The following is a 57671-nucleotide window of genomic DNA, read 5'->3' as shown; positions in this document are numbered from 1 at the left end:
CAGGGGTCTTGGCCGTTCGCTCAGGCTGGCTTCAAGAGCCGACTGCATCTCTTCGTTCCAGCCTTCACTGCTCAGCATGACCAGGCCGTCGTAGGCGTCCAGTTCCCGTTTCAGCTGCCCGTTGACCGGTGGCCGGACGGGATGCCAGTGGATAGGCAGCGTGCCGGGCTCCGATTGCTCCGGGGCAATCACGCCCCAGTTACCTTCCCGCACTCTGCCGTTGAGGGATTGTTCCAGAAGCCATCGGCTTGAGATCAGTTGATCGGGTGTGATGTCGAACCCCATGCGCCGGTATTTGTCCACCAGTCTGGGCTGGCTGGCGGTGGCGGCATTGGAGAGAATCTGAACCTGTTTGCCCATCCGCTGCAATGCCCGGAACCGCTCAATGGCCCCGGGAAAGGCCCTGGGGCCCGCGTTGAGCACACCAAAGGCGTCAAACACAAAGACCTGGAACTGATCGGCCAATGGCGCCAGATTATCCAACGCTTGCGGTCGAGGTTGTTGTTCCGCTGGTAAACCATCCGGCAGCCAGCGCCGGATTCGTTCGTATTGCCGGAAGGCCCAGGTAGGGGTGGGGATAACGCCTTTATAAGATGTCGGATGGGTATCAGTCATCTGCCTAGAGTACCGCCTGGCATACCCTCGCGGAAACCCGCGCCGATGCCACCACCGCGTTGGTGCAGTAAAAGCTTGTATTTGTCGTGCCCTTGAGAGAGTTTAGTGGCACGGGTGTTCTATAATGCAACTACTGTATTCCAAAGCGACAGGCACAGTTACTGTATGCAGATGCTGTACCCCTCAAAGGCAGGAAGCCTGATCTTCCTTATTGTGCTGAGCTTTTTGGTCTCGCCCGCAGCTTTGGCAGCAGTTGACCTGGAAGAAGGCTGGGAGTACCGCTGGGGTGATTCGCCGTTAACAGACGATGGTGTTCCCCGATGGATTTTTGCTGGGGAGCCCGAGCAATGGCAGGCGATTGGTTTTCCCTCCAACCCACCGGGCCGGGACGGGCGTGAGCACGTGTGGTATCGGGTTACCCTGCCTGAAAGGGAGTGGCGGGACCCGGTACTGTATATCTTTAGCGTGGACCTGATTGTCCAGGTCTGGCTGGATGGTGAAACTATCTACCAGTACGGCACCTTCGATGATGTGGGGCGGGGCCGGTTCGAAGGCTGGCCATGGCATGCCATCCCGTTGCCGGAAGGGTTCGGGGGTAAACAGGCTTATTTCCGGGTTTTCTCCGATTACACCGATATCGGCCTTTGGGGCGAGGTGGCCATCATGGAACGCCCTGAGCTCACCATGTTCATACTGAAAAACTCCCTGGAAGCACTGGTTATTTCGGGGTTCTCGGCGCTGATAGCGCTGCTTACCCTCATTTTTGCGCTGCTGCAGACCGATAAAAAGAGTTTTGCCAGCATCGCCCTGTTTTCTCTGTCTTCGGCGCTGATGCTGCTGGCTGACAGCCAGGCCAGTCAATTGCTCTGGAATGTGCCGCTGCTGTGGGATTATCTGGCCGCGGGTTCCTACTACATGTTGCCGGTGGCCATGGCCTTGTTGCTGGAGCAGTGGTTCGCGGATCATCGTCCCTGGCTGATCAATCTGGTCTGGAAAATACATCTGGTCTACGCAGTGTCGGCCATCGGTCTTGCCTTGACCGGTTTGGTGAATCTTTCCTCAACCTTCCCGGTGTTTGATGCGATGCTGCTCGTCTCGCTGACCGCCGTCTTCATTGTGGTGACAAGGCGTTTCCGTCATCTGCAGATCGAGCAACAGGTGATACTCGCGGCCTATGGGGTGTTCTGTTCTCTGTTGGTCCTGGACATGGCGGTTGCTCATGGTGTCCTTCCCTGGTGGCGGGTACCGGTCAGTTGGGGCACGTTGATTTTCTCGCTGGCGGTTGTGTTGATTTCATTGTGGCACTACGCCCGCACACAGCAGGCGCTGCATCGCCTGAACCTTTCCCTGGAGCAACAGGTTGCCGAAAGGACCGAGAAGGCCGAGGCGCTGGCCCGCCGTGAACAGGCCAGGGTTCGCCTGTTGACGTTTGAAAACGAGAAAACCCGGGTTCTGAATGACATCATTGCCGAACTGCAGGACTGCATCAGCCTGAACCAGACGTTCCACGTGCTGTCGCGCCGGCTGCCTGATCTTTGTAGCCCTTTGAGAGGCACACTCTATAAGCGGGTGGATGACGGCCAGGCCTACGAGTTATTGACCCGTTGGGGATACGCGGGGGAGCCTGAGTCTCCACCCTATATAGAGACCCCCAACGGTCCGCCGCCACACAGTCAGGTACCAGCCCGTTACAGTGAAGCAGCGGATCAGTCCTGGTCGGAATGGCAGGAGGGCGTGGACGGTTCGCTGTGCCTGTGGATTAACCTGCAGTCCGCAACCGAGGGGCAGGTGACCATGGCCCTGCTGTTCGTGGAAGTGCCGGAAGAATTTGCCGCCGACGGCACGGATTATGGGGCCGCCCGGCTGTTTCAGGCGCTCAGTCAGGGCGTGCAGAAAATTGGTATAGCGCTCTCAAGCATCAGCCTGCGCGAAGATTTGCAGAAGTATTCCTATGAAGACGCGCTGACCGGCCTGAAGAACCGCCGCTATTTCGATCAGCTATTGGAGCACGAGTCCGCCGTTGCCCTGCGCAGTGACCAACCCCTGTCTTTGCTGATTGTGGATATCGACCACTTCAAGCGGTTCAATGATACCCACGGACACGAAGCCGGAGACTCCGCCCTCAAAGCCGTGGCGAATATGCTGGCACGGCATTTCCGCGACAGCGATGTGGTATGCCGGTTCGGCGGCGAGGAGTTCGTCATCATCATGGCTGGCTCCAGTGCCAAAGCCGCCTACGACAAGGCAAGCGAACTCGCCCGTGCGGTTCGCGCCATGCCTGTGGAACATGGGGGCTTTGGTTTGGGAAACGTCACCATATCGGTGGGTGTGTCCAGTTGGCCCGAATGCAGCGACTCCCCGGACAGCCTGTTGGGCCTGGCCGACCGGGCACTCTACCGGGCCAAGGAAGCGGGCCGGGATCGGGTCGAGATTTCCTGATGTGCGGGCAGCGCTAGACTACCAATACCGGGCACTTGGCACGGGAAGCCACCCGATGGGAAACGCTGCCGAGCAATATGCCCTCTTTATCGCTGTGTGTGCCCCGGGTACCGACCACAATCAGGTCTGCCTCCTTGTCCTGAGCAAACTTGACGATAACACTGGAGGGGCGCCCGGCCTTGACGAACCCCCGGACTTTCACCGCACCCTTTTCCTTTGCCATTTCCTTGGCATGGTTGACGATTTCCTTGGCGTATTCCGACAACACTTTGTCAGGGATATCCATACTATCGGGTCGACCAATCGAAAGAGACGCCTCGAACAGACTGTGATGCTTATACACACAAATCAGATAGATCTCGGTATCCATGAGCTGCTGCAGTTCAATAGCTTTGTCCAGGGCCTTGAAGGAGGACTTGGAGCCATCAACGGCCACCAGGATCTTTTTGAACATGTTCTTCTCCCTGAAATTGGTCTCTACAGCCCTCAGCGGAACGCCACATCACGCAGGAACAGCGCAATTTGCGGGAAGGCGATAATCAGCCCCGCCGCTGCCACCAGCATAAAGACAAACGGTGGTGTACCGCGGATTACCTCCCAGTACGGGCGCTTGAAGATGGCTATGGCGGTGAATATGTCACACCCGAAGGGCGGTGTTGCCGAGCCTATGGCCACCTGAAGTGTAATCAGTACCCCGACAAGAACCGGGTCCAGGCCCGTGGCTTCAATCGCCGGTGCAAAGATCGGCGTCAGCACCAGGATCACTACGATCGGATCCACAAACATGCAGGCAACGAAGAAGGCGACACAGATAGCAATCAGCACGCCAACGGGGCCGGCCTCATTGACGCCCACAGCCTCGAGTATGGTTTGCGGAATCTGTGCGAAGGAGATAATCCACGAAAAGCCGTTTCCGACAGCAACCAGTATGAAAACCACAGCGGTGATCAGGCCAGTGGACTTGGCAATGCGATAGACGTCTGGCAATTTCAGTGACCGGAAAACCGCGAATTCGAGCAGGAATGCGTACAGCACGCACACAGCCGCTGCTTCTGTGGGGCTGAAAATGCCGCCATAGATACCGCCCACGATGATAACCGGAAAGAACAGCGGCCATAGTGCTTCACGGACGGCGACCCCCCGCTCTCTCCAGCCGGCCCTTTCCTCGGTGGGAACCTTCTTGACGTAAGCATAGATCAGGCAGTAAATCGAAAACATGACCAGAATCATGATGCCGGGACCAATACCGGCAATAAACAGCTCGGCAATGGAAGTCTCGGAGATAACCCCGTAAATAATGAAGCCGATACTGGGGGGGATCAGAAACGCAATATCACTGGAATTGATGATCAGCGCCAGTGAAAACGAATCGGAATAGCCCGCTTTGAGTAGTTTTGGCCTCAGGGGAGAGCCAACAGCCACAACAGTGGCCTGGGTGGAACCGGAAACCGCACCGAAGAGCGTACAGGACGTCGCCGTACTGATGGCAAGTCCGCCCTTTATGTGTCCGATGAACGCCATCACCATATGGATCAGACGGTCGGCGGACTGGCCGCGGGTCATGATATCCGCCGCGAGAATGAACATGGGTACGGCAATGAGTGAGGCAGGGCGGATACCTCCCATCATTTGCTGAATAAAGGTGCCCATCTGGCCAAAGCCGTCAAACATCATTACAAAGCCGACCACCGCACCGGTAATCAGCGGAACCATCATCGGGAAGCCCAGCAGCAAGAGCCCGATCATGATCACCATCATTATAGTTGCCATGATTATCTATCCTTTGTTATCCCAGCTGCAGGGTTCAGACTTCGGATTCACTATCCGAGTAGCCGTCGATCACACCGGTGGAGAGGTACACATCCTTGCTGGTGAGGTTCTTGATGGCCGTAAGGAAGTACTGGATACCAGTTATCGCAAAACCTATTGGCGCCCAGATGTAAATCCACCAGATTTCAAAACCCAGGGCTGGCAGGATGCGCCCGCGGCTATAAAGGGTTTCGATGTACCCGTAGGAGTGGTAACAGAGGAAAAACATCACCACCGATGTAAACAAGGCGATGAAAATCATCAGTACTTTGCGGCCCTTTGGCGGGATCGCGTCGTAAATCGCAGACATACGGATATGGCGGCCATGGCGGGCCGCGTAGCCAATACCTGCAAAGGTAATCAGGATGATAAGAATCCGGTTGATTTCGCCGGAGAAAAACAAGCCTTCACCGAAGACAAATCGTGCAATAACGTTGATGCATGTATTGACAGCCATGAGGAGTACGCCCACCGCGAGCATGACGGCCTCAAGCTTGGCAATACCTTCATCAATGGTTCCCAGAAACCCGGGCAGGCCGGACTCATAGGTGCCGGTATCATCTTCTAGATCCGGGGAGTTCTCGGACATCGGTTCTGCTCCAGAACTTATCGCTCCCGGCCGGTAGGAGATCCCCGGCGGGGCGGGGTTAAAACAGATTCCCGCCGGGCAGGGCCGGCGGGAATGTTTCCTTCAGGTTCAGCTCAGTCGTTCTGAACTTCCTTGAGATCTTCTTCAAACTGATTCAGAAGTTCCTTGCCGCTTTCGCCAGTCATTTCGATAAACTTATCTTCCACCTGTGGTGCACGGGCCTTGAAGGCTTCAATCTGCTCATCGTTGAGACGGGTAACGGTCACTTCGTCGCTGGCCGCCTTGATTTTCTCAAGGGCTTCATCGGCGAGGCCATCGATGTGAACAATGATCTCCTCGAACGCGTAGTCAGCTGCGTCCTGGATAAGCTTCTGGTCTTCGTCAGACAGACCGTCGTAGAAGTTCTTGTTGGCCATCATCGCGGTGGTGAACCAGCCGTGCGCGGTGAAGGTCAGGTGGGGAGATACTTCGTAAAGTCCACCGGACTCAATCCAGAAGATCGGGTTTTCCTGACCCTGGATCATGTTGGTTTGCAGGGCACCGTATACCTCACCCCAGGGCAGAGGTGTTGGTGTTGCACCAAACGCATCGTAGGTTTCTGACAGCAGCGGGTTGGTCATGACCCGGATCTTTTTATTATTGAAATCCGACGGACTGGTGATAGGTTCATCGGCAGTCACCACCATTTCGCCTTCCGGATACATCTGTAGCAATTCAAGACCGTGCTCGGCATAGAGCTTCGGGAACATTTTGTTGATGGCCTCACTCTCACGGAAGAACTCAATCACGGTATCCATGTCAGTAGGCATGAGATACGGAATGAAGAAGATCTGCGCTTCCGGGATCAGGGAACCGGTGAAACCCGGTGACTGGTTTACAAAGTTGAGGATGCCAGACTGGGTCTGCCCCATGATGTCGTCGGACTCGCCAAGCTCGCCGAACCGATAGACCTGAACGGTATGGTCCGAGTTGTCTTCGATGTATTCCTTGAAGTCGTAAGCGAATACGTCCTGAACGTCACCTTCGTACTCTTCGTGTGCATAGCGCCAGTTGGCAGCGTTTACCGAATTTGCCGCTGTCATTGCGGCAAAGGCAAACGCAGAAAATCCTGCCAATTTCTTGAACTTGCTTATGGTGCTCATCGCGTTGTCTCCGCTTATTTTTTTGCTGAAATGATCTGTTACATTTATTTAGACTGGCAAAACAATCCCGATTTCGCAAGAAATTGGCGAATTTACTGGTGCCGGAAGCTACTCGTCCGGCAGTCCGTTCAAGTTGTGGTAGGCTTTCATCTCTCACCCGATACAATCAAACAGGGCAGGTATGCCAGCGACGCCAACCATCGAGCCCGGCTTTCATGCCATCCACGCGAACCACCTGGAAGACCTGCGCCGGGCCGTGGTCTGGATCTGCCGGCAAAGCCCCCTGCCACCCCTGGAAAGCGAAACCTTCCTGGTGCAGAGCAATGGCATTGCCCAGTGGCTGAAGCTTGCCCTGGCGGAAGACCCGGCCGATGCGGGGAGTGTCGGCGACCACGGTGGCATGGGGATCGCCGCAGGCATGGATTTCCTGTTCCCCGCCCGGTTTATCTGGCAGGCCTATCGGGCGGTATTGACGTCCGCCGGGGTGCCGGAGCAGTCGCCTTTTGACAAGTCCCGCCTGGTCTGGCGGCTGTTCCGCTTGTTGCCGCAGTTGATTGCGGAAGATGACGTGTTCGCCCCCCTGCAACGATTCATGGCCGGAGCGGATACCGAAACCCGCCGTTACCAGTTGGCCGGCAAGATTGCCGATCTGTTCGACCAGTACCAGGTATTCCGTGCCGACTGGCTGGCGGACTGGGAGGCCGGGCACGACCGCCTGCAGATGGCGCGGGGCGAATACCGCGAGTTGGGCGATGAGTTGCGCTGGCAGCCGGTGCTGTGGCGCAAACTGGTGGAAGACGTCGGCGAGCTTGCCGGCACCAGCCGTTCACGCATCCATACCCGTTTCATGGAGGAAGGGCAGAGGCTGACGGCAGCTGACCGGCCGTCTGACCTGCCCCGCCGCATTGTTGTCTTTGGCGTGTCCTCCCTGCCGAAACAGGCGCTGGAAGCGTTATCGATTCTCAGCCGGGTCTGCCAGGTGGTGCTCTGTGTCCACAACCCCAGCGAATTCTACTGGGCCGACATCATCAGCGACCGCGACCTGCTCACGGCTGATCGAAAGCGGGGGCTGGCGCATCCAAAGCTGGCAGCGCTGACCGACCCGGACGACCTGCACCAGCATGCCAACCCACTGTTGGCAGCATGGGGCAAGCAGGGCCGGGACTACATCCGCCTGCTGGATGAATTCGACAACCCGGAGCAATACCAGGGCCGTGTGGCCACACCGGACGGGCGTATCGATATCTTTACACCGCATGGTGAACCGGAACAGCCGGCCATCCTGCACCAGATCCAGAACGACATCCGCACGCTCACGTCACAATCAGAGATGTTGGCGCAGGCGCGCACTTTGGATCCGTTCCGGGATGATTCCGTGGTGTTCCACAACGCCCACAGCCCCCAGCGCGAAGTGGAGATTCTCCATGACCAGTTGCTGGCTGCGTTCAACGGCAATCCGGAACTGCGGCCCCGGGATGTGATTGTCATGGTGCCGGATGTGGACACCTATGCGCCCCATATCCAGGCGGTCTTCGGGCGCTATCCGGCGTCGTCACGCCGCTATATTCCGTTTACCATTTCCGACCAGGGCCAGCGTCACCGACAGCCGGTGTTGATTGCCCTCGACACCTTGATGGCCCTGCCCGAAAGCCGCTTTGGCGTCAGCGAGATCATCAGCCTGCTGGAAGTGCCGGCGGTACGGAGCCGGTTCGGCATTGCCGAGGGTGATCTGCCCCTGGTGCGCCAGTGGGTGGAAGGTGCCAATATTCGCTGGGGCCTGCACAGTGACCACCGCAGCAGCCTCGATTTGCCCGATGGCCTGGAACGCAACACCTGGCAGGCGGGCCTGCGGAGGATGTTGCTGGGCTATGGCACCGGCCGTGACGAGCCCTGGCAGGGCATTGAACCCTTCGAGGAAATCGGCGGCCTGCAGGCCAGTGTGGCGGGCAACCTCTGCCGCTTTATCGACCGGCTGGAAGACCTCTGGCACGAACTCAGGGCCACCGCCACACCGGCAGGCTGGCTCGACCTGCTGCAGTCGATACTGACGCGTTTCTTCGACGACCTGTCCGACGACGAGCTGCTGCTGGTGAACCGACTGCGCCGGCAGGCGGAGCAGTGGCTGCAGGATTGCGACAGTGCTGGCATGGACCAAGTGGAATTGCCCCTCAATATTGTTCGCGAAATTCTGCTGGAAGGGCTGGAAGAGGGTGGCCTCAACCAGCGCTTCCTCGCCGGCAAGGTCAATTTCGCCACCCTGATGCCGATGCGGGCCATCCCGTTCCGGCACGTCTGCCTGCTGGGTATGAACGATGGCGATTACCCCCGTTCCCGCCCGCCGGTGGATTTTGATCTGATGGCCCTGGATTACCGGCCCGGCGATCGATCCCGCCGGGAAGACGACCGTTACCTGTTCCTGGAAGCCCTGCTGTCGGCCCGGGAGCAGCTGTATATCAGTTGGGTGGGGCGCAGCATTCGCGATGATTCGGAACGGCCGCCATCGGTACTGGTGAGCCAGCTCCGGGATCATCTGGATGCAGTCTGGAAAGTGCCGGATTCGGACCAGAAGGCTTCCGCCGCCCTGACCATCGAACACCCGCTGCAGCCCTTCAGCCGCGAGTATTTTCCAGCCGGGAATCGTGACACTGAGGAGGGTGTTCGGCGCCTGTTCACCTACGACAGCGAATGGCTGAGTGCCCATCAGTCCCGGGAACCGGAGGCAGAGCAACCCACGCTGCCCTACCTGCCCCCGGCAGACCCGCTTACCCTGGCCGATGTCGGCGGCTTCCTGAAGCGGCCGGTGGAGATCTTTTACCAGCGCCGCCTGCAGGTGCGGTTTACCGATGTGGAGAACCTGGATACCGATAACGAGGCCTTCGCCATGGACGGCTTGCAACACTGGCGCCTGGAGGATGAACTGATCCGCCAGGCGGTGATGAAAGCCGATACCGATGAAGAACTGCAGCAACGCATCGAAACCTCCCTGGCCAGCATGGTCCGCAGGGGCGAACTGGGCATGGGGCTGACGGAATACGCCCTGACCCGGCAACTGGAAAGCCGCATGCCGGACCTGCACAAGCGTTATCAGGAGGCCCTGGCCCTCTGGCCCGAGGCTATTGAAGAGGTGATCGGGTTCGAACACCGCCACGGACAGGGCGAGGATTCCCTGTCCATCAGCGACCGTCTTGGCAACCTGCGCACCCGCCCGGATGGCGCCGTATGCAGGGTGGTCATTGCCGGCAGCAATCTGTTGGAAGGCGCCGGAGGCTCCCGCCAGCTACGCTTTCCCGCCTTACTGGACCATTGGGTGGCCCATCTGGCGGGCAACCTGCGTTTCGGGGCTTTCCATACCCTGGTCCTAGCCAAGGAGGAAAAGCGGGTGGTCAACCTGTTGCCGATGGACAGGGCTGTCGCCAAAGACTGCCTGGCCACGGCCCTGGACCATTGGATGCAGGGCCAGACCCGGCCACTGCCGGTCGAAGCCGGAGCCGCCTTCGCCTATCTGCGGGGGCTTTATCCTGCCCGGGGGGAAGGCAGTGAAGAGAAGGCACTGCAGAAAGCAGCAGAAGCCTACGACAAGGCCCTGGCCCGCGACGCAGGCTACCTGCGCAGGGCCTATCCGGATGTTGAGCAGCTGCTTGCCGACGAACAATTCCCACAACTGGTGTCCGCGCTCTACCAGCCGCTCTGGCACGCGGAGCAGGCCAGCCGTGCCAAACCCGCCGGTGCTGACAGGGAGAAGCCACAATGACAGAAGGCGTTCGCAAGCTCGACCCGCTTACGTTGCCATTACGCGGCAGCCAACTGATCGAAGCCAGCGCCGGCACTGGCAAAACCTTCACTTTGGCACTGCTGTACGTGCGTCTGGTGCTGGGGCACCGCACCGCCGAAGAGCCCCTTAGTGAAGGCATTATGCCGCCCCATCTGTTGGTGGTGACCTTTACCGAAGCGGCCACCAAGGAACTCCGTGACCGTATTCGCGCCCGCCTGACCGAAGCCGCTGCGCTTTTCGCCGTGCCGTCGGAAACCGGTGATACCACCGAAAAGGCGAAAGATCCGCTGGTCAACCTGCGCAACGCCTGCCCACCGGCGGACTGGCCGGCCTGTCGTCGCAAACTGCTATTGGCCGCTGAATGGATGGACGAGGCCGCCGTCTCCACCATCCACGGCTGGTGCAACCGCATGCTGAGTGAACACGCCTTCGACAGCGGCAGCCTGTTCCGTCAGACCCTGGAAACCAGCCAGACCGAGCTACTGGACAATGTGGTACGGGATTATTGGCGTACCTTTGTGTACCCGCTGCCCCCAGAACTGATGAGCGAAGTGCTGGACAACTGGAAAGCCCCGGAAAGCCTGCGCCAGTCCGTTCGTAACCTGCTGCCCCACGTGAATGCCCTGCCCGTTCCGGAACGGGATCCTGTGGCTGCGGCGGAAGCGGCGAAAAACCAGCGTGAGGCAAGGCTCCAGGAACTCAAGGCTCCCTGGCCGGCGTGGTGTGATGAACTGGATGAGTTGCTGGTGGAAACCGCCAAGCGCAAACCCAAGCCACTGCACGGCACCACCAAAAATTCCATCCAGAAAGCCGTGGGCCTGCTGCGGGAATGGGCCACCACCGACGCCGCCGAACCCCATGAGTTCCTATCCAGCAAGCGGACCAAGGGCTTCGATACCCTGGAAGCCGACGCTTTCGCGGAAAAATGGACCGGCGACGACGCGCCGCCCCATCACCCGGCCATGGACGCCATCGCCGAGCTCAAACCGGCCCTTAAAAACTTGCCGGTGGCGAAACGGGACATCCTCAACCACGCCGCCGTCTGGATTGCCCAGCGCCTGGACAGCGAAAAGCAACGCCTGGCCAGCATGGGCTTCGACGATCTGCTCACCCGCCTGGATGAAGCCCTGGGCGGCCCCCAGGGCGCGCGGCTGGCCGAGACGATTCGTCGACAGTTCCCGGTGGCGATGATTGACGAATTCCAGGACACCGACCCGGTTCAGTACCGCATTTTTGACCGTGTCTATCGGGTGGCCGACAACGACCAGGACACCAGCCTGCTGATGATCGGCGATCCCAAGCAGGCCATCTACGGCTTCCGGGGCGCGGACATCTACACCTACCTGGATGCACGCCGTGCGGTCAGCAGCCGCACCTACACCCTGGGCACCAACTTCCGCTCCGCCGTTGCCATGGTGGATGGCGTCAACCGTGTGTTCGCCCAGGCTGACCAGTCGCTGCCGGAAGGGGCGTTCCTGTTCCGCGCCGGTAACGACAACCCGCTGCCGTTCAGCCCGGTCAACGCCAAGGGTACGGATCGGCAATGGTGCGTGCAGGGCCAGCCGCAAACACCACTGACTTTCTGGACCCTGGCGGATGACCGCCCGATCGCCAAGGAAGCTGGCCGGGAGGCAATGGCGGATGTCTGCTCAGCGGAGATTGCCCGCCTGCTGAACCTGGGCCAGTCGGGAAGTGCCGGCTTCGAAGCCGAGGGCCAACCCCTCGAGCCGTTGCGGCCGGAACACATTGCCATCCTGGTCAACAAACGTGACGAGGCGGATGCCGTCCGGCGGGCCCTGAGTGTTCGCGGTATCCGTAGCGTGTACCTGTCAGACCGTAATTCCGTGTTGCAGTCGGCCCAGGCGCTGGAACTGCTGCAGTGGCTGCAGGCCTGTGCCGAGCCCGGTCAGTTGTCGGCGATTCGCGCGGCACTGGCCACGCCCACTATGAGCCTGGCCTACCAGGACCTGGACCGGCTGCTCAGCGACGAGAACGCTCTGGACCGTGAGATCAACCGTTTCCTGGGCTACCGCGAGCTCTGGCAACAGCAGGGTGTGCTCCCCATGCTGCGCCGCCTGCTGATGGACTACGACGTGCCGGCCAAACTGCTGGCGAGGCCGGACGGTGAACGTGGCCTGACCGATATCCTGCACATTGCCGAACTGCTGCAGCAGGACAGCCAGCAACTGGACGGCGAACACGCCCTGATCCATCACTACACCGAAATGCTGCGGGAATCCGACGAGGACGAACACCGGACCATGCGCCTGGAAAGCGATGCCGGGCTGGTCAAGGTGGTCACCGTGCACAAGTCCAAAGGCCTGGAGTACCCGCTGGTGTTCCTGCCGTTCGCCACCGAGTTCCGGGAGGAAAAACCGAATCAGGCGTTCATCAAGTACCACGATGATGAAGGTAAACTGCAGATCTCGCTGGAACCGGATGACGACACCCTCGCCAGGGCGGACCGCGAGCGGCTGGGTGAGGATATCCGCAAATTCTACGTCGCCCTGACCCGCTCCCGTCACGCTACCTGGGTGGGCGCGGCCGGCATCAAGGGCTGGCGCCAGAGTGGCCTGGGGCATCTGGTTGGCCGTGACGCCAGTGAGAGCGACACAGACCTGATGCCTTTCCTGCAGGCCATGGCCGACGGTGAGCCCGCGATAGCGGTGGCGCCAGTCCCCGAGCCCGGGGACGATGTATACGCCGGCGACGTGGAGCCGGAACTCGGCAAAGCCCTGGAGCCCGTGCGTGAAGCGAAGGAAAACTGGTGGATTGCCAGCTACTCTGCCATCACTTATGGCGCCCGCAGCGGCTTTGGTGACGACTTTGCACCAGCCAGTGAAGATGCGGAACAGGAAAACCTGCGGGAAGAGGACGAGCCCGCCGATGCCGATACAGCAGCCCCGGCCGAGGCCGGAATGAAAGGCCCGCAGCCCTTCGATCAGCACAGCTTTCCCAAGGGTTCCGGCCCCGGTACCTTCCTCCACGACATCCTGGAGTGGTGTGCCGCTCAGGGATTCCGCAAGGTGGTCGTCGACGAGCCGGGTGAGCTCCATGAACTGCTGGAGCGCCGTTGCAAGCTGCGCAACTGGAGTGACTGGGCCGACGCATTGAAGGCCTGGATTCACACCCTGGTCACCATGGACATTCCCTTGCCGGATGATGGCGGAACCTGCTCCCTCGCCGGACTGGAGACCTTTCGCCCGGAACTGGAGTTCTGGTTCGAGAGCCATCAGGTGAACACCCGCGCCATGGACAAACTGGTTCGCCAGCATACCCTCAATGGTGAGAACCGGCCCGAAGCCCATGAAACCACCTTCAACGGCATGCTCAAGGGCTTTATTGACCTGGTGTTCGAGCACAAGGGCCGCTATTACGTGCTGGACTACAAGTCGAACTTCCTGGGGGAAGACGAACAGGCCTATATTAATGACGTCATGAAAGAGAAAATCCTCGAGAAGCGATATGACCTGCAGTACGTCATCTACCTGCTGGCGCTGCATCGCCTGCTGAAGTCGCGCCTGCCGGATTATGACTACGACACTCACGTTGGAGGCGCGGTCTACCTGTTCCTGCGGGGATGTGATGCCCCGGGTGTTGGCGCCTTTAACGAACGGCCGGACCGGGCCCTGATCGAGGAACTGGACCGGCTGTTCAGCGGCCAGCGGGAGAAAGCGGCATGACCGGGGAAAGCGGATACATCCAGGACCTGTTCGACACCGCCGTGGTGGAGCCTGCACCGTTGCCCCGAACCGCAGCCGAGGCACTGGCCCTGCTGGACGACTGGGTGGAGCGGGACTGGATTCGCGCCCTGGACCACGCCTTTGCGGCCTTTGTCTGTAAAATCGTCGATGAGCGGGGCGAGCAGCCGTCCGCCATGCTGGCGTTACTCGCCGCCATGGCGTCCCACCAGGTGGGGCGGGGGCACGTTTGCCTGGATGTGCGTCACCTCTGCCAGGCCACCGAGCCAACACTGGTACTGCCGCCGGAAGGGGTGGGTTCACTCCCCGCGGACAGCTTGCAGCCGTCGGATCTGTTTGCCGATGTCAGCCCGGATGAACTTGTTTCCCACCTGAACCAAAGCTGCGCGGTGGGCAACGGCGAACTGGCCACGCCGCTGGTGCTGGACGGCTCACGGCTGTACCTGCGCCGGTTCTGGCGCTATGAGCAGGCGATTGCCGCCGGTATCCGCAAGCGACTGGAAACGCACGCGGAGATGACGGATACCAGCCTGTTGGCCCGGGCACTGGATACCCTGTTCGGTACCAGTCAGGAACCGGACTACCAAAAGCTGGCCTGCGCCCTGGCAGCCCGGAACCGTTTCAGTGTGATCACCGGCGGCCCCGGTACCGGCAAGACCACCACGGTGGTAAACCTGCTGGCGGCGCTGCAATCGGTGGCCTGTGAGTCGGCCGGAACTGATGACGCCAGCCCGTACCTGCGTATCCGCCTTTCGGCCCCTACCGGCAAGGCCGCCGCAAGGCTGAGTGAGTCCATTGGCGGGGCGGTTGATCGCCTGCCCCTGGAGAAGCTTCCGGGCCGTCCCGACAAGTCCGCCATTCCCACCCAGGTCACCACCCTGCACCGGTTGCTGGGTAGCCGGCCGGGTTCGCGGAGTTTCCGTCACAATGAGGACAACCCCCTGCCACTGGATATCCTGGTGATCGACGAAGCTTCCATGGTGGATGTGGACTTGATGGCCTCGGTGTTCGCGGCGCTGCCCGACAAAGCCAGGCTGATCATGCTCGGCGACAAGGACCAACTGGCCTCGGTGGATGCCGGCGCGGTACTGGGAGAGCTCTGTCAGCGCGCGGACCACGCTCACTATCTGCCGGCAACGGCGCAATGGCTGGAATCAGTGGCCGGGTGCCAGTTGCCACCCGAGCAGGTCGACGCCGACGGCCTGCCCCTGGACCAGGCGGTTGCCATGTTGCGTAAGAGCTACCGTTTTGATGAACACAGCGGCATCGGTGTGCTGGCCTCGGCCACCAATGCCGGCAGACTGGACAGGCAACTGATCGCCCAGTGCCGGGAGCAGAACTTTGAAGACGTGGCCTGGCTGGTGCCTGATGGTGGTTCCGCTCGTCCCGGCATTAACGAACCGGGTGTCGCATTGCTGGCGGACCATGCGCTTACCGGCAGCCCCGAACGTTTCCGCAACAGTGGTGCGGGGCGCCTGGTCAATGACAGACCGATCGACCCACCGGTGGGCTATGGCCACTACCTGGACATTGTCCGGGGCCACAAACCCGCTTCCGGTAATGAAGCAGACGAGCGTGAACCTTGGGATGCCTGGGCCACCGATGTGCTCACCGCGTTCAACCACTTCAAGGTTCTCTGCGCGCTTCGCCAGGGCCCGTTCGGGGTGGAAGGGCTGAACCGGGAAATCGCCGAGCGCCTGCGCCGTGCCGGCCTGATTGATCGCACCGAGGGCTGGTATGCGGGCCGCCCGGTACTGATCACCGGAAACGACTATAATCTGGGCCTGATGAACGGCGATATCGGCGTCACCCTGAGCGTGCCCTGGGATCGCAACGACGCCGGTGAGCCGGTGGAGACTTTGCGGGTAGCGTTCCCCTCCAGCGATGGCAGCGGTACTATTCGCTGGATATCCCCCAGCCGGCTGCAGTCACTGGAAACGGTCTACGCCATGACCGTGCACAAGTCCCAGGGCTCGGAATTTACCCATGCCTGCCTGGTGATACCGGACCGGCTGACCCCGGTACTGACCCGGGAACTGGCGTACACCGGCATCACCCGGGCACGCCACTGGCTGAGCCTGGTGGTGAGCCAGGAAGGTGTGCTGAAAGAAGCGGTAGGGCGTGGGGTGATCAGGGCGTCGGGACTGGCCAGGCTGTTGGTCTGAATGGCCATTGTTAACCCGCAACAGGGAGGAGTGGAATGAGAACGACAATGAAGACCGCCGGGTATGTGGCAGCCCTGTTTACGGTGCTGCTACTGGCCGGTTGCGTAAGTTCGCCAGCTAGGGAGAACTCGGGCGGGGATGTCGTGGCGATGCCACTGACCAATACCTACTGGCAACTGGTGAGCGTTGCCGGAGAGCCAGTGCCGGAAACCGACCGCCAACAGAAGCCCCACATCCTGTTCCTGGACGACGGCCGGGTGAGCGGTTTCAGTGGCTGTAACCAGTATATGGGTGACTACCGGGTAACGGGGGAAAACCTGCTGTTTGACTCCATGAGCAGCACTCTTATGGCCTGCCCGGACAACCTGACGGAGAAACTGCTCTTTGCGGCATTCGCCAAGACCGTGGGCGTCAACCTGGAGGGCATCGAACTTCGGTTGCTGGGTGAAGCCGGAGAAGAACTGGCGGTGTTCGAGGCCACGCGGATGAAATAACCGTCAGTTTGCGGCCAGGCAGTTTGTCATGAAGCCCCTGAACTCACTTACCAGCCGCTCCAGGCTGTTCTCCAGCCGGTGTCCGTCCGGCAGTACCAGCAACGGCAGTTTCTGTTCCCGTGCCAGCTCGACCACCGGCATGGGTAGCACCACGTCATCGTCCCAGCCGTGAATGATCTGGGTATGCCGGGCCTGAATCCTTGGGCTGGACTGCGGATAGGCGGACATCGCCAGCGCCGGCGCCAGCAGGAAACACCCCAGTACCGGCGTTTCGGCACTGGTGCGGGCACACACCCAGCCGCCCATGCTGGAACCGGCCAGGATGGTACGCTCCGGACTGGCTCCGGCCTCGGTCATGGCCTCTTTCATTTGCTGCAGGCGTTCGGTCGGGTCTTTTGTGCTGCGGTGGTCCAGCGCGATCGCGGTGACCCCGGGGAAGGTTTCCGCTTCCGCTTTCAGGGCCTGCACCTTGGTGCCGCCGGGGCCGCTCTCCAGCCCGTGGGACAGGAATACGTGGATGTTTGATGTTGCCATGGCTCGCTCCGGTAAAAGGGTTCAGTGTCGGGTGGCGGCGAGAATATCCAGCGCGTGTCGGCGTTTTTCCGGGTCGTACAGGTCCACGGTGAACATCAGTTCGTCCACTTCCACCGTTTGCAGCAGTCGCTCCAGCTGTTCGCGGATGCTGTCTTCGCTGCCCAGCATCTGCAGCGACAGGAAATCCTTCACGCCGGCTTTCTCGCCACTGTTCCACAAGCCGTCCATGGATTTTACCGGTGGCCGCATCCACAGGGGCTGGCCACGGAACAGGGACAGGATGCGCTGATAACTGGTAGTGGCGAGGAACTGCGCTTCCTCGTCGGTATCCGCCGGAACCGCTGGAACCGCCAGTATCACGTAGGGCTTGTCCAACTGTTCCGAGGGCTGGAAATTGTCCCGATACACCTGGATGGCCTCGCGGTAGAGCCGGGGCGCAAAATGCCCGGCAAAGGCGTAGGGCAGGCCCCGCATGGCGGCAAGCTGGGCACTGTAGAGGCTGGAGCCCAGCAGCCAGATGGGGACGTTGGTGCCGGCACCGGGAATCGCCTTCACTGGCTGGCCGGGTTGGAGCGGGCCGAGCAGCGTTTGCAGCCTGGCCACGTCTTCGGGAAACTGCTCCGCCCCCATGCCGTCCCGTCGCAGGGCCCGGCTGGTAATGGGGTCGGTGCCCGGGGCACGGCCAAGGCCAAGGTCGATCCGCCCCGGGTACAGGCTCTCAAGCGTACCGAACTGTTCGGCAATCACCAGGGGTGGATGATTGGGCAGCATGATGCCGCCCGAACCCACACGAAGGGTTTTGGTGGCGCCTGCAATGTGTCCCACCAGAACCGCCGTTGCGGAGCTGCTGATGCCTTCCATGTTGTGATGCTCGGCCAGCCAGAACCGGTTGAAGCCCAGGCTTTCGGCATGGCGGGCGTAGGCCACGCTGTTGGCGAGGGTCTGACCAACGGAATCACCCTCGCGGACCGAGGCCAGTTCCAGAAGGGAGTAGGAAGGGGATTGGGCGCTGGAAAGCTGCGACATTGAATGCTCCGGGTTTTGACTATCCGGCAGCATAACAAAAACCGGCCCCCGATAAAGCGGGCCGGCATCGGGGACATCACCTACGTGAGAGCATTAATCAGCAGGCGCAGTGTACGACTGGGTTGAGTACTCATCCAGCGCCGGTTTACTGATGGTGCCCTGCTCGCTCACGTAGTCCACGAAGGACTGGGCGTAATCGAGGAAGGTATCCACCGAGCGGCCATCGTCGGTCACGGTGCCGAAGGTTACATAGCCATCCTGGCCGCCACCGGTGAAGCTGTTGGTGACCACATTCAGGGTTTCAGCGTCAGTCAGGGCCCGCCATTGGGTTTCGTCCCGGCCTTTGACTTCGATGTTGTACAATTGGTCGCCTTCGGTGCGGGTCATGTCCACGTCCCAGCGCAGGCCGGCGGCATAGGGATAGGCACCGGTCGAGCCGTCCGGCGCATGAGCGAAGGCCACGGCTTCGTTCAGCACCTGGCGGATTTCGGCGCCGGTCATGGTCAGGTCAACCAGGGTATTGGCGAATGGCAGCAGGGTGTAGGCGTCACCAATGGTGATGTTGCCGGCTTCGATATCCGTGCGCACACCGCCGGCGTTCTGGATCGACACGTCGGCGTTCTTGCTCAGGAACAGGAAGGCCTGGGCTACGACATTGGCGATGTCGCCGCCGCGTTCCGCCGTTGTGCCGGCGCAGCTTGGCAGGCCGCTGGTGCCCTGGCCGGGAATGCGCTCGAGGCAGAGGTCTTCCGTTGCGGTGCCCACCACCTCATTGCGGAAGGTGTCCAACTGCTGGGTGTAGTTGGCCAGTGCATTCGCCACGGTGGCGTCTTCGGTCACGATGCTCAGCTGCGGAGCTGCTTCGATGGCCTCCATGATCGCCTGCAGCTCTGTTCCCTCGGGGGTGTATTCGCTGCCGCCGTCGTCTTCACGGACAATCTCGTCGCCCAGTAACAGGTGGGGCACACCGGTACAGGATTCCACCACACCGTCTGCATTCCACTGGATGTTGAGCTCGCCCACCACCTGGGAATACTGCCAGGCCTGCGCGACACAGGCCTTGTCACCGTCGGCGTTGGTGAGTTCCGTGGGATAGGCACCGGCGGAGGTCAGGCCAAAGGCGGCAAAGTCGCCCAGCAGGGAATGGGAGTCGCCGCCAATGATCACATCCACGCCGGACAGGGTCTCAGCCAGCAGCAGATCGTTGCCATACTGATAGTGGGTCAGCAGGATGATCTTGTTGACGCCGTCGGCCTCCAGTTCATTGATGGCGGCCTGGGCGCTTTCGGTCTCGTCCAGGAACTGGGTGGTGTCCAGCGGGCTGGAGCTGTTCCGGGTCTTGTTGGCAATATCGATGCCGACAATGCCCACTTTCTCGCCACCCACTTCCTTCACTACATAGGGCTTGATGTAATCGTCAACAGCAGTCGGAGCCAGTGGCGTGCCCACTTCCGGCACCACGTTGGCGGCCAGTACCGGTGTCTGGCAACTGCCGCTGGCGAGAAAATCCAGGAACTTTTTCAGGCCTTCGTCGCCACGGTCGAACTCATGGTTGCCCAGTGCGAACGCATCGAAACAGACCAGGTTCATCAACTCGGCATCGGCTTCACCCTCATAGGAGGTGAAGTACAGGGTGCCGGTAATGGCATCGCCGGCATGCAGTTTCAGTACGTTGTCCAGGGCCATCTCACGCTCTGCGATCTTGGCGGCAACCCGTGGAAAGCCTCCGGCGGAGAATTCGGTTTCCTGGCCGGCAATGGTCAGGGATTGTGAGCCGGCTTCAAGGTGGGAGTGGTGATCGTTGATGTGGAGGACGTTCAGGCTCAGGGGGCCGGCCGAGGTGTCGTTATTGTTGTCGTTATCGTTGTCGCTGTTACAGCCGACCAGTGCGATGAGAGGGAGTAGTGCCCAGGCTGACTTGCGGATCATTTCCTTGCTCCTGTTTTTGATTTATCTACCGCATATTCCTCTTCCCGGATGTCAGTGATGTGATGCTTTTGTTGCCATAAAAAGAAACGCCCGCACGGTGGCGGGCGCTGTTGGGTGTGAGTGGCGTTAGCGGCCGCGTTTGGCCTCCAGGATGGCAAACAGATCCCTGTGGTTCACACGTCCGTCCTGGTTGATGTCGTAGCGTTCCACGGAGGCTTTGCCAAACAGCCGTGCAAGCACAAACTGCGCGATGTCCCGGCCGTTAATACGGCCATCGCCGTTCAGGTCCGCCCGGTCGGCCGGTGATGCGGCTTCCATGTTCAGGGCAATGATCACCGGGTCGTGGTCGGAGGCACGATAGCTGTCCGGCGCATAGAAGCTGGCCTGCTGTTCCGGCGACTTGAAGTCGGTGTTGTAGTCCAGTGCCCGGGGCTCGTCCGCGTTGATGTGCCACACCGTGGTGTCGGCCACTTTCGGGGCCAGTGAGGTGTTGGCAAGACCATGGTCGAGATAGCCGGCCTGGCCGAAGAACACGTAGGAGTACGCGCTTTCGCCGTCCGCGATTGCGACCAGATCGGTATAGCCACTGTTGGTCAGTGTCCGGATCGGGTCTTCCTTGGCGTAGGCATTCAGGTCACCGATGATCAGTACGTCTTCTTCGGCGGTGTCGGTGGGGTCTGAGGCCAACCAGTTTGCCAGTGTTGCTGAAGCCTGGGTACGAACCGGGTTCCAGCATCCCTGTCCATCACCCTGGTCGGCATTGTCACCTTCGGCGCTGCCGCAACCCTTGGATTTGAAGTGGTTAACGGCAATGGTAACGGCATTGCCGCTATCGCTGGCGCGGAAGGTCTGGGCCAGAGGCTGGCGGTTAAGATCGTCAAACGGGGCCGTGGCCAGTGTTGCCGCATTGCCCATGACTTCCACCCGGTCGGCGTTGTAGATAAAGCCTACCGCGATGGCATCGCCACCGAGTTGTGGCAGGCCGGGGTCAACGTAGGACCAGTTGCCGCCGAGGCTGTCGGCCAGTTGCGCAATCGCGCTGTTATCGCCATAGCCGTCGTTTTCGATTTCCATCAGGCCTACGATGTCGGCATTCAGTGCGGTAATGGCGCTGACCAGTTTGGCGGTCTGACGGCTCAGTTCTTCCGCGTCGTCCGCACCCCTGGCTGTGGGGAAGCCGCCGCCCATGCCGTCGCCGTTGAAATAGTTCAGTACGTTGAAAGAGGCGACCACCAGGTTGCCGCTGCCTTCCAGTTCAGGACTGGTCGGGCGCGAATTCTCCTGGGCAAAGCTGGGAGCTGACAACGGCTGCAGGCGCCATTCGGAAAAGCGGTAGTCGAGAACGCCCACCAGGTCGTTCACAGTATCGCCCGCACGAACGGTGGCCGATGCGCTCAGTTCCGGAGACGGGTAAGGAACCACCGCCGGGTTCTGGCGGTTGCTGCCATCGTCCAGAACCAGACGGTCCAGGGCGTTGAGCTCCTCCACGATGGCGGCGTCTGCTCCCGGCTCGGCGATGTTGGTGGGAACAAAGTGTCGGCCACTGCCCAAAGTCAGGCTGCCAAAGCGGCCGAGGTCGTAGTTGTCGTTGACGGTCAAAGGCTCGTCAAAAAGGACACGCATGGACTCGAAGGCTTCCGGGGCATCGGCGAAAGCCCAGGGCAGTGTGAGGTTCACGGGGGCGGGGAGTGTCGCGGTGCCACAGTCGGCAATGTCGGTCACACTGGTGAGTTCGGTGAGGTTGCCGAACTCGGTGACTTCGCCGGCGATTCTCAGCCGCTGGCCAACCGTGACGTTCTCACCGGGTGCATAGACAAACAGACCTTCCGATGTGGCCGGGTTGCTATCGCGCTGGTCGGCCTCGGCTTCAATGTAAAAGCCGCCAAGGCCATCATCGCTGTTGAATGCAGCCGTCACGACCGCCTCTACAACCAGGTTTTCACCCGCGAGCGGACTGATGTCACTGGTGCCCTGAATCTCTGAGATCAGGCTTGTGGGATTGCCACAGGCCATATCTGGTGAGCCGGGATTGTCCGGTTCTTCATTGCCATCGTCAGCACCGTTGCCCAGGTCGTCGAAGCTGTCTATGGCATAACTGTCGAAGACGGTGGCGGGATCGTACAGATCGTCGGGGTTGTTGTCCGCGCTGGTGCCGTCGCGACGGCGGAGGGTCTGGTTCTGGGTGTGCACGGCATCGCCCCAGTAGCTGCCGGGGTCGAATCCGGCCTGTCCGATGCTGTCGGCGACCACGCCGCCGTTCAGCAACAGCACGGCGTCGTCACCATTGAACAGCCCGGCACCGGTGGTCTGGTCGGCAACTGCGAGGATGGCGGGGTCGGACTGGCTGTGGGCGAAAACGAAGGTGCCGTTGGGGGCCACCGTACCGTCCAGGTTGATGGTCAGGCCAGCGGCGTTGCTGCCGTTGTAGAACACCTGCAGTTCCCAGGCGGTGAGATCGACGGCGCTGGCGCCAGTATTGAGCAGTTCAATGGCTTTGTTGTTGCCGGAACCTTCCACATATTCACTGATTACCAGTCCGGCCGATGCCGGGCCGGCGAGGACACCGGCAATAGCGGTGGCCAGCATGGATTGTTTTATCGTCATGGCTCTTTCCCTGATTGATCATTGAGTTTGTCGGGGGCGATCGGCGCCGCCTGTTTCACTTTGGGAAAGGACTGTGACGAAGGGATGTTCGTTTTATGAATGACCAGTGATATCTGCGGATGAGGGCGTTATCCACCAGGTCGGCAGCAACTGGCGGATGTCGGGCTGCAGGAAACGGTCGTCGATCAACCAGATGACACCCCGGTCTTCCGGTGTGCGGATCACCCGGCCGGCGGCCTGGGCTACTTTCTGCAGGCCGGGAATCAGGTAGGTGTAGGCCTGGCCGCTGCCGAAGCGGTGTTCCAGCCGTTTGCGTAAAATTTCGTGCCAGGCGTCGAACGGTGGCAGGCCCAGGGTGGCCACGAAGGCGCCGATCAGGCGGTCACCGGGCAGGTCGATGCCTTCGCTGAAGACCCCGCCGAGTACGGCGAAGGCAACGCTGGAATTGTCGTTGCGGAAGTCATCCAGAAATGCGGTGCGGTCCTCACCGGACATTCCCGGTTGCTGGGTTCGAATAGGAATGTCCGGCGCTTCGCTGGCCAGGGTGTCCCGCACCCGGTTGAGGTAGGCAAAGCTGCTGAAAAAGGCCAGGTAGTTCCCGGGCCGCTCGCGGTATTGCCGGGCGATGAGCTCGGCAATGGGTGTCAGCGAGCGTTCCCGGTCCGCCTGGCGGGTGCTGATGTGGGGGGTGAAATGCACACTCAACTGGTCGGCGGAAAACGGGCCGGGCAGCGACTGGAAGCAGGTGTCTTCGGGCATGCCCAGCAAGTCACGGTAGTAGATGCCGGGTGAGAGGGTGGCGGAGAACAGCAGGGTGCTGTCGGCGGTCTCGAAGCGCGGGTGGAGAAAATCCGCCGGGATCAGGTTGCGGATGGCCAGTTGCGCCTTGCCTCGGCCGGGCCTGACCAGCTCGCACAGGGAATGGTCGCCAAACACCTCGGCCAGTTTGGTAAAGGCCAGGCTTTCAAACATCAATTCCTGCAGCGCAAGATCGGGCGGATGGTCCGCCAGGTAGTCGGTGATGGCGGAGACCAGACGGTTCAGGGCGCCGGTGAGTGAGCCGGGCAGGTTGTCCAGGATCACCGGTTCCCGGCTGATGTCCGGAGCATGGTCGCGGATCACCGATTGCCAGGCCCGGGAGACGCCATCCAGTTTGGCTTTCAGGGCCTTGGGTGCCTGCTTTCGAATTCGGAGCAGGCGGGCCTGGCTCAGTTCCACCGAGTACATGCCCCTGGCCCTGTCCACCAGGTTGTGGGCCTCGTCGATCAGCAGGCTGGCCTTCCAGTCGTTCTGTCGGGTCAGGGCGTGGAGCAGGGCGGACTGGTCGAACATCCGGTTCACATCCGCCACCACCACATCGCACCAGCGCGCCATTTCCTGGGCCAGGAAGTAGGGGCAGAGACCATGTTGGCTGGCGATGTCCGCCAGTACCTGTTGGGTGAGGGCGCCGGTGTGGTTGGCGGCATCGGCCCGGGCCGCTGGCAGCCGGTCGAAGAAGCCTTTGGCCAGTGGGCAGGCATCGCCGTGACAAGCCTTGTCCGGGTGTTCGCAGGCGTGGTCCTTGGCGACCAGTTCCAGGGTTCGCAGTGGCAGCATGCCGGTTTGTTTCTCCCGTAGGAGATGGACGGCATCCACTGCCAGATGGCGGGCGGTGTTGCGGCTGGTCAGGTAGAACAGCCGGTCCTGCCCGGCTGCGGGCATGGCCATCAGGGCCGGGAACAGGGTGCCCAGGGTTTTGCCAAGGCCAGTGGGAGCTTCCAGCAGCAGCTTCCGGTTGCGAAGGCTGTTCCGGTATACGGTTTCCGCCAGGGCCCGTTGCTGGGGCCGGAATTCGGGGAAGGGAAAGGTAAGCTGCGAGAGCGCCTGGTCGCGATCCTGCCGGTGGCCGGCCTCCTGTTCCGCCCAGCCGCTGTAGATGGCACAGAGTTGTTCCAGTTCCTGCCAGAGTTCGTCGGCACTGGCGGTTTGAGTGATGGGTGTTTCCTTGTCCTTGCCCACATCGTAGTAGATCAGGGCCAGTTCAATCTTTTTCAGCTTCTCCTGACGACAGATCAGCGCTCCGTAAGCCCGCAGTTGCGCCCGGTGCAGGTTACGTTGGGCTTCCCGCACCCGGGACAGGTCGCCCCGGTGGGTCTTGATTTCTTCCAGCCGGCCGGCAACCGGGTCATACCCATCGGCCCGGCCGCTGACCATCAGTTTGCCGCACTGGCCGGCCAGGGCCACTTCGCTTTGATACCTTGGTCCGCGACGGGCCTGAACGGCGCCGTGGCCAGCAATGCCCTCTTCCGATGTGGGGGCCGGTGTGTAGCGCAAGTCCAGGTCGCCCTTGCGGGCGGCGAACTCGCAGAGGGTCCGCACGGCAACCTTGAGGTCACTCATTCGGCGGCCCCGGCCCAGCGCACGTAACAAACCGACACCGCGATATCGTGGCTGACACAGAATTCCAGCCAACGGGTCTGGTGATCCTGTAAGCGGTCACCCGGGCCTTTCACTTCAATCATTTCATAGCGCCGATTCGGATCGGTATGGCCCGGGTGGAAGCGAATCAGATCGGGGAAGCCGCTGCGGTGTTCTTTCAGGTTGTCCAGCAGGCGCCGGAACATACGCTCCAGGTGGTGGGCGGGAATACACTCCAGTGCCAGTTCCAGCAGGTCTTCCGAGAGCGCTGGCCAGATCACGAAAGGCGAGGCAACGCCCTGCTTTTTCCGCCAGGTGTTGCGAATCCTGGTTTTGTAGTCGTCCGTGGCCAGGGCATCCAGGCAGTCATCAAACAGTGCCTGCCGGCGTTCCACGAAATCCTCCCGATACAGATCCACCGGCCCGGTGTGGAAGGGGTGGAAGAAGGCGCCGGGAACGGGCGCAAACAGAGGGCGCCAGCACAGCAGCCCAAAAAGACCATTGATCAGGGTGTTTTCCACATAGGCAACCGGCGCCTCTGGTTCAGACAGGTGCTCCATAGCCACCCATTCCACAGAGTGCCCTTGCGGATTATCCAGCTCCAGGGTAAAGGCCGTGATTGCCGGGCGCGTAGAGGCCTGGGGGGTGGCTTCTCCCAGCTTTTTGGCCAACCGCAACAGGATACGCTCCAGCCCCCGCTCCTCCGAGCCGAACCTGGGGGCATCGCCGGCGGTTATAGCCAACGCCCAGGCTTCGTGGTGTCGCTTGAGTCGCTCCAGCAGTCGCAACTGCCGCAGGCGGGCTTCGCGGTGACCGCTGTGTTGGTAGGCGGAAAGCGCCAGGTCCGTGTTACCGCCGCGCTCCGCCAGTTTGCCCAGCTCGAATAGCAAGCGGCCGCGCCGGCTTTCCAGCCAGGGGTTGTCGTTGGCCGGGGGGACATCCTGCCATACGGTTTCCGGCGATTCACCTTCGTCCAGGCGTTCACGGCAGTGGTGCATGATGAGGTATCGGTCTACATCGTCACGCTCGTCGAAGGCCCGGGATTCGGTGGAGAGCGGTACCTGTTCATATTGCTGGTGGCCCAGCTCCACCAGCACGAAATCGGACCAGCTCTGGCGCAGATTGCCAAAAAACATCAGGCGAAGGCGGTCGAACAGGGCCATGTGGTTCAGTCGGATCACCTGTGTGGGGATACCCGGCAGCCAGTGTTCCACCGGTGCTGCGTCGGGATACAACGGGATCAGTGTGTCTTTCAATAACCCCTTGGCGGCTGCGGTTGGCAGACCGGCAGCGGAGATCTGGTCTGCCAGCGCGGGGCGAAGCTCGGCAAGGGTGAACAGGCGAAAGAGCTTGGCCAGGGGAATGCCCGGGTTGTCTTCAATCCAGCCGTTGCGGGATAGTGCGCTTGCGGCGTCTTTCACCGGCACGCCAAGCTCCGGGTAGTTGAGTTTTTCCACCCGGAACAGCTCGCCGCTGCGCATGACCATTCGGGCCAGCAGTGCCCTTGCCGACTGATCCAGTGTCAGCAGGCTGTCTATCCGCCCGGTTTCATCGGCGGTCAGCAAATCGCTGTGGTGCTGTCGTACCCAGCGCACGACCGTCTCGAAGTTCTCGAGATAGTACAGCGGATTGTCCAGGTCGGCGGTGCCGGGCATGGTGGTGTGTCGGGCTGGCGCGGGGTTCATAGCTGAATTCAGAGATCCACAACGATTGGCGGGTTCAGGGGTTTGTAGCTGCCCGTGCAGGTGCTGGCATTGACGAACAGGCAGTCATTCACGGTTTGCTGCCCGTAGCTTTCGTGAATATGCCCGAACAGATGCATTTTCAGAGTCAGCCGTTCCAGTTCCCGCGCCAGGTCATCACAACCGACGGCCTGGGAGTGAGTGGCGGTGATCACTTGGTCGAGGATGCCGGCGGGCGGCCCATGGGTGATCAGTACGTCGGTGTCTGCTGGAATCTTTGCCCAGCGCTCGGCAATCGCCGGGCCGCGTGTCAGGTTGAAGGCCCAATCGAAGAACACCGGTGTCCAGGGGCTGCCCCAGAACTTCACACCCTCAATCTCGGTACCGCAGTCCCGCAGGTAAATCGCATTCCGGATCAGCGCTTCAGCGTCGGCTGGCTCATCCTGCAGACACCAGTCATGGTTGCCGGCAACCAGAATCTTGTGGCGGTGGGGCTGCTCGGAAAACCAGTTATCCAGGTCCTCCAGTTCCTCAAGGGTGCCGACGCCCAGGCAGTCGCCGGCGTGGATCAGCACGTCGCCGTCCGGTACCGTCACCTGGCGGTGCATGCTGTGGGTATCCGATATGCAGACCAGTCTCATGAAGGCTCGCTGGGTTTGTTGGGTTTATGGAAGGTTCCGTGGCGCCCGGCGCCGCCAGCAAACCGGCCGGCGCCTTCAATGGCTTCTTCGAACACCACAGGATAGCCGCCAGCACCCTCGGCAGCCAGCGCTTCGCGTAGCTCCATATCCCACTGGTGAATGGCGGAGTGGCGATCGGCGCGCAGGCACTTCTGGGGGAAACCGGCAATGTCCGCTGCCAGGGCTTCCGCGGAGGATCGCGCCTCTCCGTCCGGCACCACCCGGTTTGCCAGCCCCATGGCTTTGGCTTCTTTGGCGTTAACCGGCCGACCGGTCAGGATCATGTCCATGGCGTTACCGTGGCCAACGACCCTTGGCAGGCGAACCGTTCCGCCGTCAATCAGCGGTACACCCCAACGGCGGCAGAAGACACCGAAAATGGCGGATTCTTCCACCACCCGCAAATCACACATCAATGCCAACTCCAGGCCGCCAGCCACTGCGTATCCCGACACCGCCGCGATCACGGGTTTGGACAGTTCCATGCGGGAGGGGCCCATGGGGCCGTGTGCGGTACCCGTTGCCTCAATCTCGTTGCGCCGTTCCGGGTCGCCGACGGCTTCGAGATCAGCCCCTGCGCAAAAGTTACCGCCTTCGCCCCAGAGTACGGCCACTTTCAGCTCGTCATTTGCTTCAAAGTCGGCAAAGGCCTGGCGCAGGGCGTTGGCGGTTTCGCGGTCAACAGCGTTCCGTTTTTCGGGGCGGTTTATAACAATGGTAACAACAGCGTTGGTGGTTTCGGTGTAAACGGGCGGGCGTGTCACGGGGGGCTCCTGAATTGATTGTTATGGGGGCAGGTGACGGCTCCAGTATGCACTCTGCCGAATAACAGCAACAAGGCCGGCAGCCAAGCCACTTAATGGCGATGGGTATGCCGATAGTCGGTAGGCGACTGGCCCATGACTTTCTTGAACAGCCGCGAGAAGTAATAGTTGTCGGCATAACCCAGCATGCTGCTGATATGGGTGAAGGAATGGTCCGTGGTGTCCAGCAGCTGGCAGGCCTGTTCCACTTTCAGGTGCAGGAAATGCTGGATGGGGGACACCCCGGTCAGGGCCCGGTAGCGGGTGGCGAAGTGCGCGGGTGAGAGACCTGTCAGGTCCGCCAACTGATTGAGAGTGATGCGCTCGTCCAGGTGCTCGCGCATGAAGTTGTGGATGATCTCCAGGTCCGGCTGCTGGGCGTGGCCGGCTTCGCCGACACTCAGGGGCACCGCCGCCAGTAGCTGCCGCAAGCGATTGGCCACATGCACCAGGCCGGGGGTTCGGAAGCCGGTCTGCCGAACCGACAGCAAACCGTTGAAGTCCACCAGCAACCTGGGCTGCCGCCCGATGTGCTGAATGCGAATGCCATCGGTAAACCCCATGTGTTCCCGGAAGTTTTCCGCCAAAGGGCCTGCATAGTGTACCCAATGGATTGTCCATGGGTTCTCCGGTGCGGCGGTATAGCGATGGGCGGCCCCGGCGGGAATCAGCACCAGGTCGCCGGCCCGGACCAGGCAGGGCTCGTCTTCGACGCTGAGGTAGGCTTCGCCTTCCGTGCAGTGAATCAAAAGATGGTCGTTGTGGTGCTCCCGGTGCATGTGGTGGCCCGCCGCGCGGCGATAGTGGCCAAAGGCCAGCGGGTACAGGTCGCGGGTCAGGGGGTGCCGTGACAGGCTACGTATTACCGGGTCGGGGATGACGTAACGGATGCTGTCTGGCGGTACCGGCCACTGGGAGGTTCTGGTCATAATCGTTGGCTGCATTCCTGATATATCGAAATATAATCCATCATGGTCGAAACTTAGTCAATCATGGGGCGGCAGAGGGCTGTGCTAGGATCGATGACAACCTGAGGGTAAAGACCCCACTCCTACAACAATGACAGGGAACATTGCTATGAAAAACGTACCCCTTTATATCACTGGTGAGTTTGTACAGAGCCAGACCGACCAGTGGATTGACGTTACCGATCCTGCCACCAACGAAGTCATCGCCCGCGCGCCCTGCACCACCGATGCGGAAATGCGTCGTGCCATCGACAATGCCGGCGAGGTGTTCAAGTCCTGGAAGGAAACCCCGGTTTCCGAGCGTGCCCGGGTGATGATGCGTTACCAGGCACTGCTGAAAGAACACCACGACGAAATTGCCGAGATCCTTTCCAGCGAAACCGGTAAAACCTTTGAGGATGCCAAGGGCGATGTATGGCGCGGCATCGAGGTTGTGGAACATGCGGCCAACATCCCGTCGCTGATGATGGGCGAAACCGTTGAGAACGTGGCCCGGGAAATCGACACCTATTCCTACACCCAGCCCCTGGGCGTCTGCGCCGGCATCACCCCGTTCAATTTCCCGGCGATGATTCCCCTGTGGATGTTCCCCATGGCGATTGCCTGCGGTAACACCTTTATCCTCAAGCCGTCCGAGCAGGACCCGCTGACGCCGATGAAACTGGCCGAGCTGTTTGAGCAGGCCGGCGCGCCCAAGGGTGTGTTGCAGGTGGTCCACGGTGGCAAGGAGCAGGTGGACGTGCTGCTGACCGATCCGGCCATCAAGGCGGTGTCCTTCGTTGGCTCCGTGCCGGTAGGCCGTTATATCTACGAAACCGGTACCCGCAACATGAAGCGTGTACAGAGCTTCGCCGGTGCCAAGAACCACATGGTCGTGCTTCCTGATGCGGACAAGGACCAGGTTGTGAAAGCTCTGGTAGGCGCGTCTGTGGGCGCAGCCGGTCAGCGCTGCATGGCTATTTCCGTCGCGGTCTTCGTGGGCGAGGCCCAGGAGTGGATTCCGGAAGTGAGAGATGCATTGGCCGCCGCCAAGCCGGGCGCCTGGAACGACAAGTCCGCCAGCTACGGCCCGATCATCAGCCAGAAAGCGAAAGAGCGGGTGGAGTCACTGATTACCCGCGGTGAGCAGGAAGGCGCCAACCTGCTGCTGGACGGCCGCAACTGCACCGTCGACGGCCTGCCGGACGGCAACTGGGTTGGCCCCACACTGTTCTCTGGCGTCAAGCCGGACATGGACATCTACAAAGAGGAAATCTTCGGCCCCGTGCTGTCCTGCATGGAAGTGGATACCCTCGCGGATGCCATCGCCCTGGTAAACGACAGCCCCTACGGCAACGGCACCTCCATCTATACCAGCTCCGGTGGTGCGGCACGCCGCTACCAGCATGAAATCGAAGTGGGTCAGGTGGGTATCAACGTGCCCATTCCGGTGCCCCTGCCGTTCTTCTCGTTCACCGGCTGGAAGGGCTCCTTCTACGGTGACCAGCACGCCTACGGCAAGCAGGCGGTGAAGTTCTACACCGAAACCAAGACCATTACGGCGCGCTGGTTCAGCAGCGACGCGGTTGCCGAAACCAACTTCTCTATCCGCATGCGGTAAGGGGAGCCCATGAACTTTGATCTGACGGAAGATCAGTTGGCCTTCCGCGAGGCCGCCAAGGCTTTCGCGGAAAAGGCCATGGCGCCCCACGCAGCGAAATGGGACGCAGACCATCTGTTTCCGGTGGAAGTGATTCGCGAAGCCGGTGAAATGGGTTTTTGCGGTATCTACACTCCGGAAGCCCAGGGGGGAATGGGGCTGTCACGGCTGGATACCAGCGTGATCGTGGAAGAGCTGGCGGCTGCCTGCCCTTCCACGGCCGCCTACATCACCATCCACAACATGGCGACCTGGATGGTGGCGCAGTTCGGCAATGCCGACATCCAGAAACAGATTGCCCCGAAAATGGCCAGCGGTGAATGGCTGGGCTCCTACTGCCTGACCGAACCGGGTGCCGGCTCCGATGCCGGCAATCTGCGCACCAAGGCCACCCGTGACGGTGACAGCTACCTGCTTAACGGCAGCAAGGTGTTTATCTCCGGCGCCGGCGCCACCCAGATGCTGGTGGTTATGGCCCGCACAGGGGAGCCGGACAGCGGCCCGAAGGGCATCAGCGCCTTTGTGGTGCCCGCCGACAGCGACGGCATCCACTACGGCAAGGCCGAGGAAAAGATGGGCTGGAACAGCCAGCCTACCCGCCAGATTACCTTCGAGAACGTGCGCGTACCGGCCAATAACCGGCTGGGCGAGGAAGGCCAGGGTTTCATGATCGCCATGAAGGGCCTGGACGGTGGACGCCTGAATATTGCCACCTGTTCGATCGGCGGGGCCCATGCCGCCCTGCTTCGGGCCCGCAACTACATGCACGAACGGGAGCAGTTCGGCCAGTCCCTGGCGGGCTTCCAGGCGCTGCAATTCAAGCTGGCGGACATGGCCACCAACCTGGTGGCGGCCCGGCAGATGGTTCGCCTGGCGGCCTACCGGCTGGACCAGGGCGACAACGAAGCCACCCTCCATTGTGCCATGGCCAAACGCTTTGCCACCGATGCCTGCTTTGACGTGTGCAACGAGGCGTTGCAGCTTCACGGGGGTTACGGCTACATCCGCGAGTACCCGCTGGAGCGCTATGTACGCGACCTGCGAGTGCACCAGATACTGGAAGGCACCAACGAAATCATGCGGCTAATTGTGGCCCGTCGGCTGCTTGAGCCAGGTGTCGCCGAGGCTATCCAATAACAGCCATCGAATAACAAGTGAGAATTCACATGAGCGAACTGATTCAGCTGGAAAAACGCGACCACACCGCGATTATCACCATCAACAATCCACCGGCCAATACCTGGACGCTGGAGTCCCTGAAAGCACTGGAAGAGACCATTGAGGCGCTGAACGCCGATCGCAATATCTTCGCACTGGTGGTGACCGGCCAGGGCGAGAAGTTTTTCTCTGCCGGTGCCGATCTCAAAAGCTTTGCCGACGGTGATATCGCCAACGCTGAGCTGATGGGCAAGGCCTTCGGCCGGGCCTTCAGTGCCCTGAGCCGCTTCCGTGGCGTGTCCATCGCGGCGGTGAACGGCTACGCCATGGGCGGTGGCCTGGAATGTGCCATGGCCTGTGATATCCGCATTGCCGAGGAACACGCACAGATGGCATTGCCGGAAGCCACCGTGGGCTTGCTTCCCTGTGCCGGCGGTACCCAGAACCTGCCGTGGCTGGTGGGCGAAGGCTGGGCCAAGCGCATGATTCTGTGCGGCGAGCGCATCAAGGCCGACAAGGCGCTGAGTATCGGCCTTGTGGAAGAGGTGATGCCATCGGGCGCGGCCTTCGACAAGGCCCTGGAGCTGGCGGAAATGGCCGGCAAGCAGAGCCCGTCTTCCGTGGCCCGCTGCAAGACCCTGGTAATGAGCGCCCGCGATGGCCGCAGCCACGACGACGGCTGGCGCATGGAGCGGGAATTGTTCGTGGATCTGTTCAGAACGGAAGACCAGCGCGAAGGGGTGAATGCGTTTCTTGAAAAGCGCGCACCGGAATGGAAGAACCGATAAAGAACACCGATAAACCGGGCCGGATTACTGAGTGAATGGTATGAGCAACCAAGCAGTCATTTTTGAAGAACTGGAAGTCGCCGGCGGCGGCCGCATTGGTGTCGCGCGGCTGAACACGCCTCGTTCCATGAATGCCCTGTCGCTGGAGATGATTCACCTGCTGAAGCCCAAGCTGGACCAGTGGGCGTCGGACGACAACATTGGCGCCGTGTGGCTGGAAGGCGAGGGTGACAAGGCTCTGTGTGCCGGTGGCGACATTGTGGCGCTGTACCGGGACATGACCGAACCACGCTCCAGCAGCCATGCCGCCAGTGAAGGAGAGGCCTTCTTCACCGACGAGTACGAGCTGGATTACCAGATCCACACCTATCCCAAACCCTTCATCGTGTGGGGTAACGGCGTGGTGATGGGCGGCGGCATCGGCCTGATGTCTGGCGGCTCTCACCGCGTGGTGACAGAGCATACTCGCATGGCGATGCCGGAAGTGAGTATTGGTCTGTATCCGGATGTGGGCGCGGGCTGGTTCCTCAACAGGATGCCGGGGCGCATCGGGTTGTTCCTGGGCCTGACAGGCGCACGTATGAACGGTGCCGATGCCCTTTTCACCAGGCTGGCGGACCGGTTCATCCGCCACGACATGCGCGATGAGGTCAAGCAGGCCTTGCAACAGTCCGGCTTTGGCGGCGGAGCCCATGCTGCTGTCAGTAAGGTGCTACGCCGGTTTGAAGCGGGCTCTCGCGAGGCAATGCCCCAGTCCGTGGTGCGGGAGCACTTTGATGTGATCCAGGCGCTTACCGATGGCGATTCTTTGATGGAAGTGGTGGACAACCTGAGCCAGTACGCTGGCGAAGACCCGTGGCTGATCAAGGCGGTCAAGACTGTTGCGGCGGCGTCGCCAGCTTCCCTGACCCTGACCTGGCAACACTATCACAATACCTTGCACGACAGCCTGTCCCAGGTGTTCGACAAAGAGCGGCAGATATCGATCCGCTGCCTGAAGATGGGCGAATTTGCAGAAGGCGTCCGGGCCCTGCTGATCGACAAGGATCTGAAACCACGCTGGCACTTTCCCACACTGGAAAGCGTGGACCCGGAGTGGATCGAGCGGTTCTTTATCGAGCCCTGAATAAAACCGAACAGACCAAAACTGATCAAAACAACGGAGAACAACAATATGGCGACTATCACGTTTATCGGTCTTGGCAACATGGGTGGCCCCATGGCTGCCAACCTCGTCAAGGCTGGCCACGACCTGACGGTATTTGATCTGTCTTCAGAGGCCGTCAAGGCGCTAACAAACGAAGGCGCGAAATCCGCGGCGACCATCCAGGAGGCGGTGGAAGGTGCCGAAGTGGTGATTTCCATGCTGCCTGCGGGCCAGCACGTGGAATCCGTTTACCTGGGTGACAACGGCCTGTTGAAAACACTGCCGTCCACCACGCTGGTGATTGACTCCTCCACTATTGCTCCGGAAACGGCAAAGGGCGTGGCCGAAGCGGCCGTTGCCGCCGGCATTACCTTTATGGACGCGCCGGTCTCCGGTGGCGTGGGTGGCGCCAAGGCCGGCACCCTGACGTTTATCTGCGGTGGCGAGGCCGACGCCTTCGAACGTGCCAAACCCATCCTTGAAGGCATGGGCAAGAACATCTTCCACGCCGGCCCCCACGGCGCTGGTCAGATTGCCAAGATCTGCAACAACATGCTGCTGGCGATCCTGATGAGTGGCACCAGCGAAGCGCTGGCTCTGGGCGTAAAGAACGGCCTGGACCCCGCCGTGCTGTCGGAAATCATGAAGCAGAGCTCCGGCGGTAATTGGGCGCTGAACGTGTACAACCCCTGGCCGGGCGTGATGGAAGGTGTGCCGGCGTCCCGCAACTACGAAGGCGGCTTCCTGGTCAACCTGATGAACAAGGACCTGGGCCTGGCCTTCGACAATGCTGTCAAGAATCAGGCGCCCATTCCCATGGGATCGCTGGCCCGTAACCTGTTTGCACTGCATGCCAACGAGGGTAACGGTGGGCTGGATTTCTCCAGCATCCAGAAATTCTATTACCGCGAGCAGAGCTGAGCCGGCGACGCCTTCAAGAGTTTCAGGGCAGGGTTTTACGCTCATGTCATTGGGTTTTGAAGGCGTATATTTTCATCAGAAAGTTTACCTTTACGTAAACTATAGCCTGTGCTACACATTGACATCAGAATTCGTCCACAACAATAAAAGGACTGGACTATGAGCCTCCCGGAATACCAATCGGTCTATGACAATTTCGATCCCGCCAGCCTCGAAGCCGAGATCCTGGAGGGTAGCCTGGACACGGGCCTTAACGTCTGCACTGAAATCTGCGACAAGTGGGCCGACAACCCCCAGCGGGTTGCCCTTTACTATGAAAAAGCCGATGGCGGCGACGGCAAGCTCACGTTTGCGGAGCTGAAAGAGAAATCCGCCCGTTTCGCGAATTACCTGACCTCCCGTGGTATCGGCAAGGGCGACCGGGTTGCCGCCCTGCTGCCCCGCAGCCCGGAACTGTTGATTGTCATCGCCGGTACCCTGCGTGCCGGTGCGGTATACCAGCCATTGTTCACAGCCTTCGGCCCCGGCGCCATCGAGTACCGCTTCGAGCGCGCTGACACCAAATTGGTGGTCACCGACCCGGTCAACTATCCCAAGCTCACCGAAGTGAAGGATTGTGCGCCGGTGGTGTGCGTAAACGCCGTGGAAGTCAGCGGCGAGATTGCCGACTTCGATAAGACCCTGGCAGGACAGCCGGACCAGTTCGAGCCAGTGCTGATCAAGGGCAGCGATCCGTTCCTGCAGATGTTTACCTCCGGTACTGTGGGCAAGTCCAAGGGCGTGGCGGTTCCCGCCAAGGCGTTGCTGGCGTTCTATGTGTACATGAAGTACGCCATCGATCTGCGGGACGGCGACGTGTTCTGGAACGTGGCCGATCCGGGCTGGGCCTATGGCCTTTACTACGCGGTGGTTGGCCCGCTGCTGATGGGCCACGCGACCCACTTCAACCCCGGTGCGTTCACGCCGGAAACCACCTACGACATGATCCGCAAGTACAGGATCACCAACCTGGCAGCGGCGCCCACGGCCTATCGGCTGCTGAAGGCCAACGATCACGTGTTGCCGGAAGGCGAAAACCTTGGCCTGCGGGTGGCCAGCAGCGCCGGCGAACCGCTGAACCCGGAAGTGGTGAACTGGATCGAGAAGCGCCACTTCTGCCCGGTCAAGGACCACTACGGCCAGACCGAAACCGGCATGACCTGTTGTAACTTCCACGGCCTGGAACACCCGGTACGCCAGGGTTCGATGGGCTATTCTTCCCCCGGCCACAAGGTGGTTGCGCTTAACGAGAAAAATGAAAAAGTGGGCGAGGGCGAAATCGGCCAGTTGGCGGTGGATGTAAAAGCTTCGCCCCTGTTCCACTTCGACGGTTACACCTGGGGAGAGAAAGATCCGTTTGTAAATGGCTATTACCTGACCGGCGACATGGTGGTGAACCACGGTGATGGTTGCTTCTCCTTCAGTGGTCGCGACGATGACATCATCACCACCGCCGGCTACCGCGTAGGCCCCGCCGATGTGGAGAGCACCCTGCTGGAGCATAAGGCGGTTGCTGAATCCGGTGTGGTGGCCAAGCCCGACGAAAAACGGGGGTCCATCATCAAGGCCTACGTGGTGATCAAGGGCGACCAGGAGCCGGAGAGCGAAGACGCTCTGAAGGATGAGCTGCAGGAACTGGTTCGCCACCGCCTCTCTGCCCACGCCTACCCCCGTGAAATCGAATTCGTGGATGAGCTGCCGAAAACACCCAGCGGCAAGATCCAGCGCTTCGTTCTGCGTAACCAGGCCAAGGAAGAGAAACACGGATGATCGTTACTTTTGAGGAGCTGCAAGCCTTCCTTGCCGAGCAGTTTCCCCAGGGTGCCCGCTACGGCACCCTGGAGGATCTTGGCGACGGTTGGGCGGAAATGAAGCTGGAAGTGGACGAGGAGCACCTGCGCCCCGGCGGTACCGTGTCCGGCCCTGCCATGATGGCGCTGGCGGATGTGGCGTTGTACGCCGCTCTGCTGGGCAAGATCGGCCTGGTACCTCTGGCGGTGACCAGCAACCTGAACATCAACTTCCTGCGTAAGCCGGTGGCCCACAGCCCGATTCGGGCGCGGGCCAATATGTTGAGAATCGGCAAAACCAGCGGTGTGGGCGAGGTGTATATCCTCTCCGACGGCCTGGAAGACCCGGTTGCCCATGCGACCATCACCTACGCCATCCCGGCGAAGCGGTAACGGCATGGATGTCAGCAATATTGCGGTTCCGCTGGGTGATGGCGTCAGGGTCCAGGCACAGCGATTGCGTCACCAGAATGGCGCGGGGCCCGTGCTGGTCTTCCTGCATGAATCCCTCGGCAATATTGCCTTGTGGAAGCAGTTTCCCCGACGGCTTGCCGAAACCACGGGACTGGAGGCCCTGGTCTACGAACGCCGGGGTTATGGCGCCTCCAGTGATGAGCCATTGCCGCGCCCATACGATTACCTGGAGCAGGAAGGAACGGTGTGGTTGCCTCGGCTGCTCGACGCATTGGGAATCGATGAGGTGATACTGGTGGGCCATAGTGATGGCGGCTCCATTGCGCTGATCGCGGCGGCTGCGCTGGGGGAGCGGGTAAAAGGGCTGGTCACCATGGCGGCCCATACCTGGGCAGATCACCTGACCCTGGCGGGCATCCGCGACATGCGGCGGCGCTACACAGAAGAAGGCATTCGCGAGAAGCTGCTGCGCCATCATGGCGAGCGAACCGATCAGCTGTTCTATGCCTGGCAGGATGTCTGGCTGGACGAAGATTTCCATCAGTCGCTGGATTTCAAGCCCTGGCTGGACGCTATCCGTTGCCCGGCTATGATCATTCAGGGGAACGATGATGAGTACGGCGTTCCTGAGCAGGTGACCCGTATCGTGGAAGGCATCGGAAGCCGGGCCGAGCCTGCTTTCATGACCGAAACCGGTCATTCCCCGCATCTTGAACAGCCGGATCGGGTGCTCTCGCTGATATACGACTTTTTGCGAGTAGAGATTGATCAAAAAAGTGCGATTTTTAGTTGACGTTTACGTAGACGTCAATCTACTCTGTGAGTAGTCTTTTAATGCACAACAATAACAAAAGGTACGATGGCCCATGAGTGACCCGTTCGTTCTGGAGACCCAAAACCTCGTCAAAGAGTTCAAGGGCTTTGTTGCGGTCGATGACGTCAACCTGAAGGTAAAACAGGGCCACATTCATGCCCTGATCGGCCCTAATGGCGCGGGCAAGACAACGGTCTTCAACCTGCTCACCAAATTCCTGATTCCTACCCGGGGCAAGATCCTGTTCAAGGGTGAGGACATCACCGACATGAAATCAGCCGCCATTGCCCGCAGGGGGGTGGTGCGTTCCTTCCAGATTTCCGCTGTATTTCCCCACATGACCGCGCTGGAGAATATCCGCGTGGCGCTGCAGAGTTTCGAAGGCAACTCCTTCCGTTTCTGGAAATCCGGCGAGTCCCTGAACAAGCTGAATGAACGCTGCATGGAACTGCTGGACAGTGTGGGCCTGACTGAGTTTGCCAACACCACCACCGTAGAGCTGGCCTATGGCCGCAAGCGTGCTCTGGAACTGGCCACCACCCTGGCCATGGAGCCGGAGCTGATGCTGCTGGACGAACCCACCCAGGGCATGGGCAGCGAAGATGTGGAACAGGTGGTGGAGCTGGTACGCAAGGCCGCTCAGGGCCGCACTGTGCTGATGGTTGAGCACAACCTGGGCGTGGTCAGCAAACTCTGCGACCGGGTAACCGTGCTGGCCCAGGGGTCGGTGCTGACCGAGGGTGATTATCAGGAAGTGTCTGACGATCCCCGGGTGCGCGAGGTGTACATGGGGGGCACCGCCACCAAGAAGCAGGAGACAGCGGAATGAGCCAGGCCTCTCACAAAGAGTACGAACAGCTGCGCATTTCCGGGCTTCACGCGTTTTATGGCGAATCCCACATCCTTCACGGCATTGATATGGAGGTTCAGCGCGGCGAACTGGTTACCCTGCTGGGCCGTAACGGCGCGGGCCGCAGCACTACCCTGAAAGCCATCATGAATATGGTGGGCCGGAGAACCGGCTCCATCATGATCAACGGTGAGGAGACCATGTCCTGTCCGCCTCACCACATAGCAAGGTTGGGAGTCGGGTATTGCCCCGAACACCGGGGCATTTTTTCCGGACTGAACGTCATGGAAAACCTGACGCTTCCACCCGTCGTAAGAAGCGGCGGCATGGGGCTGGAGGAAATCTTCTCCATGTTTCCGAATTTGTATGAACGCCGTACCAGTCAGGGCTCCAAGCTCTCTGGTGGCGAGCAGCAGATGCTGGCCATGGCCCGGATCCTGAGAACCGGCGCCAACATGCTGCTGCTCGATGAAATCACCGAGGGCCTGGCCCCGGTCATCGTTGAAAAGCTGGGCGATGTGCTGGTCAAACTCAAGGAAAAGGGTCTGACCATTGTCCTGGTGGAACAGAATTTCCATTTCGCCGCACCCCTGGCGGACCGTCACTATGTGATGGAACACGGCCAGATTGTGGAGGAGATCAGCGCCGATGAGCTTGAAGACAGGCAGTCGATGCTGGACAGGTACCTGGGGGTTTAACGCCCGGGTTCGAAAGTGCAACTGAGAGTGCATTGAAAGAGCGCAATAAAAGCAACAAGAACGAATCCCGAAAACCAACGCAAAGACAGTAGCGGAGAAACAACAATGACAATTACCAAAAAGCTTCTGACATCAGCGGTCGCATCAGCCCTGCTTGTGGGCAGTGCCCAAGCTGAGATATCCGACAACACAGTCAAGATCGGTTACCTGGCCGATATGTCCGGTACCTACCGTGACCTGGCTGGCCCCAATGGCCAGACAGCCTTGGAAATGGCCATCGCGGATTTCGGTGGCAAGGTCAATGGCGCCAAGATCGAAGTGGTCAGCGCGGATGACCGCAACAGCCCGGATTCCGCTTCAAGCACAGCGCGACGCTGGGTAGAAAACGAGAACGTTGACCTGATTGCCGGCCTTGTTGCTTCATCGGTCACTATCGCCGTCAGCAATATCCTGGAAGAGAGTGGCAAGCTGGGTATCGTCTCCGGCTCCGCCGCCTCCAGTATCACCAACGAGCATTGCACCCCCAACCACATTCACTATGTGTATGACACCTATCCGCTGGCCAACGGTACTGCCAGCGCCGTGGTGAAAGAGGGCGGCAAAACCTGGTTCATCCTGACCGCTGATTACGCTTTCGGTCACGCCCTGGAAGGTGACGTAACCCGCGTGGTGGAAGAAAATGGCGGCGAAGTCATTCAGACTGTTCGCCATCCGTTCCCGACATCCGATTTCTCGTCCTTCATCCTGCAGGCACAATCATCCGGTGCCGACGTGGTTGCCCTGGCAAACGCCGGCGCAGACACCACCAACGCCATCACCACTGCTGGTGAGTTCGGCCTGACCCAGTCCGGCCAGACCCTCGCAGCCCTGTTGTTGTTCCTGACCGACGTTCACGCACTGGGCGCGCAGTCCGCTCAGGGCATCCAGCTCACCACGGGCTGGTACTGGGACATGAACGACGAAACCCGCGCCTGGTCTGACCGCTTCATGGAAAAGACCGGCGTTCGTCCCACCATGGTCCATGCCGGTATCTACTCCAGCACGATCCAGTACCTGAACGCCGTCAAGGCGACCGGATCCGACGATGCGCAGACTGTCCGCAAACAGATGATGGATACACCCATCAACGACATGTTTGCCAAGAACGGCTACATCCGCAAGGACGGCCGCATGGTGCATGACATGTACCTGGCGGAAGTGAAGACTCCGGAAGAGTCCGAGAGCGAGTGGGACCTGTACGACATTGTGCGCACTATTCCCGGAGAAGAGGCTTATCGCCCGCTGTCCGAGAGCAAGTGCAAGCTCGTTACCCAAAACTGATGTTCTGACCGACTGGGTCGCCCCGCAGTCTCGGCGGGGCGGCCACTGACCTGCAGACACGCAATTCGCCTCTGTTAAGTTGCGCTGCTTTTGGAGTTTGTAACATGACCGAGATTTTGGGAGTCCCCGTGGCCGTGCTGTCTGGCCAGTTAATGCTCGGGGTGATCAATGGTTCCTTTTACGCCCTGTTGAGCCTGGGGCTAGCGGTCATCTTCGGCCTGCTGAAAATCATCAACTTTGCCCATGGAGCCATGTACATGCTTGGTGCCATGTGCACCGTTCTCATGTTTGACGCCTTCGGAATCAACTACTGGGTGGCTCTCTTTCTTGCCCCGGTTGTGGTGGGCTGCTTTGGCATCGTGCTGGAGTATTTCCTGTTGCGGCGCATTGCCGGCCAGGACCATATCTACAGCCTGCTGCTGACTTTCGGTATCGCCCTTATTCTCCAGGGTGTGCTGACCAATATTTACGGCGTTTCCGGCCTGCGCTATTCCATGCCGGAAGTGTTCAGGGGCGGTATGAACCTCGGGTTCATGTTCCTGCCCTACTATCGTGCCTGGGTCATCGTGGCTGCCCTTGTGGTGTGCTTCGGCACCTGGTTCCTGATCGAAAAAACCCGGCTTGGCTCATACCTGCGGGCAGGCACGGAAGATTCCCAACTGATGCAGGGATTCGGCATTAATGTGCCACTACTGATCAGCCTGACCTATGGCTTCGGCGTTATGCTGGCCGCCTTTGCCGGTGCGCTTGCTGCGCCCATCTATTCGGTATCCCCGGTGATGGGCTCGAACATACTCATCGTGGTGTTTGCCGTGGTGGTCATCGGCGGCATGGGTTCCATCGCCGGCGCTGTGATTACCGGCCTGATGATGGGCGTTGTGGAAGGGTTTACCAAGGTGTTCTATCCGGAAGGGTCGGCAGCCGTGATCTTCCTGGTGATGGTGGTTGTCCTGTTGATTCGCCCGTCGGGCCTGTTCGGTAAGGAGGCATAGTGATGGCGACTACAACCACACAGACCGATATTCAACAAAGTATCGTTAAACAGCAGAAGTCGGAACAACGCAAGAAGCGGATCCTCAACCTGGTGTTGCTGGCCTTGCTCCTGCTGGCTCCAGCGGTCATGTACCCCGTGTTCCTGATGAAAATCCTGTGTTTCGCCCTGTTCGCGGTGGCGTTCAACCTTCTGTTGGGATACACCGGTCTGCTGTCTTTTGGGCACGCAGCGTTCCTGGCGGCCGGTTCCTACACCACCGGCTACCTGCTCTCGAATTTCTCCGGGCTGACCACGGAAATGGGCATTATCGTTGGTACTGCGGTGGCAACGGTGCTCGGCCTTGGCTTCGGGATTGTGGCCATCCGCCGCCAGGGCATCTATTTCGCGATGATCACCCTGGCTCTGGCCCAACTGGTCTACTTCTTCTTCGTGCAGGCACCGTTCACCGGTGGTGAAGATGGTATGCATGGTGTTCCACGGGGCCACCTGTTCGGCCTGGTGGATCTGGAGAACAACTACGCCATGTATTATTTCGTGCTGGCGGTGTTCCTGGGCGGCTACCTGATGGTGCAGCGGATTGTTGGCTCGCCTTTCGGGCAGGTCCTGAAGGCCATCAAGCAGAATGAGCCAAGGGCAGTTTCCCTGGGCTACAACGTGGACCGCTACAAACTGCTGGCCTTCGTGATCTCCGCTGGCCTGGCCGGCCTGGCCGGTTCGGTGAAAACCGTGGTGTTCCAGCTTGCATCCCTCAACGACGCCCACTGGCACATGTCCGGCGAAGTCATCCTGATGACCCTGCTGGGTGGCACCGGGACCCTTCTCGGCCCGGTAGTAGGCGCCACCTTTGTGGTTAATCTGGAATACCAATTGGCCCAGGGCCCGCTGGGCGACTGGGTAGACCCGATCCTTGGCGCTATCTTCGTGCTGACGGTGATGGCCTTCCGCTCGGGTATTGTGGGGGAGATCCAGAACTTTATGCGCAAGAATATGAGCTAGTCGGGAGCCGCCCAACTTCCATACCCCAGTTCCATAACCCGGGCCACTTCGGCCTCGGGTATGGTGGCCAGGTCACCCAGTTCCAGGGTGTCGTAGTGGAAGGCGTAAAGGCGTGAGGCAAATTCCGCGACGGGCAGGGAGGCTTCGCCGCGTATCTCGCCATTTCCTCGAGTTGAGCAGGTAATGCCCTGGCCCCAATCCTGGCCACTGTCGTTGTTGGGGTTGAAGAAATAGACCCGCATTTCATTGCTGGGGCTCAGGGCCACCCGCAGAATGGTGATGGCGTGGCGCCCGACGAAGCGGGCGGCGCTGTCGGTGACGGCGATGCCGGCTGGCTGGTGGTGAATGACCGGAAAATTGCCGTTGTAGTAGGGGTGGTAACTGGCATAGAAGTGGCGAATAAACGCGTCGTAGTCCTTGATTTCCCCGGTGTGAATGTCCGCCACCACCTTGAACCCATGGCTGACCCACCAGCCATAGAATTCCGGGTTGATCCAGCGGTGGGCATCGTCGTCCCGGTCCTCACAGCGTCGCCACATTTCGCCGTAGATGCGGTCCAGGTGTGGAATCAGGATCAGCGAAACCGGATCCACGTCCACTGGTGTGTCTGTCACCAGCCCCGGCTCCAGATTTTTCGACGACACTTCCCAGCCTTCAAAACGGCTCAACACTTCGTTATCACGGGCGGCCCAGGCCAGCACCTGCAGCAGATAGTCCGCCTCGTTGGCGGCCCACATGGAGAGCCCGATGGCAGACTGGCAAGTGGGATTGTTGCCCTGGCCTACGCCCAGTGGCTGCCCCAGCAGGTTGAGCACGCCGGCCAGCAGGAAGACCCTCGGCGGCACGGCATTGCCGAAGGCTTCTGACAGGGCCTGTTCGGTTTCCGGCGATAATTTGAGCTTGATCTGTCGCCAGAGTGCCTGGGCCACCGGCGGTGTGAACAGCGAACCGCGTTCAAGCATCATGGTCAGGCCGTAGACTGCCTGACAGGTCTCTGGATAGACGGCCTCGTCAATCAGGGCATTCACCAACTGGTTATAGCAGTAAAAGTCATCAAGCCCTGTCATGGTCAAACCAAGGGCTGCAGGGATCATATCGTCTTGGTCGCTGGCGCGCAGAAAGCGGAGAAACGCCGCATGGTAGGGAGAGGCCAGCCCGGTGTCGTGCATGTTGCGGGCAAAATGCGTAGCTTCCGCGGACAGACCCACGTCGTCCATTTTGGCCAGTCGCAGTTGATACACGTCCAGGCCGGGGTCTTCCTTGCTGGCAGGGGTGGGCGCGAACAGGGCGCGTACCAGGCGGGTGGCATCGGCGGTGCCGGTGGTTTTCAGTTCAGGGTCATACAGGCATTTGGCAATTTGCCCGATCATGTCGCAGATGCTGTCCACCTGTACCGGCCCCTGCTCCAAAAGCCGCCACACTTCGGCTACCAGGCTGTCCAGCAGGCTGTCGTAGCCAAGGTGGGAGATCAGGTACTGGTACAGCCCCTGCACAATGGTTCCGAGTTGCTTCGGTCGTTCCCGGTCGGCTTCGGTCAGTGTGCCGGATAAGAGATCCAGGTTCAGGGCCATCACCTGGGTGAGGAAGTGCCGGGCCTGCTCCGAGGATATGCCGGGGTGGAAGTAATCACCACGCACCACCGCCAGCAGACGTATTTCGCTGATGGCCTCCACCACGGTGGTAACGGCGCCTGCCTCACGCAACGAATGTTTTGCCAGGGCCGGCTGCAGAATGGACGGCCTGGACCAGTCGCTGGTACCGAAGATGCCTGCTGATTCCAGGGCACGAACGCGGCGGTACACCACATCAAAACCGCCCGGTAAGGTCATCAGCAAACGTGCCCGTTCCAGCAGACCCAGGCTGGACGCCTGCGGCGATGCACTGCGGGCACGGGCAAAGTCCGCCAGGGCGGCATCAAACTGCATCGAGGCCTGGGCGATATCCAACAGTCAGCTCCTTTTGTGTTATTCCGCGCTCATCAAAACAGGCGAGCGCTTACCATTGGCAGTGTAGTTGCGCCGGTGCCAGAAACGAAGTGTCCAGTTACCTGATGAATGCCAGCCGTTGCAGAAATTCGGGAACAAGGCTTCCAGTCTATGCGTCCTTGGGTCACCGGACACCACAATGGAGGATGCCATGAACGAGGTTGCAACCAAACTGACTGAGCCCACCGAATACGTCCAGTTCTGGAATGACACTCTGGCGGACAAGTTTGACCGGTTCCGCCACATCCTGATGGAAGGCCTGAGCTACCACAGCCGGGTGCCATTGGAACGCCTGACCGTAACGCCCGGTAGCCGCATTCTGGATGTGGGGTGTGGCTGGGGAGACACCGGGATCCAGTTGGCCCGAAAGGTCGGCCCTGATGGCTACGTGCTCGGCATTGACTGTGTGGAGCAGTTCCTTGAAAGGGCCAGGGAAGATGCCCACAAGGCTGGTCTGGATAACATCCGGTTTATCACCGAAGACGTGGAGCGTTACCCTTTCGATGGCCGTTTCGACCTGTGTTTTTCACGCTTCGGCATGATGTTCTTCGAAAACCCGGTGCGGGCCATGAAAAACATCCGCCGGGCGCTGCGGCCAGGGGGTGAGTTGATGTTCATTGTCTGGCGCAGCAGTGATTACAACCCCTGGCTGGGTATGGCAAAGGAAGTGGTGCTGCGCTTTCTGCCGGAACCGGGCGAGGGCGCCCGCTCCTGCGGCCCGGGGCCCTTCTCCATGGCTAACACCGAGGTTGTATCACAGCAACTTGAAATCGCCGGCTTCCGGGACATCAACTTTGAGCAGGTTGACGGCCCGGTAACCGTGGGGGATTCGGTGCTGGATGCCATCAACTTCCAGCTAGCCATCGGGCCAGCCGGTGAGGTCTTCCGGGAGGCGGGGGAACTGGCGGAACAGCAGCGCCCGGAAATTGAGGAAGCCCTGCGACAGGCGCTGACGCCCTATCAGGATAACGCCGGGCAGATTGTGATGCCTTCCAGTTCCTGGTGTATTACCGCCCGGAATCCCGAGAACGGATAGTAAAGGTGCAGGGTACAGGAGCCCGGTGTAAGCCGGGCTCCTGGCGGGAGGTGTTACGCTTCCCCTTGACGTCTCTTCTCGGCCCGCCACATCAGATACCACGCAATAAAAGCAATCAGTGACACCGCCAGAATGATCAGCGCAGCCAGCGCGTTGATCTTGGGTGACACGCCCATGCGTACCGATGAGAACACCACCATGGGCAGGGTAGTGGCCCCCGGGCCGGAGACGAAGCTGGCGATCACCAGGTCGTCCAGCGACAGGGTGAATGCCAGTAGCCAGCCCGACACCAGCGCCGGGGCAATCACCGGCAGGGTGATCACAAAGAATGTCTTCAGGGGCGTGCAGCCCAGGTCCATGGCCGCTTCCTCAATGGAGCGGTCCACCTCCCGCAGGCGGGCACTGACCACAACGGCCACGTAAGCGCTGCAGAAGGTGGTGTGGGCTATCCAGATGGTCGCCATGCCCCGGTCCACCGGCCAGCCGATGGTTTGCGCCATCTGCACGAACAGCAGCAACAGCGACAAGCCCGTGATCACCTCCGGCATAACCAATGGCGCACTGACCATGCTGGACAGCAGAGTACGCCCGCGAATTCGCTTGAAGCGGGTCATCACGAATGCGCACAGGGTACCCAGGCACACCGCCATGCTGGCGGAGTAGAAGGCAATCTTCAGGCTCATCCACACGGCGGAGAGAATCTGCTGGTCCCGGAACAGCTCGCCGTACCAGTGGGTGGAAAAGCCGGCCCATACCGACACCAGCCGGGAGGCGTTGAACGAGTAGACGATCAGTACCACCATCGGCAGGTACAGGAACAACAGGCCGAGTACCAGCATCACCTTCGAGAAACTGAAGGGCCGAGATTTAACCATCCTTTTCCATCTCCCTGGCCTGTAAGCGGTGGAACAGCACGATGGGGATCAGCAGCAGAGCCAGCATCACGATGGCCAGGGAAGACGCTACCGGCCAGTCACGGTTATTGAAAAATTCCTCCCACAGCACCTTGCCGATCATCAGCGTATCCGGGCCGCCCAGCAGTTCCGGAATCACAAATTCACCCACGGCGGGAATGAACACCAGCATGGAACCGGCAACGATGCCTGCCCTGGACAGCGGCAGCGTGATGGCCCAGAAGGTGGTCAGGCTGCGACAGCCCAGGTCCGACGCCGCCTCCAGCAGGCGCACGTCCAGCTTCACCAGGTTGGTGTAGATGGGCAGTACCATGAAGGGCAGGTAGGCGTAGGCAATGCCCAGCACCACCGCAAAGTTGGTGTTCAGCATTTTCAGTGGTTCGTTGATGGCACCCAGCCACATCAACAGGTTGTTCAGCAGCCCCTGGTTGCCAAGGATGCCCATCCACGCGTACACGCGGATCAGGAACGAGGTCCAGGATGGCAGCATCACCATCAACAGCAGTACCAGTTGCATCCGCGCCGAAGCACGGGCCATGGCATAGGCCATGGGGTAGCCGATCAGCAGGCAGACCAGTGTGGCAATGAAGGCGATCTTGACCGACCCCCAGTAGGCGGCGATATACAGACTGTCGGACAGCAGGAACAGGTAGTTGCTGAAATTCACCATCACCGAGAAGGTGTTGTCCACGAAGGTGAACACCGGCTCGTAAGGAGGGATGGCCATCACCGCCGATGAAAAGCTGATCTTCAGCACCAGCGCGAACGGCAGCAGGAAGAACAGCAGCAACCACAGGAACGGGATACCGAACACCACCCGGCGGTGAAACACCACGGCGCGTACCCGCTCCATCAACGGGGCGGGCATCAGTTTGTTGGCCATGGCATCAGTTCCACAGCAGGATGGGGCTGGAGGCTTCCCAGGACACAAACACCGTATCGCCCCAGGTCGGTCGCTCACCGCGGCGTTCGACGTTGGCCATGGTGGCCTGAACGCGCTTGCCGCTGGCCAGCTTCACGTAATAGGAAGTGATGTCTCCCAGGTACGCGATGTTGTCCACGGTGCCACAGCTCCAGTTGGTATCACCGTCTGGCTTGTCGCTGGTGAGGTAGATTTTTTCCGGACGCAGGGCCACGAGTGTCGCGGTGCTTTCCGCCGGGGTGGTTACGCCCCGGTCGATAAACACCGGGGCATCCAGCGCGTTACTGTTAAGAGTAATGCTGTCGGATTCGTCTTCCAGGATGTTGGCCTCAAAGATATTCACCGAACCGATGAACTCGGCCGTCATACGGCTGTTCGGGCTCTCGTAGATATCGATGGGGGAACCCACCTGGGCGATGCGACCCTGGGCCATGATGGCAATGCGGCTGGCCATGGTCATGGCTTCTTCCTGGTCGTGGGTGACCATCAGGCAGGTGGCGCCCACCTTTTCCAGGATTTCCACCAGTTCCAGCTGCATTTCCGTGCGCAGTTTCTTGTCCAGCGCGCCCATGGGCTCGTCCAGCAACAGCAGTTTCGGCCGCTTGGCCAGGGAGCGGGCCAGCGCTACACGCTGCTGTTGGCCGCCGGATAATTGCTGGGGCTTGCGTTTGGCAAAGCTCTCCATCTTGACCAGTTTCAGCATGGCCTCGACCCGGTCGCGGATTTCACCTTTGGCCAGTTTGTCCTGTTTCAGCCCCATGGCAATGTTCTGTTCCACCGTCATATGGGGGAACAGCGCGTAGGACTGGAACATCATATTGGTGGGCCGCAGGTACGGAGGCAGGGCGGTAATGTCCTGGCTATCCAGTACCACGCGACCGGCGTTGGGTGTTTCAAAGCCTGCCAGCATGCGCAGCAACGTGGACTTTCCGGAGCCGGAACCACCCAGCAGGGCGAAAATCTCGCCCTTGTGGATGTCCAGGCTTACGTTATCCACGGCCAGAGTGCTGTCAAAGCTCTTGGATATGCCCTGAATGCTGAGTAACATCTCCGCTTGCGCGGAGGTGTTGTTGCCGTTTTCCACCCCTTAACGACCAGACTTCACGCTGGTCCAAGTGCGGGTCATCAGGCGCTGTGCGTCCTGGGGCCGACCTTCCATGATGTACAGCTTCTTCATCACTTCGTCGGTGGGGTAGATGCTGGTGTCGCTGAGGATTTCCGGGTCAACGAATTCGTTGGCCGGTTTGTTCGGGTTGGCGTACCACACGTAGTTGGTCACGTCGGCAATGATCTCCGGGCGCATCAGGAAGTTCATCAGCTTGTGGGCGTTTTCCGCATTGGGAGCACCGGCCGGAATGGTCATCATGTCGAACCACAACACCGCGCCCTCCTTGGGGATGGTGTAGCGGATCACGTTGCCGTTGCCGGCTTCCTCGGCGCGGGCAGCCGCCTGCAGGATGTCGCCGGAATAGCCGGCGGCCACGCACAGGTCACCGTTGGCCAGGTCGGCAATGTAACGGGAGGAGTGGAAGTAGGTCATGTTCGGGCGAATGGCCCTGATCACCTCGCCGCCCTTTTTGATGTCCTCGGCGTTGTTGCTGTTGGGGTTCAGGCCAATGTACGCCATGGCCGCACGCACCATTTCCTCGCCGGAATCCAGCATGGCAATGCCACAGCCGCCGGCGGCGAGTTTGCCGGTGACTTCCGGATCAAACACCAGGGCCCAGGAGTCGGTCGGGGCGCTGTCGCCCAGGATTTCCTGGATACGGCCCTCGTTGTAGCCATAGCCGTTGGTGCCCCAGAGGTAAGGCAGGGAGAACTGGCTGCCCGGGTCGACCTTTTCCAGGTCGTCCATCAGGTCCGGGTTCAGATTGGCCATGTTTGGCAGCTTGGCGTGGTCCAGCGGGACAAACGCCTGGGCGGAAATCTGCTTGGCCACGTAGTGGTTGGAAGGCACCACCAGATCGTAACCGGAACGGCCGGAGAGCAGCGCCGCTTCCAGGATTTCGTTACTGTCGTATACGTCGTAGATCACCTTGATGCCGGTTTCCGCGGTGAACTTCTCCAGCGTGTCCTCGGCAATGTAATCAGACCAGTTGTACACACGCACTTCTTCCGCCGCCATGGCAGAAGATGCACCCAATGACACAGCAATAGCGGCGGCCAGCGCCGTAGGTTTACACAACTTCAACATCGATGGTGTCCCTCACTGAAAAGGGATGGATACAAGCATGCAGGACGCACGCGTTCTTGTGCAGGTCTTTCACGCGATATGTATCACGAGAATGCAGGGTGCGCTACGAATATTTTATGGCTGGGGATCGGGGGTTATGCTTATGGTTTTGTGAAAATGGTAAGGCCCTGAATCCATTGGCAACGTCGCTATGAATTCAAGGCCTCGGCAGGGGTTACTGGCTGGACTTGATGGCTTCCGAGCTGGAAATGACCCTTGGTGGATTGTCGATAATAATCTCGACCCGGCGGTTGCTTTGCCGGCCGGCTTCGGAATCGTTGCTGGCCAGCGGTTGGCCATGGCCCAGGCCTGTGGCCGTCAGGCGATTCGACGCGATTCCCTGCTGCACCAGATAGAGTCGTACGGACTCGGCCCGACGCTGCGATAACTCACGGTTGTATTCCATGTTGCCGATGTTATCGGTGTGGCCTTCAATGGCCGCATTGCGTTCCGGGTACTGTTTGAGGAAGTTCACCAGCCGGTTGAGATTACTGGTGTTGCCCGCTCTCAGTTCCGCGCTGTCGAACTCGAACAGCAGGTCACCGAGGGTGAGCACCAGTCCGCGCTCGGTGGCTTCCGCCTTCAGGTCGTCGATCTGCTGCTGCAGCTCGGCGGCTTCCGCGTCAGACAGGGCTAGGGCCTCTGCGCGTTCCCCCTCTATGCGATCCGCATCCGCTCGCGCCCTGTCAGCCTCCAGTGTGCGGGCGTCAAGTCGAGACGTCGCCCTTTCCTCGGCCAGTTGCGCGCGCCGATCCTCTGCATCGCGTGTCACCGCCTTGGCCATGGCAATTTCCACCTGACGGTCGGCCACGTAAACACGGTGGGCGCCTAAAGCAAGGTTGTCATCGCTGTCGGACAACGGCTGCTCCGCGAGACTGACCGCCATTTCCGCCTCTTTAAGTGCAGCCGGGGCTTTGTTGGCCAGAACCGGATCCGCCTGCAGGCTGTTCAGCTTGCCACGGACAAGATCCGCGCCCTCGGGACTCTGTGGTGCCGAAGCACACCCCGTCAGCAGGACCGAGCCCAACACTAACCCGCCAATAACACTGTGAGTCTTCATTGTTGTGCTCCTGTGCGGTTCATCTCATCGGTCAAGGCCTCTGCTCCGCGCTGCATTTCAGCGTTGATCGCTTCAGCCTTGGCGGCCTCGGTCTTTGCATAAGCCAGTTCGGCGCCTACCCGCGCCTCCAAAGCCAGTTGCTCGGCTTTGGCCATTCGTTCTTCTTTTACAGCCGTGTTTGCCTGGTCAAGTTTCTGCCTTGCCTCGCCCAGTTCGGCGGCTGCAAATCGGCCCGCGTCGTACTGTTCGGCACTGACAACGGCGGAGCGTGCTTCATTCAACGAGCTGGTCGGTGCTGAAGGCGAGGACGCACATCCGGTCACCAGAAGACCACTGGCCAGTACTGCTAACAGCAAAAGGCGCAACGGATTGGGGGTTGGAAATGGTATGAGCATCATGTCAGGTTCTCCTTGGGAAAACGGGGTTGAGCACGTCTATCTGTTCGCATGTCGGACTCCCTGACATGATCCTTGTCCCACGATTGGTGAGATTGGCCTTTATCATGGAGCCTTGCGTTACTCTGGTCTGTGCGTTGGGATACAGAGCACTATCGGTATGAACCAGTGTCGGGCAGTGGGTTAATGAATTGGCCAGACGGGACATTAGGTGCGTCAACGCACAGACTCTGCTCGCGTAAGAGTACAGCGTATTGAGGGGATTCTGCCGGTCCACGTTGCGGAACCTTGAGCGGCTGCGATGCCGCAGGGATACCAGCCTGATGCAAGCAGGGAGAAACCAGAATACGAACGCCATAATCGCAGTGCTGCCGGGGCAGGAGGGGCGTCGGTTTATCTCCCTGTGTGACAGCGCCGAGCTCAGCCGGGGCGATGTTCTGTGTGAATCGAATCATCCTCTGCGAACAGCCTATTTCCCGACCTCCGGGGTTATTTCACTGGCCATGGCACTTGGTGCTCTGCCGCCTCTCCAACTGGGCCTGATCGGCCGCGATGGTATGCTGGGTGCAACCTTGCCACTGGATACTCTGGCCGCGCCCCTGCGCGCTGTGGTGCAAATAGCCGGCACCGCCATGGCAATGCCTGTGGCCCAATTGCAGCAAGAGCTGCGCGCCAGCCCTCGCCTGTTGGAAGCGGTGAATCACTACCAGTTCCGGCTGATGATGCAGACCCTGCAAACCGCAGCCTGTATGCATTTCCACGAAATCGAACCACGCCTTGCCCGGTGGCTGCTGATGATTCAGGATCTGAGCTTCACTGACAAGGTTCAATTCACTCACGAGCTGCTCTCCCACGCCCTGGGCGTGCGTAGAAGCGGAATAACGCTCGCCGCCGGCTCCCTGCAGCGTCAGGGGTTGATCCGCTATTCCCGTGGCGAGATCCACATTCTTGATCACCCCGGGTTGGAGGCCGCTGCCTGCGAATGCCACGAAGTCCTGAACGATAAATACCGCGCAGTGTTTGGATAAGGACCGGGCCAGGTATACCGGTGACAGCAGGGTGTCAGGTGCCTCTTGTGTTCGATGGCGTACAGAACGGGCCCGCTGTTGTGGTACTGTGATGATTACGCATTTGCGTGGGCCTCTGGAACAATCATGTCGAAAGTCGCCTCCCCCGAGGACAACCTTCTCATCGCAGCCCTCCCCCAGGAGGCACGGCAACGGCTGGTTCCGAACCTTGAGCTGGTGAACTTCCCGCTCGGCAAGGTTCTGTACGAGTCCGGTGACACCGTGAAACATGTCTACTTCCCCACCGACTGCATCGTCTCCCTGCTCTACATGATGAGCAATGGCGCCTCTGCGGAAATTTCGGTGGTGGGAAAGGAAGGCATTGTCGGAGTCGCCGTGTTCATGGGCGGTGAAAGTACGACGAGCCGGGCGATCGTCCAGAGCGCCGGCACCGCTTTCCGGCTACCGAGGCAACAACTAAAGGACGAGTTTAACCGCCATAGCGAGTTTCTGAACCTTATGCTGAGGTATACCCAGTCCCTGATAACCCAGATGGCTCAGACAGCGGTGTGCAACCGTCACCACAGCATTGACCAACAACTGTGCCGCTGGCTGTTGCTATCGTTGGACCGCCTGCCCAGTGACGAATTGATCATGACCCAGGAACTGATTGCCAATATGCTCGGAGTGCGTCGGGAGGGTGTTACGGAAGCAGCCGGTAAACTGGACCGGCTCGGCGTAATCCAATACAAACGCGGCCACATCCGCGTACTCGACCGCGTCAAACTGGAGCGGCTGAGCTGCGAGTGTTATGCCGTGGTCAAAGAGGAGTGCGACCGACTGCTGCCTACACCCCTGGACTCCGTCTATGTTGGGTAGCGTACAGAACTTGCCAACCGGACAGGCTACTCTCCACACCACGGGTACATCAATCGACCGGCTATCAGTTTCCCGGGCCGCCTGTCCTCAGGGTGAGGTAAGCCGAACCCATGGTGAATGACATGGCTAGTGAAAAGGAGACACTGATGCATAGCCCCCCGCACGCCGATGGTACCTCGCCCTCAGAAACCGGCGTCGCCTGCCCACACTGCACAGCCAGGGCGGTGAGGGATGGGCCTCGCCTGAACCAGCCTCCCACAGGCGGCTTTGTTGATGTCTCTTTTGAGAATATGGCTCAAATCACCCTCGACGCCATAGGTGATGCCGTATTGGTTGTTGATCCGAAGGGAAAGGTCATCTATCTCAACAAAGTGGCCGAAACGATGACCGGCTGGTCCCGCGAAGAAGCGTTCGGGCGTCCGGTCGAGCAGGTGTTTTTTGTTTTTGATGGAGCTACCCGAGAGCGTGCGCCTAGCCCCGCAGAGCGTGCCATCAGCGAGAACCGGACCGTGGAACTCGCCCTGGGCAGCGTGCTGATTTGCCGTGACGGTACCGACATGGCGATTGAGGATTCCGCAGCCCCCATCCATGATCGCCACGGCAAGACCGCCGGTGCCGTGATTGTTTTTCACGATGCCCGTCAATCAGGAACCGTAATTCAGCAAATGAGTCATCATGCCCAACATGACTTTCTTACCGGACTGCCCAATCGGATGCTGCTGGTGGAACGCCTGACCCAGGCCATCGGCATGTCCAGGCGTCGCGGTAAAAAAACAGCACTGCTGTTCTTGGATCTGAATCGCTTCAAGCAGATTAACGATGAGTTTGGTCATGCCACCGGAGATCACTTGCTGCAGTATGTTGCAGAAGAGATTGGTAGTTGTGTGCGTGCCACGGACACGATCTGTCGTTACGGCGGAGACGAGTTCGTAATACTGCTACCTGAAATCGACGAGATACAGGACGCCGCCCAAGTGGCCGAAAAAGTACTATCCCGCTTCACCCGGCCGCACACGGTTAACGGCCAGGAGCTGCAGGTTGCTCTGAGCATTGGCATTGCTGTTCACCCGGAAAACGGGCCTGACGCAGAGACCCTGATGCTTAATGCTGATACCGCCATGTACGCCAGCAAGGAAACCGGGCAAAGCAGTTACCGGTTCTGCCAGGGCACCGGTCAGAAGCCATGCTGGCAGCCTCACGCCTTTGCCACCTTTAACGATAGGTTTCCCCGGCAAACTCAATAAGGCAAAAGCCGTGGCCAAATGGATCAGAGAAGGTTATACATTTCGACCCTCTCCAATTGACGCACTCACTTTCCTGGATGGCGCCGGCCGTTAAGGCGCGATCAGTGGCCTTCACAAGGTCATCTACAACATAATCAATATGCACGGGTGTCCAATGCCTTGAATATCGGCGTGTCTCTGTAGTTGAGCCAGTGGCAGCTGACCCGGTTGCATTGGCCAGAAGGTAGATCACTGAAGAGGCGCCCTTAAGCTCTGCCACGTCGTCATCAATGATGCGGCTGAGCCCCAGCTCCAGAGCGGCGCTGTAGAAGTCGATAGCGGGCGCAAGTTCCGGTACGTCAATGTTTACTATTATTTTCATGTGCTTACCGAAAGTTCGGGCTATACTCAGGCTTTCTTCCTGAGTATCACCTGGTACTGGTTGCGAGCCTTGCTCCGAGTGCAACAAACAGGGCTCCAAGACTCCTGTCCATCCACAGACCGACCCGGGGGTTCTTCTTCAGGAAAGCTCCCAGCCTGGCCCCAACAATAACCAGGGGTGGTTCTATGAACGCCGCAACGACGATGATAAGGCTGCCGTGCAAAAGGAGTTGGGCCCAAGCAGGGCCAGCGCCCGTCACAACGAACTGTGGCAAGAACGCCAGAAAGAATATGGCCACTTTCGGATTCAGAGCAGAAACAAAGACACCCTGCCGATAGATGGACGGTATGCGAATGCTGCCTACTTTCTCACTGGAGACAAATTGATCGCCCGGGGACAGTAGCATCCTGACACCAAGCCATATCAGATATGCAGCGCCAACCCACTTAACAATAGAAAATGCCAGCGCCGATGTGGCCAGTATTGCCGAAAGGCCTACCGCCGCCAAAGCAACATGCAAGGCGGCGCCGGTCCAGATACCGAACATGGCCGCGAACCCATGCTGGCGCCCGCTACGTAGGGTTTGCCCCAATATGAAGGCAATATCAGGCCCTGGAGACAGGTTCAGTAGAACCGCGGCAGACAGGAACGTCACCCAGTGAACCAATGTGTACTCGAACATCCTCACGCCTCCTGCGGGATCAAAGCTAATAAATCCGTTACGCCAATATCCACACCCGCTTGTGAGAGCAGCGTGGAAGCCTGTCCCCGGTGGTGGGTCTGGTGATTGAAGAAGTGGAGCACCAGACTGGAAAGGCGCTTATTGGACGCCACGCCCTTGATGTTGTGATAGCTCAGAATATAACCCAGATCCGCATCATCCAGCCCTGATATCCAATGGATGATTTGTTCATCCAGCCATTGCCGGTGCTCGTGCAAGCGGCCAAAGTCCTCAAACAGAACCTGATCCAGGCTGTCCGGGGCCGGCAGTTCCATAATCGGGCCCAGGGCCTTTGAACTTGCTGGATGAGTGGCGAACCGCTTCAACCAGATCGTGTCGGCAACCACGATGTGGTTCAGCGTGCCGAGGATGGAACCGAAGAAGGCATTCCGGTCCTCGGCAAGAGCTTCCTGACTGAGCTTGCCAACTGCCTCGTAGACGTTATTGTTCATCCACTGGTTGTAGGTCGCCATCAGTTCGAAATGTTGTTTCATGCTCTTCCCTCATCGGAATCCAATAAGTGCAGATCTCATATATCGATTAATCAAACTAGGCAGAGAACCCCGGCAGGTCAATACGTTCTGCGCTGCCAGTGGCTTTACGGTATATGCCTATCTTGCAAAATGCCCGGGAAAGCAGGATAAAGGAGCCTTGAAAATTCCTGTGCCGGCCCCTCGCCACAGGCCTGTTTGAGTTCTGGAAGGCTTAACTATGGGTTCTGGTTTCGCGAGCGTCGACGCATTTCTTCAGGCGCACCCCGAGCTGCAGTTTATTGACCTGCTGATTCCGGATATGAATGGCATTGTTCGCGGCAAGCGGGTAGACCCGTCTACGTTGGCGAAGGTGTTTGAGCGTGGCATTGCCATGCCTGCGTCCATTTTTGCTCTGAACATCCAGGGCACCACCGTGGAAGAGACCGGCCTGGGACTGGACATCGGCGAGGCGGACCGGGTGTGCTTGCCCATCGAGGGCACGCTCACCATGGAGCCCTGGCAGAAGCGACCTACCGGCCAGTTGCTGCTGACCATGTACGAACTGGACCGGGAAACGCCGTTTTTCGCGGACCCGCGCGTGGTATTGCAGAACATCGTCAAGCGCTTCGACGAACTGGGGCTGACCCCGGTTGCGGCCTATGAACTGGAATTCTACCTGATCGACCAGGAGAATCTGGCCGGCCGCCCCCAACCGCCCAAATCACCCATTTCGGGCAAACGCCCGGCAGGCACCCAGGCCTATTCCATTGACGACCTGGATGAGTACGCGGAATTCCTGGCGGATGTGCTGGATGCAGCCCATGAACAGGAATTGCCGGCAGACGCCCTGGTAGCGGAATCCGCCCCCGGCCAGTTCGAGGTGAACCTGCATTACGTGGATGACGCGGTGCAGGCCTGCGACCACGCCACGCTGCTCAAGCGCCTGATCAAGAACATGGCCTACGACCATGAAATGGACACCACCTTCATGGCCAAGCCTTACCACAACCAGGCTGGCAGCGGCATGCACCTGCATGTAAGTATGCTGGACCAGAACGGGCACAACGTATTTGCCGGCAATGCCGAGCAACCCAACGACGTGCTGCGCTGGGCCATTGGTGGGCTGGTGGCCACCATGAATGACGCCATGGCGCTGTTCTGCCCCAACATCAATTCCTACCGCCGGTTCAGCCCGGAATACTACGTGCCCAGCGCGGCCACCTGGGGTGTGGACAACCGCACTGCGTCGTTGCGCCTGCCGGGCGGAGATCCGGACGCGTTGCGTATCGAACATCGCGTAGCCGGTGCCGACGCCAACCCCTACCTGTTGATGGCGGCGGTATTGGCAGGCATTCATTACGGTATTTCCAACAGGATTGAGCCGCCGCCGGTGACCGTCGGCAACGCCCACGAACAGCACGAGGCGACTCTGGTGAACAACCTGCGGGATGCCTTGCGGGAGCTCGGCCAGTCAGCGGTGATGGCGGATTACCTGGGCAGCCAGTTTTTGGATGTGTTTGTTGC

The 57671-nt window shown here is 60.0% G+C and carries 47 protein-coding genes (2 of these 47 cut by a window edge); 23 read left to right on the top strand and 24 right to left on the bottom strand.

The genetic code is table 11. The features are described 5' to 3' along the window. Positions 1 to 615 carry the 5' portion of an HAD-IIA family hydrolase gene (locus tag NLU14_RS11240; RefSeq protein WP_275706472.1) on the bottom strand. 342 nt of this gene lie to the left of the window's left edge, so 615 of the gene's 957 nt are visible here — the first part of the coding sequence; the start codon lies at positions 613 to 615; its stop codon lies off the left edge, out of view. A gap of 165 nt (positions 616 to 780) precedes the next feature. Here NLU14_RS11240 and NLU14_RS11235 point away from each other — a divergent pair, with 165 nt between their 5' ends. Then, a complete protein-coding gene (locus tag NLU14_RS11235) occupies positions 781 to 3054 on the top strand; it encodes a sensor domain-containing diguanylate cyclase (RefSeq protein ID WP_275706470.1) in 2274 nt (757 codons plus the stop codon). 13 nt (positions 3055 to 3067) lie between these two features. Here NLU14_RS11235 and NLU14_RS11230 read toward each other — a convergent pair whose 3' ends face one another. From NLU14_RS11230 to NLU14_RS11215, 4 genes are all read right to left on the bottom strand, one after another. After that, a complete protein-coding gene (locus NLU14_RS11230; RefSeq protein WP_275706467.1) occupies positions 3068 to 3508 on the bottom strand; it encodes a universal stress protein in 441 nt (146 codons plus the stop codon). A 32-nt stretch (positions 3509 to 3540) separates the two neighbouring features. Next, positions 3541 to 4824 (bottom strand): TRAP transporter large permease, encoded by a 1284-nt coding sequence (locus NLU14_RS11225; protein ID WP_275706465.1) that lies wholly within the window; start codon positions 4822 to 4824, stop codon positions 3541 to 3543. 34 nt (positions 4825 to 4858) lie between these two features. Beyond that, positions 4859 to 5452, bottom strand: coding sequence for a TRAP transporter small permease (locus tag NLU14_RS11220; protein ID WP_275706463.1), 594 nt, complete (start codon positions 5450 to 5452; stop codon positions 4859 to 4861). A gap of 113 nt (positions 5453 to 5565) precedes the next feature. Then, positions 5566 to 6594, bottom strand: a complete 1029-nt coding sequence (locus tag NLU14_RS11215) for a TRAP transporter substrate-binding protein (RefSeq protein ID WP_275706461.1) — start codon at positions 6592 to 6594, stop codon at positions 5566 to 5568. A gap of 181 nt (positions 6595 to 6775) precedes the next feature. Here NLU14_RS11215 and recC point away from each other — a divergent pair, with 181 nt between their 5' ends. The 4 genes from recC to NLU14_RS11195 are packed head-to-tail and all read left to right on the top strand — an operon-like array spanning position 6776 to position 16726. Further along, positions 6776 to 10345 (top strand): exodeoxyribonuclease V subunit gamma, encoded by a 3570-nt coding sequence (recC, locus tag NLU14_RS11210; RefSeq protein ID WP_275706459.1) that lies wholly within the window; start codon positions 6776 to 6778, stop codon positions 10343 to 10345. Then, complete coding sequence (gene recB / locus NLU14_RS11205) at positions 10342 to 14049, top strand: exodeoxyribonuclease V subunit beta (RefSeq protein ID WP_275706457.1); 3708 nt, start codon at positions 10342 to 10344, stop codon at positions 14047 to 14049. Before recC ends, recB begins: the two co-directional genes overlap by 4 nt. Beyond that, on the top strand, positions 14046 to 16232 hold the full coding sequence (gene recD, locus NLU14_RS11200; RefSeq protein WP_275706455.1) for an exodeoxyribonuclease V subunit alpha: 2187 nt from the start codon (positions 14046 to 14048) through the stop codon (positions 16230 to 16232). Before recB ends, recD begins: the two co-directional genes overlap by 4 nt. Positions 16233 to 16267: 35 nt before the next feature. After that, positions 16268 to 16726, top strand: a complete 459-nt coding sequence (locus NLU14_RS11195; RefSeq protein WP_275706453.1) for an META domain-containing protein — start codon at positions 16268 to 16270, stop codon at positions 16724 to 16726. Between the two features lie 3 nt (positions 16727 to 16729). Here NLU14_RS11195 and NLU14_RS11190 read toward each other — a convergent pair whose 3' ends face one another. The 9 genes from NLU14_RS11190 to NLU14_RS11150 form a co-directional block, all read right to left on the bottom strand. Beyond that, positions 16730 to 17260 (bottom strand): YqiA/YcfP family alpha/beta fold hydrolase, encoded by a 531-nt coding sequence (locus tag NLU14_RS11190; protein ID WP_275706451.1) that lies wholly within the window; start codon positions 17258 to 17260, stop codon positions 16730 to 16732. Positions 17261 to 17281: 21 nt separating this feature from the next. Then, a complete protein-coding gene (locus NLU14_RS11185; protein WP_275706449.1) occupies positions 17282 to 18286 on the bottom strand; it encodes an LLM class flavin-dependent oxidoreductase in 1005 nt (334 codons plus the stop codon). 93 nt (positions 18287 to 18379) lie between these two features. Further along, complete coding sequence (nadN, locus tag NLU14_RS11180; RefSeq protein WP_275706447.1) at positions 18380 to 20215, bottom strand: NAD nucleotidase; 1836 nt, start codon at positions 20213 to 20215, stop codon at positions 18380 to 18382. A 126-nt stretch (positions 20216 to 20341) separates the two neighbouring features. Further along, positions 20342 to 22819: an ExeM/NucH family extracellular endonuclease gene (locus NLU14_RS11175; protein ID WP_275706444.1), complete on the bottom strand. Its 2478-nt coding sequence runs from the start codon at positions 22817 to 22819 to the stop codon at positions 20342 to 20344. Positions 22820 to 22912: 93 nt separating this feature from the next. Then, positions 22913 to 25198, bottom strand: coding sequence for an ATP-dependent DNA helicase (locus NLU14_RS11170; protein ID WP_275706442.1), 2286 nt, complete (start codon positions 25196 to 25198; stop codon positions 22913 to 22915). After that, positions 25195 to 26901, bottom strand: a complete 1707-nt coding sequence (locus NLU14_RS11165) for a VRR-NUC domain-containing protein (protein ID WP_275706440.1) — start codon at positions 26899 to 26901, stop codon at positions 25195 to 25197. The genes NLU14_RS11170 and NLU14_RS11165 overlap by 4 nt, the downstream gene beginning before the upstream one ends. Positions 26902 to 26909: 8 nt before the next feature. Continuing rightward, the gene (locus tag NLU14_RS11160) at positions 26910 to 27539 is read right to left on the bottom strand and encodes a metallophosphatase domain-containing protein (RefSeq protein WP_275706438.1); all 630 of its coding nucleotides are present in this window, start codon (positions 27537 to 27539) and stop codon (positions 26910 to 26912) included. Further along, the gene (locus tag NLU14_RS11155) at positions 27536 to 28342 is read right to left on the bottom strand and encodes a crotonase/enoyl-CoA hydratase family protein (RefSeq protein WP_275706436.1); all 807 of its coding nucleotides are present in this window, start codon (positions 28340 to 28342) and stop codon (positions 27536 to 27538) included. Before NLU14_RS11155 ends, NLU14_RS11160 begins: the two co-directional genes overlap by 4 nt. Before the next feature lie 92 nt (positions 28343 to 28434). Further along, positions 28435 to 29310, bottom strand: coding sequence for an AraC family transcriptional regulator (locus tag NLU14_RS11150; protein ID WP_275706434.1), 876 nt, complete (start codon positions 29308 to 29310; stop codon positions 28435 to 28437). A 148-nt stretch (positions 29311 to 29458) separates the two neighbouring features. On the opposite strand from NLU14_RS11150, the gene NLU14_RS11145 reads away from it, so the two are divergent. The 13 genes from NLU14_RS11145 (at position 29459) to NLU14_RS11085 (ending at position 42917) form a co-directional block, all read left to right on the top strand. Then, positions 29459 to 30949, top strand: a complete 1491-nt coding sequence (locus NLU14_RS11145) for a CoA-acylating methylmalonate-semialdehyde dehydrogenase (protein ID WP_275706432.1) — start codon at positions 29459 to 29461, stop codon at positions 30947 to 30949. A 9-nt stretch (positions 30950 to 30958) separates the two neighbouring features. Further along, on the top strand, positions 30959 to 32125 hold the full coding sequence (locus NLU14_RS11140; protein WP_275706430.1) for an acyl-CoA dehydrogenase family protein: 1167 nt from the start codon (positions 30959 to 30961) through the stop codon (positions 32123 to 32125). A 29-nt stretch (positions 32126 to 32154) separates the two neighbouring features. Then, positions 32155 to 32934: an enoyl-CoA hydratase gene (locus NLU14_RS11135; RefSeq protein ID WP_275706428.1), complete on the top strand. Its 780-nt coding sequence runs from the start codon at positions 32155 to 32157 to the stop codon at positions 32932 to 32934. Positions 32935 to 32974: 40 nt separating this feature from the next. Next, positions 32975 to 34060: an enoyl-CoA hydratase/isomerase family protein gene (locus tag NLU14_RS11130; RefSeq protein WP_275706426.1), complete on the top strand. Its 1086-nt coding sequence runs from the start codon at positions 32975 to 32977 to the stop codon at positions 34058 to 34060. Between the two features lie 48 nt (positions 34061 to 34108). Continuing rightward, entirely contained in the window at positions 34109 to 35002 is an 894-nt protein-coding gene (gene mmsB / locus NLU14_RS11125; RefSeq protein ID WP_275706424.1) for a 3-hydroxyisobutyrate dehydrogenase, read from the top strand. A 159-nt stretch (positions 35003 to 35161) separates the two neighbouring features. Beyond that, positions 35162 to 36811 carry an AMP-binding protein gene (locus tag NLU14_RS11120; RefSeq protein ID WP_275706421.1) on the top strand — a complete coding sequence of 550 codons (1650 nt, stop codon included), beginning with the start codon at positions 35162 to 35164 and terminating at the stop codon, positions 36809 to 36811. Next, the gene (locus NLU14_RS11115) at positions 36808 to 37224 is read left to right on the top strand and encodes a PaaI family thioesterase (RefSeq protein WP_275706419.1); all 417 of its coding nucleotides are present in this window, start codon (positions 36808 to 36810) and stop codon (positions 37222 to 37224) included. Before NLU14_RS11120 ends, NLU14_RS11115 begins: the two co-directional genes overlap by 4 nt. After that, entirely contained in the window at positions 37187 to 38038 is an 852-nt protein-coding gene (locus NLU14_RS11110) for an alpha/beta fold hydrolase (RefSeq protein WP_275706417.1), read from the top strand. Before NLU14_RS11115 ends, NLU14_RS11110 begins: the two co-directional genes overlap by 38 nt. A gap of 73 nt (positions 38039 to 38111) precedes the next feature. Then, positions 38112 to 38888, top strand: coding sequence for an ABC transporter ATP-binding protein (locus tag NLU14_RS11105; protein WP_275706415.1), 777 nt, complete (start codon positions 38112 to 38114; stop codon positions 38886 to 38888). After that, positions 38885 to 39607: an ABC transporter ATP-binding protein gene (locus NLU14_RS11100; protein WP_275706413.1), complete on the top strand. Its 723-nt coding sequence runs from the start codon at positions 38885 to 38887 to the stop codon at positions 39605 to 39607. The genes NLU14_RS11105 and NLU14_RS11100 overlap by 4 nt, the downstream gene beginning before the upstream one ends. A 105-nt stretch (positions 39608 to 39712) precedes the next feature. After that, complete coding sequence (locus tag NLU14_RS11095) at positions 39713 to 40927, top strand: ABC transporter substrate-binding protein (RefSeq protein WP_275706411.1); 1215 nt, start codon at positions 39713 to 39715, stop codon at positions 40925 to 40927. Between the two features lie 104 nt (positions 40928 to 41031). Continuing rightward, positions 41032 to 41919 carry a branched-chain amino acid ABC transporter permease gene (locus NLU14_RS11090; protein ID WP_275706409.1) on the top strand — a complete coding sequence of 296 codons (888 nt, stop codon included), beginning with the start codon at positions 41032 to 41034 and terminating at the stop codon, positions 41917 to 41919. Between the two features lie 2 nt (positions 41920 to 41921). After that, positions 41922 to 42917, top strand: coding sequence for a branched-chain amino acid ABC transporter permease (locus NLU14_RS11085; RefSeq protein ID WP_275706407.1), 996 nt, complete (start codon positions 41922 to 41924; stop codon positions 42915 to 42917). On the opposite strand, the gene NLU14_RS11080 is transcribed toward NLU14_RS11085, so the two are convergent. Next, positions 42914 to 44842 (bottom strand): hypothetical protein, encoded by a 1929-nt coding sequence (locus tag NLU14_RS11080; RefSeq protein WP_420845061.1) that lies wholly within the window; start codon positions 44840 to 44842, stop codon positions 42914 to 42916. The genes NLU14_RS11085 and NLU14_RS11080 overlap by 4 nt on opposite strands. 211 nt (positions 44843 to 45053) lie before the next feature. On the opposite strand from NLU14_RS11080, the gene NLU14_RS11075 reads away from it, so the two are divergent. Next, complete coding sequence (locus NLU14_RS11075; RefSeq protein ID WP_275706403.1) at positions 45054 to 45938, top strand: class I SAM-dependent methyltransferase; 885 nt, start codon at positions 45054 to 45056, stop codon at positions 45936 to 45938. Between the two features lie 53 nt (positions 45939 to 45991). On the opposite strand, the gene NLU14_RS11070 is transcribed toward NLU14_RS11075, so the two are convergent. The 6 genes from NLU14_RS11070 to NLU14_RS11045 all read right to left on the bottom strand — a co-directional run bounded on the left by NLU14_RS11070 (position 45992) and on the right by NLU14_RS11045 (position 51465). After that, positions 45992 to 46813 (bottom strand): ABC transporter permease subunit, encoded by an 822-nt coding sequence (locus NLU14_RS11070; protein ID WP_275706401.1) that lies wholly within the window; start codon positions 46811 to 46813, stop codon positions 45992 to 45994. After that, the gene (locus tag NLU14_RS11065) at positions 46806 to 47705 is read right to left on the bottom strand and encodes an ABC transporter permease subunit (RefSeq protein ID WP_275706752.1); all 900 of its coding nucleotides are present in this window, start codon (positions 47703 to 47705) and stop codon (positions 46806 to 46808) included. The genes NLU14_RS11070 and NLU14_RS11065 overlap by 8 nt, the downstream gene beginning before the upstream one ends. Before the next feature lie 34 nt (positions 47706 to 47739). After that, positions 47740 to 48822 carry a polyamine ABC transporter ATP-binding protein gene (gene potA / locus NLU14_RS11060; RefSeq protein ID WP_275706399.1) on the bottom strand — a complete coding sequence of 361 codons (1083 nt, stop codon included), beginning with the start codon at positions 48820 to 48822 and terminating at the stop codon, positions 47740 to 47742. Between the two features lie 39 nt (positions 48823 to 48861). Next, positions 48862 to 49968 (bottom strand): polyamine ABC transporter substrate-binding protein, encoded by a 1107-nt coding sequence (locus tag NLU14_RS11055; protein ID WP_275706397.1) that lies wholly within the window; start codon positions 49966 to 49968, stop codon positions 48862 to 48864. Between the two features lie 214 nt (positions 49969 to 50182). Further along, a complete protein-coding gene (locus NLU14_RS11050; protein WP_275706395.1) occupies positions 50183 to 51067 on the bottom strand; it encodes an OmpA family protein in 885 nt (294 codons plus the stop codon). Next, a complete protein-coding gene (locus NLU14_RS11045) occupies positions 51064 to 51465 on the bottom strand; it encodes a DUF4398 domain-containing protein (RefSeq protein ID WP_275706393.1) in 402 nt (133 codons plus the stop codon). The genes NLU14_RS11050 and NLU14_RS11045 overlap by 4 nt, the downstream gene beginning before the upstream one ends. Positions 51466 to 51785: 320 nt before the next feature. Here NLU14_RS11045 and NLU14_RS11040 point away from each other — a divergent pair, with 320 nt between their 5' ends. The 3 genes from NLU14_RS11040 (at position 51786) to NLU14_RS11030 (ending at position 54592) form a co-directional block, all read left to right on the top strand. Further along, the gene (locus NLU14_RS11040) at positions 51786 to 52490 is read left to right on the top strand and encodes a Crp/Fnr family transcriptional regulator (RefSeq protein WP_275706391.1); all 705 of its coding nucleotides are present in this window, start codon (positions 51786 to 51788) and stop codon (positions 52488 to 52490) included. A 126-nt stretch (positions 52491 to 52616) separates the two neighbouring features. Continuing rightward, a complete protein-coding gene (locus tag NLU14_RS11035) occupies positions 52617 to 53348 on the top strand; it encodes a Crp/Fnr family transcriptional regulator (RefSeq protein WP_275706388.1) in 732 nt (243 codons plus the stop codon). A gap of 146 nt (positions 53349 to 53494) precedes the next feature. Continuing rightward, positions 53495 to 54592, top strand: a complete 1098-nt coding sequence (locus tag NLU14_RS11030; RefSeq protein WP_275706386.1) for a diguanylate cyclase domain-containing protein — start codon at positions 53495 to 53497, stop codon at positions 54590 to 54592. Here NLU14_RS11030 and NLU14_RS11025 read toward each other — a convergent pair. From NLU14_RS11025 to NLU14_RS11015, 3 genes are read right to left on the bottom strand one after another with little or no spacing between them, the layout of a single operon-like run. Then, positions 54561 to 54953 carry a VOC family protein gene (locus tag NLU14_RS11025; protein WP_275706384.1) on the bottom strand — a complete coding sequence of 131 codons (393 nt, stop codon included), beginning with the start codon at positions 54951 to 54953 and terminating at the stop codon, positions 54561 to 54563. The genes NLU14_RS11030 and NLU14_RS11025 overlap by 32 nt on opposite strands. 46 nt (positions 54954 to 54999) lie before the next feature. After that, on the bottom strand, positions 55000 to 55635 hold the full coding sequence (locus tag NLU14_RS11020) for a LysE family translocator (RefSeq protein ID WP_275706383.1): 636 nt from the start codon (positions 55633 to 55635) through the stop codon (positions 55000 to 55002). A 2-nt stretch (positions 55636 to 55637) separates the two neighbouring features. Further along, complete coding sequence (locus NLU14_RS11015) at positions 55638 to 56168, bottom strand: DinB family protein (protein ID WP_275706381.1); 531 nt, start codon at positions 56166 to 56168, stop codon at positions 55638 to 55640. A 217-nt stretch (positions 56169 to 56385) separates the two neighbouring features. Between NLU14_RS11015 and NLU14_RS11010 the strand changes: the two genes are divergently transcribed. Then, positions 56386 to 57671 carry the 5' portion of a glutamine synthetase family protein gene (locus NLU14_RS11010; protein ID WP_275706379.1) on the top strand. The gene runs 79 nt beyond the window's last position, so only the first 1286 of its 1365 coding nucleotides appear in the window; the start codon lies at positions 56386 to 56388; its stop codon lies off the right edge, out of view.

Origin of the sequence: Marinobacter iranensis (genome assembly GCF_029207565.1) — a bacterium.
Taxonomy (GTDB): Bacteria; Pseudomonadota; Gammaproteobacteria; order Pseudomonadales; family Oleiphilaceae; genus Marinobacter; species Marinobacter iranensis.
This window is presented reverse-complemented; position numbering and strand designations above follow the sequence as displayed.

Coding starts and splice junctions, on each gene's coding strand:
- NLU14_RS11235 (WP_275706470.1), top strand. CDS start 781: ATGCAGATGCTGTACCCCTCAAAGGCAGGAAGCCTGATCTTCCTTATT.
- NLU14_RS11230 (WP_275706467.1), bottom strand. CDS start 3,508: ATGTTCAAAAAGATCCTGGTGGCCGTTGATGGCTCCAAGTCCTCCTTC.
- NLU14_RS11225 (WP_275706465.1), bottom strand. CDS start 4,824: ATGGCAACTATAATGATGGTGATCATGATCGGGCTCTTGCTGCTGGGC.
- NLU14_RS11220 (WP_275706463.1), bottom strand. CDS start 5,452: ATGTCCGAGAACTCCCCGGATCTAGAAGATGATACCGGCACCTATGAG.
- NLU14_RS11215 (WP_275706461.1), bottom strand. CDS start 6,594: ATGAGCACCATAAGCAAGTTCAAGAAATTGGCAGGATTTTCTGCGTTT.
- recC (WP_275706459.1), top strand. CDS start 6,776: ATGCCAGCGACGCCAACCATCGAGCCCGGCTTTCATGCCATCCACGCG.
- recB (WP_275706457.1), top strand. CDS start 10,342: ATGACAGAAGGCGTTCGCAAGCTCGACCCGCTTACGTTGCCATTACGC.
- recD (WP_275706455.1), top strand. CDS start 14,046: ATGACCGGGGAAAGCGGATACATCCAGGACCTGTTCGACACCGCCGTG.
- NLU14_RS11195 (WP_275706453.1), top strand. CDS start 16,268: ATGAGAACGACAATGAAGACCGCCGGGTATGTGGCAGCCCTGTTTACG.
- NLU14_RS11190 (WP_275706451.1), bottom strand. CDS start 17,260: ATGGCAACATCAAACATCCACGTATTCCTGTCCCACGGGCTGGAGAGC.
- NLU14_RS11185 (WP_275706449.1), bottom strand. CDS start 18,286: ATGTCGCAGCTTTCCAGCGCCCAATCCCCTTCCTACTCCCTTCTGGAA.
- nadN (WP_275706447.1), bottom strand. CDS start 20,215: ATGATCCGCAAGTCAGCCTGGGCACTACTCCCTCTCATCGCACTGGTC.
- NLU14_RS11175 (WP_275706444.1), bottom strand. CDS start 22,819: ATGACGATAAAACAATCCATGCTGGCCACCGCTATTGCCGGTGTCCTC.
- NLU14_RS11170 (WP_275706442.1), bottom strand. CDS start 25,198: ATGAGTGACCTCAAGGTTGCCGTGCGGACCCTCTGCGAGTTCGCCGCC.
- NLU14_RS11165 (WP_275706440.1), bottom strand. CDS start 26,901: ATGAACCCCGCGCCAGCCCGACACACCACCATGCCCGGCACCGCCGAC.
- NLU14_RS11160 (WP_275706438.1), bottom strand. CDS start 27,539: ATGAGACTGGTCTGCATATCGGATACCCACAGCATGCACCGCCAGGTG.
- NLU14_RS11150 (WP_275706434.1), bottom strand. CDS start 29,310: ATGACCAGAACCTCCCAGTGGCCGGTACCGCCAGACAGCATCCGTTAC.
- NLU14_RS11145 (WP_275706432.1), top strand. CDS start 29,459: ATGAAAAACGTACCCCTTTATATCACTGGTGAGTTTGTACAGAGCCAG.
- NLU14_RS11140 (WP_275706430.1), top strand. CDS start 30,959: ATGAACTTTGATCTGACGGAAGATCAGTTGGCCTTCCGCGAGGCCGCC.
- NLU14_RS11135 (WP_275706428.1), top strand. CDS start 32,155: ATGAGCGAACTGATTCAGCTGGAAAAACGCGACCACACCGCGATTATC.
- NLU14_RS11130 (WP_275706426.1), top strand. CDS start 32,975: ATGAGCAACCAAGCAGTCATTTTTGAAGAACTGGAAGTCGCCGGCGGC.
- mmsB (WP_275706424.1), top strand. CDS start 34,109: ATGGCGACTATCACGTTTATCGGTCTTGGCAACATGGGTGGCCCCATG.
- NLU14_RS11120 (WP_275706421.1), top strand. CDS start 35,162: ATGAGCCTCCCGGAATACCAATCGGTCTATGACAATTTCGATCCCGCC.
- NLU14_RS11115 (WP_275706419.1), top strand. CDS start 36,808: ATGATCGTTACTTTTGAGGAGCTGCAAGCCTTCCTTGCCGAGCAGTTT.
- NLU14_RS11110 (WP_275706417.1), top strand. CDS start 37,187: ATGCGACCATCACCTACGCCATCCCGGCGAAGCGGTAACGGCATGGAT.
- NLU14_RS11105 (WP_275706415.1), top strand. CDS start 38,112: ATGAGTGACCCGTTCGTTCTGGAGACCCAAAACCTCGTCAAAGAGTTC.
- NLU14_RS11100 (WP_275706413.1), top strand. CDS start 38,885: ATGAGCCAGGCCTCTCACAAAGAGTACGAACAGCTGCGCATTTCCGGG.
- NLU14_RS11095 (WP_275706411.1), top strand. CDS start 39,713: ATGACAATTACCAAAAAGCTTCTGACATCAGCGGTCGCATCAGCCCTG.
- NLU14_RS11090 (WP_275706409.1), top strand. CDS start 41,032: ATGACCGAGATTTTGGGAGTCCCCGTGGCCGTGCTGTCTGGCCAGTTA.
- NLU14_RS11085 (WP_275706407.1), top strand. CDS start 41,922: ATGGCGACTACAACCACACAGACCGATATTCAACAAAGTATCGTTAAA.
- NLU14_RS11080 (WP_420845061.1), bottom strand. CDS start 44,842: ATGCAGTTTGATGCCGCCCTGGCGGACTTTGCCCGTGCCCGCAGTGCA.
- NLU14_RS11075 (WP_275706403.1), top strand. CDS start 45,054: ATGAACGAGGTTGCAACCAAACTGACTGAGCCCACCGAATACGTCCAG.
- NLU14_RS11070 (WP_275706401.1), bottom strand. CDS start 46,813: ATGGTTAAATCTCGGCCCTTCAGTTTCTCGAAGGTGATGCTGGTACTC.
- NLU14_RS11065 (WP_275706752.1), bottom strand. CDS start 47,705: ATGGAGCGGGTACGCGCCGTGGTGTTTCACCGCCGGGTGGTGTTCGGT.
- potA (WP_275706399.1), bottom strand. CDS start 48,822: ATGTTACTCAGCATTCAGGGCATATCCAAGAGCTTTGACAGCACTCTG.
- NLU14_RS11055 (WP_275706397.1), bottom strand. CDS start 49,968: ATGTTGAAGTTGTGTAAACCTACGGCGCTGGCCGCCGCTATTGCTGTG.
- NLU14_RS11050 (WP_275706395.1), bottom strand. CDS start 51,067: ATGAAGACTCACAGTGTTATTGGCGGGTTAGTGTTGGGCTCGGTCCTG.
- NLU14_RS11045 (WP_275706393.1), bottom strand. CDS start 51,465: ATGATGCTCATACCATTTCCAACCCCCAATCCGTTGCGCCTTTTGCTG.
- NLU14_RS11040 (WP_275706391.1), top strand. CDS start 51,786: ATGCAAGCAGGGAGAAACCAGAATACGAACGCCATAATCGCAGTGCTG.
- NLU14_RS11035 (WP_275706388.1), top strand. CDS start 52,617: ATGTCGAAAGTCGCCTCCCCCGAGGACAACCTTCTCATCGCAGCCCTC.
- NLU14_RS11030 (WP_275706386.1), top strand. CDS start 53,495: ATGCATAGCCCCCCGCACGCCGATGGTACCTCGCCCTCAGAAACCGGC.
- NLU14_RS11025 (WP_275706384.1), bottom strand. CDS start 54,953: ATGAAAATAATAGTAAACATTGACGTACCGGAACTTGCGCCCGCTATC.
- NLU14_RS11020 (WP_275706383.1), bottom strand. CDS start 55,635: ATGTTCGAGTACACATTGGTTCACTGGGTGACGTTCCTGTCTGCCGCG.
- NLU14_RS11015 (WP_275706381.1), bottom strand. CDS start 56,168: ATGAAACAACATTTCGAACTGATGGCGACCTACAACCAGTGGATGAAC.